44 protein-coding genes, 4 tRNA genes and 2 pseudogenes are annotated in these 57671 nt (G+C 49.7%); 32 read left to right on the forward strand and 18 right to left on the reverse strand.

The window, feature by feature from the left end:
- The first annotated feature begins 83 nt into the window (after nt 1–83).
- Complete coding sequence (gene aas, locus LVQ77_RS18550; RefSeq protein WP_232905198.1) at nt 84–2243, forward strand: bifunctional acyl-ACP--phospholipid O-acyltransferase/long-chain-fatty-acid--ACP ligase; 2160 nt, start codon at nt 84–86, stop codon at nt 2241–2243.
- A complete protein-coding gene (gene lplT / locus LVQ77_RS18555) occupies nt 2236–3432 on the forward strand; it encodes a lysophospholipid transporter LplT (RefSeq protein ID WP_232865763.1) in 1197 nt (398 codons plus the stop codon). The genes aas and lplT overlap by 8 nt, the downstream gene beginning before the upstream one ends.
- A 35-nt stretch (nt 3433–3467) precedes the next feature.
- Here lplT and LVQ77_RS18560 read toward each other — a convergent pair whose 3' ends face one another.
- From LVQ77_RS18560 to mutH, 4 genes are all read right to left on the reverse strand, one after another.
- Nucleotides 3468–4508 carry an NADP(H)-dependent aldo-keto reductase gene (locus tag LVQ77_RS18560; RefSeq protein WP_232865762.1) on the reverse strand — a complete coding sequence of 347 codons (1041 nt, stop codon included), beginning with the start codon at nt 4506–4508 and terminating at the stop codon, nt 3468–3470.
- 279 nt (nt 4509–4787) lie between these two features.
- A complete protein-coding gene (locus LVQ77_RS18565) occupies nt 4788–5006 on the reverse strand; it encodes a YgdI/YgdR family lipoprotein (protein ID WP_034457556.1) in 219 nt (72 codons plus the stop codon).
- A 126-nt stretch (nt 5007–5132) separates the two neighbouring features.
- Nucleotides 5133–5846 carry a TerC family protein gene (locus LVQ77_RS18570; protein WP_232865760.1) on the reverse strand — a complete coding sequence of 238 codons (714 nt, stop codon included), beginning with the start codon at nt 5844–5846 and terminating at the stop codon, nt 5133–5135.
- A 73-nt stretch (nt 5847–5919) separates the two neighbouring features.
- Nucleotides 5920–6606 (reverse strand): DNA mismatch repair endonuclease MutH, encoded by a 687-nt coding sequence (mutH, locus tag LVQ77_RS18575; RefSeq protein WP_232905199.1) that lies wholly within the window; start codon nt 6604–6606, stop codon nt 5920–5922.
- Between the two features lie 685 nt (nt 6607–7291).
- On the opposite strand from mutH, the gene rppH reads away from it, so the two are divergent.
- From rppH to recD, 12 genes are all read left to right on the forward strand, one after another.
- Nucleotides 7292–7822, forward strand: a complete 531-nt coding sequence (gene rppH / locus LVQ77_RS18580; protein ID WP_034457550.1) for an RNA pyrophosphohydrolase — start codon at nt 7292–7294, stop codon at nt 7820–7822.
- Between the two features lie 12 nt (nt 7823–7834).
- The gene (gene ptsP / locus LVQ77_RS18585) at nt 7835–10081 is read left to right on the forward strand and encodes a phosphoenolpyruvate--protein phosphotransferase (RefSeq protein ID WP_232865758.1); all 2247 of its coding nucleotides are present in this window, start codon (nt 7835–7837) and stop codon (nt 10079–10081) included.
- A 234-nt stretch (nt 10082–10315) separates the two neighbouring features.
- Nucleotides 10316–11191: a prolipoprotein diacylglyceryl transferase gene (gene lgt / locus LVQ77_RS18590; RefSeq protein ID WP_151993254.1), complete on the forward strand. Its 876-nt coding sequence runs from the start codon at nt 10316–10318 to the stop codon at nt 11189–11191.
- A gap of 6 nt (nt 11192–11197) precedes the next feature.
- Nucleotides 11198–11992, forward strand: coding sequence for a thymidylate synthase (thyA, locus tag LVQ77_RS18595; protein WP_151993255.1), 795 nt, complete (start codon nt 11198–11200; stop codon nt 11990–11992).
- 184 nt (nt 11993–12176) lie between these two features.
- Nucleotides 12177–12650 carry a prepilin peptidase-dependent protein gene (locus LVQ77_RS18600; RefSeq protein WP_151993256.1) on the forward strand — a complete coding sequence of 158 codons (474 nt, stop codon included), beginning with the start codon at nt 12177–12179 and terminating at the stop codon, nt 12648–12650.
- Nucleotides 12641–13201, forward strand: a complete 561-nt coding sequence (locus LVQ77_RS18605) for a prepilin peptidase-dependent protein (protein WP_151993257.1) — start codon at nt 12641–12643, stop codon at nt 13199–13201. The genes LVQ77_RS18600 and LVQ77_RS18605 overlap by 10 nt, the downstream gene beginning before the upstream one ends.
- Entirely contained in the window at nt 13198–13632 is a 435-nt protein-coding gene (locus tag LVQ77_RS18610; RefSeq protein WP_232905200.1) for a DUF2509 family protein, read from the forward strand. The genes LVQ77_RS18605 and LVQ77_RS18610 overlap by 4 nt, the downstream gene beginning before the upstream one ends.
- A complete protein-coding gene (locus LVQ77_RS18615) occupies nt 13614–13955 on the forward strand; it encodes a prepilin-type N-terminal cleavage/methylation domain-containing protein (RefSeq protein WP_232905201.1) in 342 nt (113 codons plus the stop codon). Before LVQ77_RS18610 ends, LVQ77_RS18615 begins: the two co-directional genes overlap by 19 nt.
- Nucleotides 13956–13962: 7 nt before the next feature.
- Nucleotides 13963–17337 (forward strand): exodeoxyribonuclease V subunit gamma, encoded by a 3375-nt coding sequence (recC, locus tag LVQ77_RS18620; RefSeq protein ID WP_232905202.1) that lies wholly within the window; start codon nt 13963–13965, stop codon nt 17335–17337.
- A gap of 155 nt (nt 17338–17492) precedes the next feature.
- A complete protein-coding gene (gene ptrA, locus LVQ77_RS18625; protein ID WP_232905203.1) occupies nt 17493–20381 on the forward strand; it encodes a pitrilysin in 2889 nt (962 codons plus the stop codon).
- Nucleotides 20382–20425: 44 nt separating this feature from the next.
- Nucleotides 20426–23968, forward strand: coding sequence for an exodeoxyribonuclease V subunit beta (gene recB, locus LVQ77_RS18630; RefSeq protein WP_232905204.1), 3543 nt, complete (start codon nt 20426–20428; stop codon nt 23966–23968).
- Nucleotides 23965–25800, forward strand: a complete 1836-nt coding sequence (recD, locus tag LVQ77_RS18635) for an exodeoxyribonuclease V subunit alpha (RefSeq protein ID WP_232905205.1) — start codon at nt 23965–23967, stop codon at nt 25798–25800. Before recB ends, recD begins: the two co-directional genes overlap by 4 nt.
- Before the next feature lie 24 nt (nt 25801–25824).
- Here the strand turns inward: recD and argA are convergent, their stop codons facing one another.
- Nucleotides 25825–27156, reverse strand: coding sequence for an amino-acid N-acetyltransferase (gene argA, locus LVQ77_RS18640; RefSeq protein ID WP_064513409.1), 1332 nt, complete (start codon nt 27154–27156; stop codon nt 25825–25827).
- Nucleotides 27157–27389: 233 nt separating this feature from the next.
- Here argA and amiC point away from each other — a divergent pair, with 233 nt between their 5' ends.
- The gene (amiC, locus tag LVQ77_RS18645; protein ID WP_151993263.1) at nt 27390–28646 is read left to right on the forward strand and encodes an N-acetylmuramoyl-L-alanine amidase AmiC; all 1257 of its coding nucleotides are present in this window, start codon (nt 27390–27392) and stop codon (nt 28644–28646) included.
- Between the two features lie 119 nt (nt 28647–28765).
- Here amiC and LVQ77_RS18650 read toward each other — a convergent pair.
- The 4 genes from LVQ77_RS18650 to LVQ77_RS18665 all read right to left on the reverse strand — a co-directional run bounded on the left by LVQ77_RS18650 (nt 28766) and on the right by LVQ77_RS18665 (nt 29258).
- Nucleotides 28766–28842 (reverse strand) — tRNA-Met (locus tag LVQ77_RS18650).
- A gap of 61 nt (nt 28843–28903) precedes the next feature.
- A tRNA-Met gene (locus LVQ77_RS18655) sits at nt 28904–28980 on the reverse strand.
- A gap of 62 nt (nt 28981–29042) precedes the next feature.
- Nucleotides 29043–29119, reverse strand: a tRNA-Met gene (locus LVQ77_RS18660).
- A 62-nt stretch (nt 29120–29181) separates the two neighbouring features.
- Nucleotides 29182–29258 (reverse strand) — tRNA-Met (locus tag LVQ77_RS18665).
- Nucleotides 29259–29490: 232 nt separating this feature from the next.
- Here LVQ77_RS18665 and mltA point away from each other — a divergent pair.
- Both mltA and tcdA read left to right on the forward strand, forming a co-directional pair.
- Nucleotides 29491–30591 carry a murein transglycosylase A gene (gene mltA, locus LVQ77_RS18670; protein WP_232865748.1) on the forward strand — a complete coding sequence of 367 codons (1101 nt, stop codon included), beginning with the start codon at nt 29491–29493 and terminating at the stop codon, nt 30589–30591.
- 19 nt (nt 30592–30610) lie between these two features.
- Nucleotides 30611–31420, forward strand: coding sequence for a tRNA cyclic N6-threonylcarbamoyladenosine(37) synthase TcdA (gene tcdA / locus LVQ77_RS18675; protein ID WP_232905206.1), 810 nt, complete (start codon nt 30611–30613; stop codon nt 31418–31420).
- Here the strand turns inward: tcdA and csdE are convergent.
- Nucleotides 31411–31851, reverse strand: coding sequence for a cysteine desulfurase sulfur acceptor subunit CsdE (gene csdE / locus LVQ77_RS18680; RefSeq protein WP_151993266.1), 441 nt, complete (start codon nt 31849–31851; stop codon nt 31411–31413). The genes tcdA and csdE overlap by 10 nt on opposite strands.
- Nucleotides 31852–33057, reverse strand: a complete 1206-nt coding sequence (csdA, locus tag LVQ77_RS18685; protein WP_232905207.1) for a cysteine desulfurase CsdA — start codon at nt 33055–33057, stop codon at nt 31852–31854.
- Between the two features lie 192 nt (nt 33058–33249).
- On the opposite strand from csdA, the gene LVQ77_RS18690 reads away from it, so the two are divergent.
- The 4 genes from LVQ77_RS18690 to rlmM all read left to right on the forward strand — a co-directional run bounded on the left by LVQ77_RS18690 (nt 33250) and on the right by rlmM (nt 36301).
- Nucleotides 33250–33477 carry a YgdI/YgdR family lipoprotein gene (locus LVQ77_RS18690; RefSeq protein ID WP_034457528.1) on the forward strand — a complete coding sequence of 76 codons (228 nt, stop codon included), beginning with the start codon at nt 33250–33252 and terminating at the stop codon, nt 33475–33477.
- 368 nt (nt 33478–33845) lie between these two features.
- Entirely contained in the window at nt 33846–34763 is a 918-nt protein-coding gene (gene gcvA, locus LVQ77_RS18695; protein WP_034457527.1) for a glycine cleavage system transcriptional regulator GcvA, read from the forward strand.
- Between the two features lie 49 nt (nt 34764–34812).
- Nucleotides 34813–35208, forward strand: coding sequence for a DUF423 domain-containing protein (locus LVQ77_RS18700; protein WP_034457526.1), 396 nt, complete (start codon nt 34813–34815; stop codon nt 35206–35208).
- Nucleotides 35201–36301, forward strand: coding sequence for a 23S rRNA (cytidine(2498)-2'-O)-methyltransferase RlmM (gene rlmM / locus LVQ77_RS18705; protein ID WP_151993269.1), 1101 nt, complete (start codon nt 35201–35203; stop codon nt 36299–36301). Before LVQ77_RS18700 ends, rlmM begins: the two co-directional genes overlap by 8 nt.
- A gap of 40 nt (nt 36302–36341) precedes the next feature.
- Here rlmM and xni read toward each other — a convergent pair whose 3' ends face one another.
- Complete coding sequence (gene xni / locus LVQ77_RS18710) at nt 36342–37112, reverse strand: flap endonuclease Xni (protein WP_232905257.1); 771 nt, start codon at nt 37110–37112, stop codon at nt 36342–36344.
- 186 nt (nt 37113–37298) lie between these two features.
- On the opposite strand from xni, the gene LVQ77_RS18715 reads away from it, so the two are divergent.
- Entirely contained in the window at nt 37299–38483 is a 1185-nt protein-coding gene (locus LVQ77_RS18715; protein WP_232905208.1) for an aminotransferase-like domain-containing protein, read from the forward strand.
- Between the two features lie 52 nt (nt 38484–38535).
- Here the strand turns inward: LVQ77_RS18715 and kdgT are convergent, their stop codons facing one another.
- On the reverse strand, nt 38536–39531 hold the full coding sequence (gene kdgT, locus LVQ77_RS18720) for a 2-keto-3-deoxygluconate transporter (RefSeq protein WP_151993271.1): 996 nt from the start codon (nt 39529–39531) through the stop codon (nt 38536–38538).
- 408 nt (nt 39532–39939) lie between these two features.
- Between kdgT and kduI the strand changes: the two genes are divergently transcribed.
- On the forward strand, nt 39940–40776 hold the full coding sequence (kduI, locus tag LVQ77_RS18725; protein ID WP_151993272.1) for a 5-dehydro-4-deoxy-D-glucuronate isomerase: 837 nt from the start codon (nt 39940–39942) through the stop codon (nt 40774–40776).
- Between the two features lie 181 nt (nt 40777–40957).
- Here the strand turns inward: kduI and LVQ77_RS18730 are convergent, their stop codons facing one another.
- From LVQ77_RS18730 to queF, 4 genes are all read right to left on the reverse strand, one after another.
- Complete coding sequence (locus tag LVQ77_RS18730; RefSeq protein WP_232905209.1) at nt 40958–42322, reverse strand: L-serine ammonia-lyase; 1365 nt, start codon at nt 42320–42322, stop codon at nt 40958–40960.
- A gap of 67 nt (nt 42323–42389) precedes the next feature.
- Nucleotides 42390–43688, reverse strand: a complete 1299-nt coding sequence (locus tag LVQ77_RS18735) for an HAAAP family serine/threonine permease (protein WP_134184453.1) — start codon at nt 43686–43688, stop codon at nt 42390–42392.
- 476 nt (nt 43689–44164) lie between these two features.
- A complete protein-coding gene (gene ppnN / locus LVQ77_RS18740; protein ID WP_064513378.1) occupies nt 44165–45529 on the reverse strand; it encodes a nucleotide 5'-monophosphate nucleosidase PpnN in 1365 nt (454 codons plus the stop codon).
- Between the two features lie 115 nt (nt 45530–45644).
- Nucleotides 45645–46487, reverse strand: a complete 843-nt coding sequence (gene queF, locus LVQ77_RS18745; RefSeq protein WP_232865742.1) for an NADPH-dependent 7-cyano-7-deazaguanine reductase QueF — start codon at nt 46485–46487, stop codon at nt 45645–45647.
- Nucleotides 46488–46555: 68 nt separating this feature from the next.
- Between queF and syd the strand changes: the two genes are divergently transcribed.
- From syd to LVQ77_RS18785, 8 genes and pseudogenes are all read left to right on the forward strand, one after another.
- Nucleotides 46556–47104, forward strand: coding sequence for a SecY-interacting protein (gene syd, locus LVQ77_RS18750; protein ID WP_232905210.1), 549 nt, complete (start codon nt 46556–46558; stop codon nt 47102–47104).
- A 654-nt stretch (nt 47105–47758) separates the two neighbouring features.
- The gene (locus LVQ77_RS18755) at nt 47759–48088 is read left to right on the forward strand and encodes a YqcC family protein (protein ID WP_232905211.1); all 330 of its coding nucleotides are present in this window, start codon (nt 47759–47761) and stop codon (nt 48086–48088) included.
- Nucleotides 48088–48858 (forward strand): tRNA pseudouridine(65) synthase TruC, encoded by a 771-nt coding sequence (truC, locus tag LVQ77_RS18760; RefSeq protein WP_232905212.1) that lies wholly within the window; start codon nt 48088–48090, stop codon nt 48856–48858. The genes LVQ77_RS18755 and truC overlap by 1 nt, the downstream gene beginning before the upstream one ends.
- Before the next feature lie 27 nt (nt 48859–48885).
- Nucleotides 48886–49335 carry a flavodoxin gene (locus LVQ77_RS18765; protein WP_232865738.1) on the forward strand — a complete coding sequence of 150 codons (450 nt, stop codon included), beginning with the start codon at nt 48886–48888 and terminating at the stop codon, nt 49333–49335.
- Nucleotides 49336–49686: 351 nt separating this feature from the next.
- Nucleotides 49687–50049 (forward strand): annotated as a pseudogene (locus LVQ77_RS18770) (MFS transporter); the annotation flags it as partial.
- A pseudogene (locus LVQ77_RS18775) lies at nt 50046–50732 on the forward strand (enolase C-terminal domain-like protein); the annotation flags it as partial. The pseudogenes LVQ77_RS18770 and LVQ77_RS18775, both read left to right, overlap by 4 nt.
- A 28-nt stretch (nt 50733–50760) precedes the next feature.
- Nucleotides 50761–52095: a glucarate dehydratase gene (gene gudD, locus LVQ77_RS18780; RefSeq protein WP_232905213.1), complete on the forward strand. Its 1335-nt coding sequence runs from the start codon at nt 50761–50763 to the stop codon at nt 52093–52095.
- 171 nt (nt 52096–52266) lie between these two features.
- The gene (locus tag LVQ77_RS18785) at nt 52267–53415 is read left to right on the forward strand and encodes a glycerate kinase (protein ID WP_232905214.1); all 1149 of its coding nucleotides are present in this window, start codon (nt 52267–52269) and stop codon (nt 53413–53415) included.
- 80 nt (nt 53416–53495) lie between these two features.
- On the opposite strand, the gene barA is transcribed toward LVQ77_RS18785, so the two are convergent.
- Nucleotides 53496–56252 (reverse strand): two-component sensor histidine kinase BarA, encoded by a 2757-nt coding sequence (gene barA / locus LVQ77_RS18790; RefSeq protein ID WP_232905215.1) that lies wholly within the window; start codon nt 56250–56252, stop codon nt 53496–53498.
- Nucleotides 56253–56312: 60 nt separating this feature from the next.
- Here barA and rlmD point away from each other — a divergent pair, with 60 nt between their 5' ends.
- Nucleotides 56313–57626 carry a 23S rRNA (uracil(1939)-C(5))-methyltransferase RlmD gene (gene rlmD / locus LVQ77_RS18795; RefSeq protein WP_232905216.1) on the forward strand — a complete coding sequence of 438 codons (1314 nt, stop codon included), beginning with the start codon at nt 56313–56315 and terminating at the stop codon, nt 57624–57626.
- The last annotated feature ends 45 nt before the right edge of the window (nt 57627–57671 follow it).

Here is a 57671-nt window from a genome sequence, read left to right on the forward strand (position 1 = left end):
ATCGCTCCTTTTTAGTTAGTCATGTAATCTGCTGCCACTACACTTAAACATCTGCGGCATTATTAATGACAAAGGGAGTTGCTATGCTATTTGGTTTTTTCCGTACGCTTTTTCGTATTCTGTTCAGGGTGCGACTTCATGGCGATCAACAACTTCTTTCCCAATCACGCGTTCTGATTGTCCCCAATCACGTCTCCTTTATTGACGGCATTTTACTGGCGTTATTTTTACCGGGGCGTCCGGTTTTTGCTGTGTACTCCTCGATTAGCCAGCAGTGGTATATGCGTTGGTTAAAATCCTTGATTGATTTTGTGCCGCTTGACCCAACAAAACCGATGTCGATTAAGCATCTGGTCCGCCTGGTTGAGCAGGGCAGGCCGGTTGTCATCTTCCCGGAAGGGCGCATCACGGTGAGTGGCTCATTGATGAAAATCTATGAGGGCGCAGGGTTTGTTGCCGCTAAATCTAATGCGACTGTTATCCCTATTCGCATTGACGGCGCCGAACTGACATTTTTCAGCCGCCTGAAAGGGTTGGTCAAACGCCGCTTATTCCCGCGCATTAATCTGCACATTCTGCCACCCACTTCAGTTGCGATGCCAGATGCACCACGTGCCCGCGACCGCCGCAAAATAGCTGGTGAGATGCTCCATCAAATTATGATGGAAGCGCGTATGGCAGTGCGCCCTAGGGAAACATTGTACGAGGCTTTGCTTTCCGCACAGTACCGCTATGGTGACCGTAAAAACTGTATCGAAGACATCAATTTCAAACCTGATACCTATCGTAGCTTGCTGACCAAAACGCTGTTTGTTGGGCGCATTCTGAATAAATACAGTGCGCCGGGCGAAACCATCGGGCTGATGTTGCCGAATGCGGCAATTACCGCTGCGGTAATTTTTGGTGCTTCATCGCGCGGACGAGTTCCTGCCATGATGAACTACACCGCGGGCGTGAAAGGGTTGACCAGCGCGATTACGGCAGCACAGCTCAAAACGATTTTCACCTCGCGTCAGTTCCTCGATAAAGGCAAGTTATGGCACCTTCCGGAGCAGCTTATGCAAGTGCGCTGGGTGTTCCTGGAAGATTTAAAAGCAGATGTCACGCTTGGCGATAAGCTATGGATATTCGGCCATTTATTCGTGCCGCATCTCGCACAAGTTAAACAGCAGCCAGAAGATGCTGCGATGGTGCTGTTCACTTCCGGTTCCGAAGGGAACCCTAAAGGCGTGGTGCATAGCCATAAAAGCCTGCTGGCAAACGTCGAGCAAATTCGCACGATTGCCGATTTCACCGCCAATGACCGCTTTATGTCAGCGCTGCCGCTATTCCACTCTTTTGGCCTGACGGTAGGTCTATTCACACCGCTATTCACTGGCGCGGAAGTGTTCCTTTATCCAAGCCCGCTGCATTACCGCATTGTGCCGGAACTGGTGTATGACCGTAACTGTACCGTGTTGTTTGGCACCTCTACGTTCCTTGGCAACTATGCTCGTTTTGCTAATCCATATGATTTCTACCGTCTGCGGTATGTCGTGGCAGGGGCGGAAAAACTTCAGGAAAGCACCAAACAAATCTGGCAGGACAAATTCGGCCTGCGCATTCTTGAAGGCTACGGCGTAACAGAGTGCGCCCCCGTGGTTTCCATCAACGTTCCAATGGCGGCGAAAGTCGGCACTGTGGGGCGCATTCTCCCGGCGATGGATGCCCGTCTGATGGCGGTTCCTGGTATTGAAGATGGTGGTCGGCTACAACTGAAAGGGCCGAACATCATGAAAGGTTATCTTCGTGTGGAAAACCCTGGCGTGCTGGAAGCGCCGAGTGCTGAAAACGCGCTGGGTGAGGTTGAACCGGGTTGGTATGACACGGGTGATATCGTCAAATTTGATGAAAACGGTTTTTGTGTTATTCAGGGACGAGCAAAACGCTTTGCAAAAATTGCCGGTGAAATGGTTTCGTTGGAAATGGTGGAGCAACTGGCACTCGGCGTTTCCCCAGAAAAAATGCATGCAACCGTCATCAAAATGGATGTAGCAAAGGGTGAGGCACTGGTGATGTTCACCACTGATAACGAACTTAAACGCGAAAAACTGCTGCAATATGCTCGCGCAAATGGTGTGCCAGAGCTGGCTATTCCGCGCGATATTCGCTTCCTGAAACAGTTACCTGTGTTAGGTAGCGGTAAACCCGATTACGTCAGCCTGAAAGCGCTGGTAGACCAACCGGAGACAGAGAATGCATGATAATGCCGTGAACGATACCTCAATCTGGTCCAGAGGTATGATGGCAGTTACCGGCGCGCAGTTTCTATCGGCGTTTGGTGATAATGCACTGCTGTTTGCCACGCTTGCGGTACTGAAACAACAGTTCTACCCCGACTGGAGCCAGCCTGTTTTGCAGATGGTCTTTGTCGGTGCGTACATTCTGTTTGCTCCGTTTGTCGGCCAGATAGCTGACAGCTTTGCCAAAGGGCGGGTGATGATGTTCGCCAACAGCCTTAAGTTAATGGGGGCGGCGATTATCTGCTTTGGCTTCAACCCGTTTATCGGCTATACGCTGGTGGGCGTGGGGGCTGCTGCTTATTCACCGGCTAAATATGGCATTCTTGGTGAACTAACCACCGGCGATCGTCTGGTGAAGGCCAATGGCCTGATGGAATCTTCGACCATTGCCGCAATCTTGCTTGGCTCAATGGCTGGCGGTGTGCTGGCCGACTGGCATATCGTGGCGGCACTTAGCCTGTGCGTGTTGGTGTACGCGGGCGCGGTTGTTGCCAACCTATTCATCCCAAAACTCGCCCCTGCACGCCCTGGTCAGTCATGGCGCTTTGCGCCGATGACACGCAGTTTCTTCACTGCGTGTCGCACTCTTTGGCACAACGGTGAAACTCGTTTCTCACTAGTTGGCACCAGTTTGTTCTGGGGGGCAGGCGTAACACTGCGCTTCTTGCTGGTGTTGTGGGTGCCGGTGGCGCTGGGTATTACCGATAACGCGACGCCAACCTATCTGAATGCGATGGTGGCGGTGGGGATTGTCGTTGGGGCCGGTGCGGCGGCGAAACTGGTGACGCTTAAAACTGTAGCGCGTTGTATGCCTGCCGGTATTTTGATTGGCGTTGGCGTACTGTTCTTCGCCATGCAAACCGCATTGCTGCCGTCTTATATGCTGCTGGTGCTGATTGGTATTATGGGTGGTTTCTTTGTTGTGCCGCTGAACGCATTGCTTCAGGAACGAGGGAAACATTCGGTTGGCGCGGGGAATGCGATTGCTGTGCAGAATCTCGGCGAAAATACCGCGATGTTGCTAATGCTGGGGCTTTATTCGCTGGCGGTAAAAACCGGCGCGCCGATAGTCGGAATTGGAATTGGTTTTGGTGCCGTGTTTGCGCTCGCGATTGGCTGGCTGTGGGTTTGGCAGATTCGGCAGAAATAGTTTTATCCTCTCCCTGGGGAGAGGATATTTCTACATCACGGTGCCGGATAAGTATAAATCCGGTTCACCGCTTCTAACTCTTCAAGTACGTCTTCGCTCAAGTCCAGATGCAGGCTCTCAAGGTTAGTTTTCAACTGCTCAAGTGTGGTGGCACCTAACAGCGTGCTGGCAACAAATGGCTGACGGCGAACAAACGCCAGAGCCATTTGGGCTGGGTCAAGATTGTGTCGCTTAGCAACATCAACATAGGCGGCAACGGCATGCTGAGTCTGTTCGCCGCTATAACGAGTGAACCGGCTAAATAGCGTGTTGCGAGCGCCAGCAGGTTTAGCTCCGTTGAGATATTTACCGGTCAGCGTACCGAACGCCAGACAGGAGTAAGCCAGCAACTCCACACCTTCGCGCTGAGTAATTTCTGCCAGCCCCACTTCAAAGCTGCGGTTCACCAGACTGTATGGGTTCTGAATGGTGACGATGCGCGGCAAATCATGCTTTTCAGCAAGTTGCAGATAACGCATCACGCCCCATGGTGTTTCATTGGAGACGCCGATATAGCGGATTTTCCCGGCACGCTGGAACTCCGTGAGTGCTTCCAGGGTTTCAAGCAGGGTGACCGGTACAGCGTTATCGGTCCACGTATACCCCAATTTGCCAAAGCAGTTGGTGGCACGTTGTGGCCAGTGAACCTGATAAAGGTCGATATAGTCGGTTTGCAAGCGCTTCAGGCTGGCATCTAACGCATCACGAATATTTCTGCGATCCAGCATTTGATTTGGGCGGATGCCGGCATCGTTGTTGCGGCTTGGGCCACTGACTTTTGTGGCGATAATCAGTTTTTCGCGATTCGCGCGCTGCTTTAGCCAGTTACCGACGTAGGTTTCTGTTAAGCCTTGGGTTTCCGGGCGAGGTGGTACAGGGTACATTTCTGCGACATCAATCAGGTTAACTCCCTGGCTGACTGCGTAATCGAGTTGTTCATGAGCGTCGGCTTCGCTGTTTTGCTCACCAAACGTCATGGTTCCCAGCCCTAGCGTACTTATTTCAAGAGAGCTGTGGGGGATACGGTGATATTGCATAGCCGCCTTCCTTATTCTTCTGTCTTATCGGTCAGGCAAGCACCCGACAAAAAATTGACTAATATCCAAAATAATTCGAGCTGCATCGCGGCGGCAAGTGAATGAATCCCGATGAGCTTACATAAGTAAGTGATTCGGGTGAATAAACGTAGCCAACAATGACGCAGCTTGAAGTATGACGGGTATAAACATGGCAGAAGGGAAGCAAAAGCGGAAGGGGAAATGTGAAGAAAAAGTGTTACAGGCCAGCGAGGCGCTGACCTTTATACGCTGTATTTACTAACGTTCGATAATTTGTGAAACATCATCGCGATTAATCTGCATCTCATTGCCTTGCTGATCGCGATAGCTAACCAAACCGGTGTCGTCATCGACTTGCGGTTTACCATCAGTCAGGATCATACGGCCATCTTTGGTTGCCATCACGTAATCGCTGCTACAACCTGAAACCGCAAATGCCAGACCGACAGCGGAAATTATAACTGCCCATTTTTTCATCGTTATTCGCCTCGTGTGGTATGGAATGACATATACAGTCTAGTAATAACTCGGGCAACTGTTAAAAGTAAGCAGTAAATTCTTAAAAGAAACAGCGGGGAAGCGAGAATGCTTCCCCCGAGACGATTAAAGCGGGTTCTTTTTGTTGCGAATAAGATTTAGTGTTTCTACCGCAATTGAGAAGAACATCGCAAAGTAGATGTAACCTTTCGGCACATGAATATCGAAGCCTTCAAGAATCAGCGTAAAACCGACCAGTAACAAGAATGACAGCGCCAGCATTTTCACCGAAGGGTGACGTTCTACAAAATCACCAATCGATTTTGCAGCAAACATCATCACCATTACGGCAATCACCACAGCAGCCATCATAATAAACAGATGATCGGACAGGCCAACGGCTGTAATGACGGAATCCAGACTGAAGATAATATCCAGCAGCATTATCTGCACGATTGCGCCAAAGAAGGAGTGAACGTTGGTTTTAATTCCTTCCTCTTCACCTTCAATGGACTCGTGAATCTCTTTGCTCGCTTTCCAGATTAAGAACACGCCACCTAATGTCAAAATGAGGTCTCGTGCCGAGAACGCATGGCCCATCACGGAAAAAAGAGGGTGAATTAAGTGCGTCATCCAGGCGATAGACGCCAGTAACACCAGACGCATAATCATCGCAGCCCCCAGTCCCAGGCGGCGCGCTTTGGCTTGCTGCGCTTTAGGCAGCTTCGCCACAACAAGTGAGAGGAAGATGATATTGTCGATACCCAGAACGATTTCCAGAATCGTCAGTGTCCCTAGCGCCATCCACGCGTTAGGATCGGTAACCCATGCAAACAACATTTAAAGCCCTGCCAGAAATTATAAAACGCCAATTATAAACGCGAGCTGAACGCAGGACACAAATTAATTGGTGCTACAACGAGAAATGATTAGCCAGTAAAGCGGCGGTAAAGTTCTTTTTCAGATAAAAACCGCGCGGGAGCGTAAGAATTGGCGCGCCATCAGCACCGAATGCATTGGTTAGCGCTTTGCTATTGGCGGCTTTGGGGCGTAACTGCAACACTTCTCCGTGTCGTGCGGTGATGCGCTCAACCTGGCCGAGCACAATCAAATCCATTAACTCTTCCCAATCCTGACGCAACTGCTGCTCTTCTTCCTCGGAAGGAGCCCACAGCAAAGGGGTGCCGATATGACGCTCAGCAAGAGGAATTTGCCGCTCTCCTTCAACCGGAACCCACAGAACCCGTTTTAATTTGTGGCGCACATGGCTGGTTTCCCACGTCACCCCTGTGTTACCGGTGAGCGGGGCCACGCAAACAAAAGTAGTTTCCAATGGGCGGCCAAATCTATCCACAGGGATAGTTTTCAGCTCAATTCCTAATGCTGCGAAATCTTGTTCAGGTTTGCTACCAGCACTGGCACCCAACCATAGTTCTAGCAAAACACCGATCCAGCCTTTGTCGCGCTTGAGATCCTTTGGGATCGGCAATCTGGCTAAAGCAGCCAGTTCACCTAGCGTATAGCCAGCCAGCTTCTGAGCTTGAGTCAGTAATATCTGTTCGTTTTCTGGAGGGTTAAGGAAGGGACTGAGTGTTTGCATGTTGTCTTGTTACTGACTGTTCAAAAAGTAAGCGTAATTATCCCGCGATATAAAGATAGTTTAGCGTGCCGGGGATAAGAATGACAATGCACTGATTTTTAATAACTTTTAAGATTAAAACTTATCGTTTTTTAATTTGGAAAAAACCTTTTCCCATTCTGGTCACCGGGAGTGAACAGGATCTTACACCGGGTTATCCACAGAAAAATGGGATAAGTGATAAAAAAGCTCACTACTGGTTCGATTTACAGCCTTGACTGGGGGTTAAACCCATTTTTTCACCAGATTGTGACTAACTTGTTGGCACAATCTGTGGATAAAAACGTCATTGGTCGATCTTTCATCAGTGTAAGATCTTCATGTGTGATGATCGTCACACTACTGAGCTGTAAGTTATTCATTATATCTTTATTGTATTGAATATATTGATTATTTTATTTCATATTTTTAATGGGTTTCAGGAGTTATCCTAAGTTGTCCCGAGTGTATAAGGTAGTTCTTCACAGTTATATCCACAGAAAAAGTGAATAAACTGCGAGGCCCATCCACGTTAATGTTTATAACTCGGTCATATTTTGTGAGTTATTCAAATGTTATTCCTTCTGAGAACCGTTACACAGTGGTTTACCGTCTAGCGCTTGTATGAAACAATCGCCCTAATCTAAGTTTGTTTTGAGGTAGTCCGGTGATCGATGATGATGGCTACCGCCCGAATGTTGGTATCGTAATCTGTAATCGGCAGGGTCAAGTAATGTGGGCCAGGCGTTTTGGTCAACATTCCTGGCAGTTTCCGCAAGGTGGCATCAATCCTGGCGAATCCCCGGAACAGGCAATGTACCGGGAGCTTTTCGAGGAAGTGGGTTTACAGCGAAAAGATGTCCGAATACTCGCCTCGACCCGAAACTGGTTACGTTACAAGTTACCTAAACGTTTGGTGCGTTGGGACACAAAGCCGGTTTGTATCGGCCAGAAACAAAAATGGTTTCTCTTGCAGTTGATCAGTAGCGATAACGATATCAATATGCAAACCAGTAGTACCCCAGAGTTTGATGGTTGGCGTTGGGTTAGTTATTGGTATCCGGTTCGTCAGGTCGTCTCCTTTAAACGCGATGTTTATCGTCGGGTGATGAAAGAGTTTGCAAGCGTCGTAATGCCGCTACAGGAAGTTGCGCCACCACGTAATAACGCGCCTGCATGGCGACGTAAAAGAGGTTAAGTCACGCGAAAAATGCTTACCCGTCTGCGAGAAATAGTCGAGAAGGTTGCCAGTGCCCCGCGCCTCAATGAGGCGCTGGATATTTTGGTTACAGACATCTGCCTTGCGATGGATACCGAGGTATGCTCGGTTTATCTCGCAGATCATGACAGGCGCTGCTTTTATCTCATGGCAACACGTGGCCTTAAAAAGCCACGTGGTCGCACCATTACACTCGCATTTGATGAAGGCATTGTCGGACTGGTTGGGCGTCTTGCAGAGCCGATAAACCTTGCTGATGCGCAGAAGCACCCAAGTTTTAAATATGTACCTGCAGTAAAAGAAGAACGTTTTCGCGCCTTCCTGGGTGTCCCTATCATCCAGCGTCGCCAGTTGCTGGGTGTGTTGGTAGTACAACAACGTGAGCACCGGCAATATGATGAAAGCGAGGAGTCTTTCCTCGTTACGCTCGCCACACAAATGGCGGCAATCCTCTCTCAATCACAGCTGGCTGCCTTATTTGGTCAATATCGCCAAACGCGTATTCGTGCGTTGCCTGCATCTCCGGGTGTAGCAATTGCCGAAGGTTGGATGGATTCGACACTCCCTTTAATGGAGCAAGTGTCGGAGGCATCTACACTCGATACGACACTTGAGCGTGAACGTCTGACTGCAGCACTTGAAGAGGCTTCCAACGAATTTCGCCGCTATAGCAAACGCTTTGCAGCGGGAGCTCAGAAAGAAACTGCGGCCATCTTTGACCTTTATTCTCACCTACTTACCGATGCCCGACTTCGTCGTGAACTATTCGAAGAGGTGGATAAAGGGTCGGTGGCAGAATGGGCAGTCAAAAAAGTCATCGAAAAATTTGCGGAGCAATTCGCAAACCTCAGCGACAGCTACCTAAAAGAACGAGCGGGCGATCTCCGCACGCTCGGTCAACGTCTGCTATTCCATCTTGATGACAACATTCAGAGCCCAAATACATGGCCTGAACGCTTTGTGCTGGTGGCTGATGAGCTATCTGCAACCACGCTTGCTGAATTGCCGCAAAACCGCCTGGTTGGTGTTGTTGTGCGTGATGGTGCCGCGAACTCGCATGCTGCAATCATGGTGCGGGCGTTGGGCATTCCAACCGTCATGGGAGCTGATATTCAACCCTCTGTACTGCATCGGCGCACATTGGTTGTTGATGGCTATCGGGGGGAATTGCTGGTTGACCCTGAAACAGTGTTGTTGCAGGAATACCAACGGCTTATCACCGAAGAGAATGAACTCACTCTTCTGGTTGAAGACGGTGTTGATAGCCCGGCGGCACTGAAAAGTGGTGAGCGTGTGCAAGTCATGCTGAATGCGGGTCTGAGCCCGGAGCATGAGCAGCAACTTGGCAGTCGTATCGACGGAATAGGTTTATACCGCACCGAAATCCCGTTCATGCTGCAAAGCGGCTTCCCGTCAGAAGAAGAACAGGTCGCCCAATATCAGGGCATGTTGCAGATGTTTAACGAAAAACCGGTCACACTGCGTACGCTTGATGTTGGGGCGGATAAACAATTGCCGTATATGCCTATCAGTGAAGAAAATCCATGTCTGGGCTGGCGGGGAATCCGTATCACGCTTGACCAACCTGAGATTTTCCTCGTGCAGGTGCGCGCTATGCTGCGTGCTAATGCTGCCACGGGTAACTTGAGCATTCTGCTACCGATGATCACCAGCATCGACGAGATTGATGAGGCACGCCGCCTGATTGACCGTGCCGGGCGCGAAGTGGAAGAGGTACTGGGTTATGAGCTACCTAAGCCGCGTATTGGTGTGATGGTTGAAGTCCCGTCGATGGTATTCATGATGGGGCACCTTGCCAGCCGCGTTGATTTTATCTCTGTGGGCACCAACGACCTGACGCAATATTTGCTGGCCGTCGATCGCAATAACACTCGCGTTGCAAGCCTGTATGACAGTCTTCACCCGGCGATGATCCGTGCGTTGAGCCACATTGCGAAAGAGGCGGAACGTAACGGTATTGACCTATGTTTATGTGGTGAAATGGCGGGTGACCCGATGTGCGTGGCACTGCTGGTGGGTATGGGTTATCGCCATTTGTCGATGAACGGCCGCTCGGTGGCTCGCGTCAAATATCTGTTGCGCCACATTAGCCTGGAAGAGACACAACAGCTTGCGCAGCGTAGCCTGGAAGCTCAATTATCGACAGAAGTGCGCCATCAGGTTGCGTCCTTCATGGAACGACGAGGAATGGGTGGTTTGATTCGCGGCGGGCGTTAGTTGCTGGCGCCGCTCTTCTTTCTCATACCTTATTCATGCCGAAATAATTCGAGTTGCAGCCAACACAGCCGCGGCTCGGAGTATGAAGGGCATTACATATCTTTTACAACTTCACCGACTTAATCCTTGAGCCCTTTGTGCTATGATCCGCTGCTTTCGGAGCGCATCCGCACAGATGCGTACTTGCAACCCATCGTCGACTTTCGGTGGGGTAACAATGGTTTGTGGTGACAGATGAATAGTGGCTATCTGCATTTCCCTGAATTTGACCCGGTGATTTTTTCCGTCGGGCCAGTCTCTTTGCACTGGTACGGAGTGATGTACCTGGTTGGTTTCGTGTTTGCTATGTGGCTTGCAGGTCGTCGCGCCAATAAGCCAGGTAGCGGTTGGACGAAAGACGAAGTCGAAAACCTGCTATATGCTGGCTTCCTCGGGGTATTCCTCGGCGGACGCCTTGGTTATGTCTTCTTCTACAACCTGCCATCCTTCCTTGCTGACCCACTGTATCTGTTTAAAGTCTGGGATGGCGGTATGTCCTTCCACGGCGGGCTAGTTGGTGTTATCTGCGTGATGATTTGGTTCGCGCGCCGTACTCACCGCAACTTCTTCCAGGTTGCTGATTTTATTGCACCATTGATCCCATTTGGTTTGGGCGCAGGCCGCCTGGGCAACTTCATCAATGGTGAACTGTGGGGCCGTGTTGATCCAAACTTCCAGTGGGCGATGCTGTTCCCTGGTTCCCGCAGTGAAGACGTTGGCCTGTTGGCTACACATCCTGAATGGCAGTCGCTGTTTAACACCTACGGTGTCTTACCACGTCATCCTTCTCAGCTTTACGAGATGGTTTTGGAAGGTATCGTGCTGTTCATCATTCTTAACGTCTTCATCCGTAAACCGCGCCCAATGGGGGCTGTATCCGGCCTGTTCCTGATTGGCTATGGTGCTTTCCGCATTATCGTTGAATTCTTCCGCCAGCCGGATGCACAGTTTACCGGTGCGTGGGTGCAGTACATCAGCATGGGGCAAATCCTCTCGATTCCGATGATTGTCGCCGGTGTGGTAATGATGGTTTGGGCGTATCGTCGTCGTCCACAGCAACAGCTTTCGTGAGGAAACATGCAACAGTATCTTGATTTGATGAAACATGTGCTGGAAAACGGCACTCCAAAAGATGACCGCACTGGCACCGGAACGCTGTCGATTTTCGGTCATCAGATGCGCTTCAATTTGCAAGATGGTTTCCCGCTGGTTACCACTAAACGCTGCCATTTACGCTCCATCATTCATGAACTACTGTGGTTCCTGAAGGGGGAAACCAACGTTGCATATCTGCATGAAAACAACGTCTCTATCTGGGACGAATGGGCAGATGAAAATGGCGACCTTGGCCCTGTGTATGGCAAGCAGTGGCGCTCTTGGGCAACGCCAGATGGCCGCCATATTGACCAGTTAACCACTGTGATTAACCAGCTTAAAAACGATCCCGACTCACGCCGCATTATTGTTTCGGCGTGGAACGTGGGTGAGCTGGATAAAATGGCACTGGCACCATGCCATGCGTTCTTCCAGTTCTATGTGGCTGACGGCAAGCTTTCCTGCCAGCTTTATCAACGTTCATGTGACATCTTCCTTGGCCTGCCGTTTAATATCGCCAGCTATGCATTACTGGTGCATATGATGGCGCAGCAATGTGACCTGGAAGTGGGTGATTTTGTCTGGACCGGTGGCGATACTCATTTGTATAGCAACCACCTCGAGCAAACTCGTTTGCAGTTAACCCGTGAGCCACGGGCTCTGCCAAAACTGGTTATTAAACGTAAACCTGAATCACTGTTCGATTACCGTTTCGAAGATTTTGAAATCGAGGGCTACGATCCGCACCCTGCGATCAAAGCGCCAGTCGCTATCTGACGACTGACAGCCTGCCATAACCGGTGCCATTTGTGCGCCGGTTTTTTTTGCCTGAATTTTGTCTTTGCGAGCCTCTTTCCAGCACTTCTGCAACCTTATGAAACCCTAAAACTATCCTTCGAGTCACCCCGAAAAATAGTTCTTTGGCAGTGGCGAAGAATTTTTCGGCTGGCACACTGCCGCCATGAAAATAAAACAACAAGGCTTTAGCCTGATAGAAATGATGGTGGTAATGATCATTGTTGCGGTACTTGGCGCTGGAGGTTTGTTTGGCTGGCAACAGTGGCAGCAACAGCAACGGCTATGGATAACCACCCAGCATGTCCGCAATTTGCTCGAAGAGCTACGCAGTGATGCTAACTGGCATAACCGAGACCATCTGTTAGTAGTGAAACGAACAGAAAAAATGTGGTGTCTTACTAGTAAGTTGGCGGAGGACAGTGAATGTCATTCTGACAAACGCTGGCGATTAAACCAGCCTTTTACTGATGTTGATATTACTGAGATAACGCCAGGTGTGGGATTCTATGGATTGAGAAATACCGCCTGGCCTGGCCATATATTGTTGCAAAGCATGGCTGGTAAATGGCGGGTTGTTCTTTCGGCTCAGGGAAGAGTTCGTGTCTGCGAGGTTATAGGGAGCAACAAATGCAGCTAAATCAGCAGGGATTCACCTTACTGGAAACGCTCATCGCCATGGCATTAAGTAGTATTGTTTTGCTAGGTGCAGGACGGTTATTTCCAGCTCTGCAACAAGCAGTATTGCAGCAATATCAAAAAGAAAGTCTACAAGAGTCACTCTGGCAGTTGGCGTTCAGTTTGGGGAAACAGTTGCAAAGAGCAGGCTATTGCCACGGAAGCTGCCAGGGAGATGGGTTGATACTGCGCAAAGAGGGCGGATGCGTTTTGTTGCAATGGGATAGCAATAGTAATGGGCGCTGGGAGCCTTCCAGCCATGCCGAAACTGAATTGGCAGGTTATCGACTAAACGGTAGCAATCTGGAATTTATGCGCGGAGCTACCAGTTGTGAAGGAAGTGGCTGGGAGAAAATATCCGATCCAGCAATAATGGCTATACAGAAATTCTCGGTGACCCGCCAGGCTCGTCACTCAATGCCTCCGCTGTTAATAATTGAACTGGAAGCGGCTTTCAAAAAAGGCCGAAACCAGGTGTCTTTGCACCATACCGTTGTGGGATATAACTTGTGAGTGGACATCCTGAGCGGGGAAATATCACCCTCGGATTCGTGCTGCTATTGTTTGCGCTGGGGATATTAATGCTAGGTGGATTACAACGACAGTTAAGTCACCAGCGGCACTTAGTCGCCAGCGAAATAGGTTTTCTTAAGCAATATGCTGCTGCCATTTCTGCTCAGGCTTGGGGAACTCAGTTAATCTGGCAACCTCAGCAAACCTGGCAGTGCCAGCAAGAAATAGAAAAAGGCTGGAAGGCCTGCGTCTTGTTGGTCGAAAGAAATGAGGTGCTGATGGCGGTGCGCGGGATTCATTCAGGGGGGCAATTGCCACTCACACTTTGGCGATGGGGTGTTGTAGATAATTCACGTTGGTTATCGACCCCTCATGGCTGGCTGGATTTTTGCCCTTTTACTGAGGTGCCCAGATGTCAGTTACCACAGTAAAATCATTAGAGCGCGGATTTAGCCTGATTGAAGTGTTGTGTGCTATGGCACTATTTTCAGTAGCGATGCTGGCTCTGCTGGGGTATTACCGGGTATTACAACAAGGTTTTCAGTCTCAATGGCATTCTCGCCAGCTGTGGCGTTTAGCCGTAGAAATGAGCGAGCCTGATGTGCCATTGCCAACAGATGGATGGAAAGTCAGTCGACAGCAGACATCAGCGGCGGGATGTGTCAGCATCGCCGTTACTATTATTAGCCCTGGCGGGCGAACCGGGCAGCTTTCACGGCTACATTGCCCGCAAAAAGAGAAAAGTCAGGAGTAGCGATTCTATGTTGCGTGTTTACCATTCCAACCGGCTGGATGTGCTGGAAGCAATTATGGAATTTATTGTGGAAAGGCAACCGTTGCCGGACCCTTTCCAGCCTGAAGTGGTGTTGGTGCAAAGCACCGGTATGGCTCAGTGGCTACAAATGACCCTGGCACAAAAATTTGGTATCGCGGCGAATATTAGCTTCCCACTTCCCGCCAGTTTCATCTGGGACATGTTTGTACGTGTGTTACCAAATATTCCTGAGCAAAGTGCTTTTAACAAGCAAAGCATGAGCTGGAAATTGATGACGCTCATCCCCACGATGCTGGAGCAGCCTGAATTTTCACTGCTGAGTCAGTATCTTGAAGAAGATGAAAATGGGCGAAAACTCTCCCAGTTGGCCTCAAGAATTGCTGACCTCTATGACCAATATTTAGTTTATCGGCCTACATGGTTAAGCCTGTGGGAAAAAGGTGAACTTGTAGACAATGTGGGTGAAGCCCAATTGTGGCAGGCTCCGCTCTGGGCTGCATTGGTACGGCATACGCAAGAACTTGAACAGCCGGAATGGCACCGTGCAAATCTCTATCAACGTTTCATTGATACTCTGGAAAAAAGCAGTGAATGCCCGCCGGGCTTACCAGAGCGTGTGTTTATTTGTGGTATTTCGGCATTGCCACCGGTTTATCTTCAGGCGCTACAGGCACTTGGTAAGCACATTGACGTGCATTTGCTGTTTACCAACCCTTGCCGCTACTACTGGGGCGATATTAAAGACCCCGCTTATCTTGCACGCTTGATCAGCCGTCGGCGTCGCAGCCATGCGCAGCGAGACATCACGCTGCCACTGTTTAAAGATTGCGACACAGCCTCAGCATTGTTCAACGACGATGGTGAGCAAGACATTGGCAACCCACTGCTGGCCTCATGGGGGAAGTTGGGGCGTGATTACACGTACTTGTTAGCTGAATTACAGCGTTTTGAAGAGATTGACGTATTTGTCGATATTGAGCCTGACAATGTGCTGCGCAATGTGCAGTACGATTTGCTGGAGCTGCAAAACAATGCTGTCACCGGATTAACCGAAGAAGAGTTTGAACATAGTCATAAGAAACGCCTTCTTGCCCTTAATGATCAATCAGTGACATTCCATGAATGCCACAGTCCTCAGCGTGAAGTCGAAGTGCTGCACGATCAACTGCTTGCGATGCTGGATGCCGATCCGGCATTAACTCCGCGTGACATCATCGTGATGGTGGCAGATATCGATAGCTACAGCCCATTTATCCAGGCCGTATTTGGTAATGCTGTTGGTGAGCGCCGCTTACCCTTTGCGATTTCTGACCGTCGCGCCAGGCAGGCTCACCCGGCTCTGCAGGCGTTTATTTCTCTACTTTCCCTTCCTGATAGCCGTTTCGCAGCACAGGATGTTCTTGCGCTGCTTGAGGTTCCCGCACTGGCTGCTCGCTTCTCAATTAACGAAGAAGGGCTGCGCTATTTGCGCCAATGGGTCAATGAATCTGGGATCCGTTGGGGAATTGACGACGACAATGTGCGTGAATTGGATCTTCCCGCAACCGGGCAGCACACTTGGCGCTTTGGTCTCACGCGTATGCTGTTGGGTTATGCCATGGATAGTCAGGCGGGTGAATGGCAGTCAATTCTCCCTTACGATGAGTCGAGCGGTTTAATTGCTGAACTTGTCGGGCAACTGGCCGAATTACTAATGCAGTTGAACATCTGGCGTAGGGAGCTCTCTGTAACCCGGCCATTAGCCGAGTGGACAACAGTCTGCCGCGACATGTTATCGAGTTTCTTCATGCCTGATACTGAAACAGAAGGTGCGTTGGCGCTGATTGAACAGCAGTGGCAAGAGATCATTAAATATGGTCTTGAGTCGCGTTACCAGGAGCATATCTCGCTGACGTTATTACGTGACGAGCTGGCCCAGCGCCTCGATCAGGAACGTATCAGTCAACGTTTCCTGGCCGGGCCAATAAACTTCTGTACCCTGATGCCGATGCGTTCCATTCCTTTCAAAGTTGTGTGCTTGCTTGGTATGAATGATGGCGTTTATCCGCGCACGCTGGCGCCACTTGGGTTTGATCTAATGAGCCAGAAGCCGCAACGTGGTGACCGTAGCCGCAGGGACGATGACCGTTACTTATTTCTTGAAGCCCTCAATTCGGCACAATTACGTTTTTATATCAGCTATATCGGGCGGTCTATTCAGGACAACAGCCAACGCTACCCTTCAGTGCTGGTTGACGAATTACTGGACTACATCGCGCAAAGCCATTGTTTGCCACAGAACACGGAACAGACCTGTGATGAAAGCAGTGAGCTTGTGAAAAAACATCTGGTTCAGCGGCATTATCGCACTCCTTTTGAGGCTGGTAATTTTTTGCCAGGAGCGCTTGTACAAAGCTATGCCAACGAATGGTTGCCTGCTGCAAGTGAGCAGGGCCAGGCTCAGGTGGCATTTATTCAACCACTACAAGAAGAGAGCCAGGAAGTCATTACGCTCGACCAGTTACAGCGTTTCTGGCGCCATCCAGTACGAGCATTTTTCCAGATGCGTCTGGGTATCCATTTTCGACTTGAAGAGAGCGATTTACCCGATGCCGAGCCGTTCACATTAGATAGCCTTGAGCGTTTCCAGATGAATCAGGAACTGCTCAATACCCTGGTTCAGGAAGGTGACTCTCAGCAACTATTCCGCCGCTACCGTGCGGCAGGCTCGTTGCCGTATGGGCCTTTCGGTGAGATTTTATGGGAAAACCAGTTAGTCGAAATGGAAGAACTGGCGCAAAAAGTGAGAGCCGAACGGCAAAACGGTAACAGCCTGGAAGTCTCGCTAGATTTAGACGGAACAAGGCTTGAAGGTTGGTTGTCGGATGTGCAGGCTGATGGCTTGTTACGTTGGCGTCCTTCCATCCTCAACCCGGCACACGGTCTGCAGCTATGGATTGAACATGTTGTCTGGTGTGCATTGGGAGGTGATGGTGAAAGCCGCCTGTATGGAAGGGATTCAACAGAGTGGAAATTCCCTGCACTTGATGTGAAACAGGCAAAAAGCTATCTCCAGCAACTTATTGATGGTTATCGGAAAGGATTAGTACAACCGCTCTTATTGCTTCCCATGAGTGGTGGAGCATGGATAAAAGCCTGTTATGAACCCGCGAATGATGCCATTTTATGGGATGAGCAGACGCAACAGAAAGCCAAAAGTAAACTATTGGCGGCCTGGGAAGGGAATCAGAGAGTTGAAGGTGAGGGGGCCGATATGTGGTTACAACGACTGTATCGTACGCTCGAGCCAGACTACTACGAGGCAATTATAAAAGAGGCGGAGCGCTACTTACTGCCGCTGTTTCGTTTCAATAAAGCTTAAATGCCTGTATAAAAATTGCACAACCCGGCAGGTTCATCTATGATGCGCTACTTGCTCAGGGTTGGCGAAAAAAGAAACAACTAAAATAGTAGATTGTTTTTAAAAGTTGTTAATGATGAGTGAGTTAGGAAGTTTCGTGATTATGAGGTTTGTGAATGCCTAAATGCAGCACCTGGTTAAAACCGCTTTTCTTGTTGTTAGTTGCCCTTTGGGCACCATTAAGTCAGGCAGACACGGGTTGGCAACCTATCCAGGAAACTATCCGCAAAAGTGAGAAAGACAACCGTCAATATCAGGCTATACGTCTTGATAATGGTATGACAGTGCTGCTGGTTTCTGATCCGCAAGCTGTTAAGTCATTGTCTGCGTTGGTTGTTCCTGTTGGATCTTTAGAAGATCCTAACGACCATCTTGGCTTGGCTCACTATCTTGAACATATGACGCTGATGGGCTCTAAAAAATATCCGGAGCCGGATAGCCTGTCAGAGTTTCTCAAAAAGCATGGTGGCAGCCATAACGCCAGTACTGCAACTTACCGCACTGCGTTTTATCTCGAAGTTGAAAACGACGCGCTGGAAGGGGCAGTTGACCGTTTGTCTGATGCTATCGCTGAACCCAATCTCGCCCCAGAATATGCTGAACGTGAACGTAATGCGGTTAATGCTGAGCTGACCTTAGCTCGCGCCCGTGACGGTATGCGTATGGCGCAAGTTAGTGCTGAAACTATCAACCCTGCACATCCGGGTTCACGTTTTTCCGGCGGTAACCTTGAAACTCTGCGCGACAAACCAGGCAGCAAGCTGCTGGATGCTCTGGTCGCTTTCCGTGATAAATATTATTCTGCCAACCTGATGAAGGCCGTTATTTACAGTAATAAACCATTGCCGGAACTGGCAAAAATTGCTGTGGAAACCTATGGCCGGGTGCCGAACAAAAACATTGAACGGCCAGTTATTGATGTGCCGGTTGTCACGGATGCGCAAAAAGGAATCGTAATTCATTACGTCCCCGCATTGCCTCGCAAAGTGGTGCGCGTTGAGTTCCGTATCGACAATAATAGCGATAAATTCCGCAGCAAAACTGATGAATTAATTGGCTATTTGATTGGCAACCGTAGCAACAATACGCTTTCTGACTGGCTGCAAAAGCAGGGGCTGGCGGATAGCATCCGTGCCGATTCCGACCCGTTAGTTAACGGCAATAGTGGCGTGTTCGCAATCTCCGTATCGTTGACTGATAAAGGTCTCGCGCAGCGTGATGAAGTGGTTGCGGCTATTTTCAGTTACTTAAATAAATTGCGTGAGAATGGCGTCGATAAAAGTTATTTCGACGAACTTGCCCATGTTCTCGATCTCGACTTCCGTTATCCATCAATAACCCGTGATATGGATTACGTTGAATGGTTAGCGGACACCATGCTTCGCGTGCCGGTCGAACATACACTTGATGCTGTCAATATCGCCGATCAATTCGATCCAGCGGCTATTAAATCTCGCCTGGAGATGATGACGCCACAAAATGCACGTGTCTGGTATATCAGCCCGAAAGAGCCACATAACAAAACCGCTTATTTTGTAGAAGCGCCTTATCAGGTCGATAAAATCACAACACAAGTCTTCGATACCTGGCAGAAAAAAGCGGCAGCAATCAAACTGACATTACCGCAATTGAACCCGTACATCCCGGATGACTTTACGTTAGTTAAACCAGATAAAACCTATGCTCACCCTGAGTTGCTGGTAAAAGAACCAGGCCTGCGTGTGTTGTATATGCCAAGCCACTATTTTGCCAGTGAACCAAAAGCTGATGTAACTATGGTGCTGCGTAACCCGCAGGCGATGGATAGCGCGAAAAATCAGGTCTTGTTTGCCCTGAATGACTATCTGGCTGGAATCGCTCTGGACGAGTTAAGCAACCAGGCTTCCATTGGCGGTATTGGCTTCTCTACAAATGCCAATAGCGGTTTGATGGTGAATGCCAATGGTTACACCCAACGTTTGCCGCAGCTTTTTGAAGCACTGCTAAAAGGCTATTTCTCCTACACACCGACTCAAGAGCAGTTGGATCAGGCAAAGTCATGGTATGCCCAAATGATGGATTCGGCAGACAAAGGCAAAGCTTACGATCAGGCGATTATGCCGGTGCAGATGGTGTCGCAGGTGCCATATTTCCAGCGTGAAACGCGCCGCGCGCTGCTGCCTGCTCTGACGATAAAAGACGTGCTTGATTACCGGGAAGTTTTAAAAACTAATGCTAAACCTGAGTTTTTAGTACTGGGCAATATGTCTCCTGGTCAGGCAAAAGAGCTTGCGCATAACGTACAAAGCCAGCTGACTACCAAAGGTAATGAGTGGTGCCGCAATAAAGACGTGCTTGTTGATAGCAAACATTTAGCGATGTTTGAAAAAACAGGAGGCAGCACGGATTCAGCGCTGGCCGCAGTTTATGTCCCGAAAGGTTTCGATGAAACGGTAAGTACTGCTTACAGTTCTATGCTGGGGCAAATCATTCAGCCTTGGTTCTACAACCAGTTGCGTACCCAGGAACAGTTGGGTTATGCCGTGTTTGCGTTCCCGATGTCAGTTGGGCGCCAGTGGGGGATTGGTTTCTTGCTGCAAAGTAACGATAAGCAACCAGCCTACTTGTACCAGCGGTTTAAAGCGTTTTACCCAACGGCTGAAAAGAAGTTGCGTGAGATGAGCGCTGAAGATTTTGCTCAAATGCAGCAGGGGATGATCAGTGAGATAATGCAGGCACCGCAGACCTTGTCTCAGGAGGCTTCACAACTGAGCAAAGATTTCGATCGCGGAAACCTGGATTTTGATTCGCGTGATAAAGTAGTCGCCGAAATTAAAAAACTGACGCCGCAAAAACTGGCTGATTTCTTCCATCAGGCAGTGATTGAACCACAGGGAATAGCTGTACTGTCGCAAGTTTCTGGTAGCCACAATGGCAAGTCAGATTATGCCACTCCGAAAGGCTGGAAAACCTGGAAGGAGGTCAGCTCTCTGCAGCAATCATTGCCGCTTGTAGACGCTAAGTAATGGCGGCCACGGCACCTGCAACTTGAAAGACAATGGGTATAATAATGACCGGAATCGCTCAGCCGCTTGACCCTCTTAGTTTACCTCTGACGGGGGAGCGGCTGATTGAAGCCTCTGCCGGTACCGGAAAGACATTTACCATTGCGGCACTCTATTTGCGTTTGCTGCTTGGCCTGGGTGGGCAAAATGCCCATCCCCGGCCACTCTCCGTTGAAGAATTATTGGTCGTTACCTTTACTCAGGCTGCGACCGAAGAGCTCCGCGGCCGTATTCGCGCCAATATTCATGAGTTGCGTATCGCCTGTGTACGCAATCGCACTGACAATCCATTGTTCCAAAACCTGCTGGCTGAAATTCCAGATCTTCATCAGGCTGCCCAAGTTTTACGCCTTGCAGAACAGCAAATGGACGAAGCGGCCATTTTCACTATCCATGGTTTTTGCCAGCGAATGCTTAGCCTGAATGCATTCGAATCAGGCATGCTGTTTGAGCAACAACTCATTGAAGATGAGTCACGGCTGCGCCGTAATGCCTGTGCTGATTTCTGGCGTCGCCATTGTTACCCGCTTCCTAAACCGGTCGCGCAGGTTATGGCAGAGGAGTGGGCTGGCCCGGAAGAACTTCTCAGAGACATAAACAGCTGGTTGCAAGGTGAACAGCCGGTACTTAAACAGCCGCCAGCTGATGATGAAACGCTACTCGCACGGCATCAGAAAATAATTAACGCTATTGAAGATGTGAAAGCACAATGGTGTGCCTGCGCGGATGAAATTGCGCAACTCCTGAGTGTGGCGAAGATAGACCGCCGCAGTTACAGCAGCAAAAACTTACCTAACTGGCTGAACATTGTTGGCGCATGGGCGCAGACAGAAACCACTACCTATAAATTGCCTGACCAACTTGAGCGTTTCTCTCAGTCGATGCTCGACGAGAAAACCAAAGAAGGCCAACCGCCGCAGCATCCTGTTTTCAGAGCGATTAACGATTTATTGGGTGAGCCATTAACACTGCGTGATTTAGTTATCGCTCGTGCTATGGCTGAAATCCGCTATACCGTTCAGCAGGAAAAGCTTCGCCGTGGCGAACTCGGGTTTGACGATATGCTGACGCGTCTTGATGAAGCTCTGCATAAGCCGGGTGGTGATGCCCTTGCAGCCGCCATTCGTGGCCGTTTCCCTGCTGCGATGATAGATGAATTCCAGGATACCGACCCTCAGCAATACCGCATTTTCAGGCGCTTATATATCAATCAGCCCGATACGGCGCTGTTGCTTATCGGTGACCCAAAACAAGCCATTTACGCTTTCCGTGGGGCAGATATCTTTACCTACATGAAAGCTCGTCATGAGGTAAGTGCCCACTACACGTTGGATACTAACTGGCGCTCATCACCTGCAATGATAAGCAGCGTAAATACGCTGTTCCAACAACTGGATAATCCCTTCTTATTCGAGCAAATTCCGTTCATGGCAGTGAAAGCCGCGGCGAAGAACAGCGGCCTGCGTTTTACCATGAAAGGGAAGAACCAGCCGGCGATGTCGCTCTGGGCGCAGTCGGGTGACGGTTGCGGTGTGAGTGATTACCAACAAATCATGGCCATGCAGTGTGCGCAGCAGATTCGTGACTGGCTGAGTGCCGGGCAGCGCGGTGAGGCTCTATTGTGGAAAGGTGAGGCATCTCGCCCGGTACAGTCATCAGACATCACTATTTTGGTTCGTAGTCGCGGTGAAGCTTCAATTGTTCGCGAGGCTTTGAGCGCGCTAAATATCCCCTCTGTTTACCTTTCAAATCGTGACTCGGTTTTTGCAACGCCTGAAGCGCGAGAGATTTTGTGGATTCTGCAGGCTGTCCTGGCTCCTGAAATTGAAACAGCACTGAGAAGTGCTGTTGCGACTAGTATGCTTGGCCTTGATGCCCAAATGATTGAGGCGCTGAATAACGATGAAAATGCCTGGGATCAGTTGGTTGAAGAGTTTTCAGAATATCGACAAATTTGGTTACGCCGGGGCGTAATGCCGATGTTGCGAGCGCTTATTGCGCATCGCCAGATTGCTGAAAATTTGTTAGCAACGCCGGGAGGTGAAAGGCGTCTTACCGACATTTTACACATCAGCGAATTGCTACAAGAAGAAGCGGCGCAAACTGACAGTGAACATGCTCTGGTTCGATGGTTGGCACAACAGGTCGCTGAACCTGACAGCAACGCGTTTAGCCAACAACTACGCCTCGAAAGCGACAGGCATTTGGTTCAGGTTGTCACTATCCATAAATCAAAAGGGCTTGAGTATCCGTTGGTCTGGTTGCCATTCATCGCCAACTATCGGGCGCAAAACAGTGGTCTGTACCACGACCGTTCAACATTCTCACCGCTGCTGGATTTAAGCGACGATGAGGAGAGTCTTAGCCTTGCGGAAGAAGAGCGACTGGCGGAGGATTTACGCTTGCTGTATGTCGCTTTGACGCGATCTATCTGGCATTGCAGTCTTGGTGTCGCCCCATTGTTTAAGGGGAATCGTGCCAAAAAAGGGACCAGCGATCTACATCTTGGGGCGCTGGGGTATCTTCTGCAAAAAGGTGAAGCGAAAGATGCGGCCAGTTTACAGGCATGTTTGCAGGAACTGGTCAGTGAGTCGATTAGCGTCGAAGAACCTCACTCGGAAGACTACACCCCGTGGCAGCCTGTCAGTGCCGCACTCCCGGAACTGAGTGCCAGAGTGATGAAAAGGCAGGTTGCTGATAACTGGCGTGTAACCAGTTACTCCGGTTTGCAGCAACATGGCAGTAGCCAGATGCTGGATCTATTACCCAGATTAGATGTGGATGCTGCAGGTGTAGCGCCAGTGCAAAGTGAGCCATCACTAACTCCACACACCTTCCCGCGTGGGGCCGGGCCGGGCACATTTTTGCATAGCTTATTTGAAGGCATTGATTTTACTCAGCCGATTGACGATGTGTGGGTTGCAAAGCAACTCACAGAGCAAGGTTTTGCTGAAGAGTGGCAGCCGATTGTCACTGAATGGCTGCAGACAATTTTACAGGCATCGTTAAATGATTCGGGCGTCTCGCTTAACCAATTATCTCCTCAGGAAAAACAGGTCGAACTAGAGTTTTATCTACCCATTGAAAGTGATTTGCAGGCTGCACATTTGGACAGATTGGTACGTGGACATGACTCGTTATCAGCAGGTTGCCCACCGTTAAACTTCAAACAGGTGCGTGGCATGCTGAAAGGGTTTATCGACCTGGTTTTCCGCTGGCAAGGGCGTTACTACCTGCTGGATTACAAATCCAACTGGCTGGGTGAAGACAGCAGTGCCTATACCCAGGAAGCGATGGCGGGTGCGATGCAATCCCATCGTTACGACCTGCAATATCAGTTATATACATTGGCACTGCACCGCTATTTGCGCCACCGTATGCCTGACTACGATTACCAAAGGCATTTTGGTGGTGTTATTTATCTATTTTTGCGCGGGGTTGAAAGCAATGGCTCGTCACAGGGAATATTTACCACACGCCCTTCTGTGCAATTAATTGAGCAGATGGACGCATTGTTTGCCGGGCAAACGGACGAGGTTACGCCATGAAAATGTCTGCGTTGCTACAGCAGGCGGTCGAGCAAAAATTGTTGCGCGCATTGGATGCGCAATTCGCCATGATGATTGCCAGTGACGAGCAGCCCGCAGTCATGCTGGCAGCGGCACTTGTCAGTCACGATGCAGGTGAAGGTCATGTGTGTATCCCGCTTTCGCGCTTAAAGCCAGAGTTCTGTTTTGCCGGGCGGCAACCTGATTTTGCTGAGCAACTTTTCGCTCTGGTTGGTACCAAAGCCAACTGGCGCGAGCTGCTACTGACATCTGATGCGGTAAGTGAGCATGAAGGGGCGACACCGCTGAAATTAATTGGCGAGCGCTTGTACCTCAACCGGATGTGGCAAAACGAACAGTCTGTCGCGCGATTTTTTGGTGAAGAGAACTGCGCAATCCCACTTGATGAAACGCAGATTATCCGTGTACTAAATCAACTCTTTGAGCCAACAGCTGATAACGACTGGCAAAAGGTTGCCGCCGCCGTGGCACTGACACGACGCATTTCAGTTATTTCTGGTGGGCCAGGAACTGGGAAAACCACTACGGTGGCCAAATTGCTCGCAGCACTGGTTCAGTTGTCTGACGCAAAACCTTTGCGTATCCAGCTGGCGGCTCCAACGGGTAAAGCCGCTGCACGTTTAACCGAATCCTTAGGTTCCGCTCTACGGCGTTTGCCGTTGGATGATGCGCAAAAAGCCTCGTTGCCAAGCGATGCTTGTACCTTGCACCGCTTATTGGGGGCACAACCTAACAGCCAACGTCTGCGCTATCACGCAGGAAACCCATTGCATCTTGATGTGCTGGTGGTGGATGAAGCCTCGATGGTGGATTTGCCAATGATGGCAAAGCTGATTCATGCGTTGCCAGCACATGCGCGGATCATTTTCTTAGGCGACCGCGATCAACTGGCATCGGTGGAAGCGGGGGCGGTGCTCGGGGATATTTGCCATTATGTTACACACGGATATTCTCCTGTTCGTGCGGCCGAATTAAGTCGACTGACGGGTTACTCACTGGCGACAGGTGAAGGAATCGAAGCTAGCGTGCTGCGAGACGGGCTTTGTCTGCTGCAAAAAAGCTACCGTTTTGATAGCAAATCAGGGATTGGGCAGTTGGCCTATGCTGTTAATGCAAGCGATGTGAAACAGGCTAAAGCGGTGTTTGCTAAAGGTTTTGGCGATATCGCAAAGCAGCCACTGCGCGAAACTGAAGACTACGCGTTGATGATTGCTGATGCAGTGGATGGGTATCGGCCGTATCTGGAATTAATACGTAATCACGCAGAGCCTACAGCTATTATTGACGCTTTTGGGCGTTATCAGCTGTTATGTGCATTGCGTGATGGCCCGTTTGGCGTCAGTGGCCTGAATAACAGAATAGAACTTGCGCTGATTCAAAAAAGGCTCATTGAGCGACCAAATCAGGCTGCTTCAAGATGGTACAACGGCAGGCCAATTATGATTTCGCGTAACGACAGTTCGTTAGGCTTATTCAATGGTGATATTGGTATCGCGTTAGATAGAGGCGAGGGGCTACGCGTCTGGTTCCCGATGCCGGATGGCACAATAAAATCAGTGCAGCCGAGCCGTTTACCGGGACATGACACCGCCTATGCTATGACGGTGCACAAATCCCAGGGTTCGGAATTTGAGCACGCAGCCCTTGTTCTGCCAAATCAGTATACCGCTGTGGTTACACGTGAACTGGTCTATACCGCGATTACTCGTGCTCGAAGTAGGTTATCTTTGTATGCCGATGATCGGGTGCTGGAAAAGGCCATTGTGACAAAGACGGAAAGACGCAGCGGATTGATGGAGAGTTTTAGCTAGCCCTGGAAAGGGCTAGCTTGTTGGTTATGCTAAATCCGCCATCAGCACTTTCGAACGGCGTTGATAGTTGTACATCTCTTTTTTACTTTCTGGCAGCAGCTCAACATCGACCGGCATAAAACCACGTTCCTGGAACCAGTGAATACTACGGGTTGTCAGCACGAACAACTTGCTTAGACCCATTTGCCGGGCTTGTGTGGCAATGCGTTGTAGCAACACTTCACCGCGTGACGAGCTACGATAGTCCGGGTGAACTGCTACGCAGGCCATTTCGCCAATTCCTTCCTCCAGGAATGGATAGAGTGCTGCACAGGCGATAGTCAGATTGTCACGCTGGATAATAGTGAATTTGTCGATCTCCATTTCCAGTTGCTCACGCGAACGACGCACCAGAATCCCTTGCTGTTCCAGGGGGCGAATCAACTCCAGAATACCGCCGATATCGTTAATGGTGGCGCGACGAATTTGCTCCGCACTCTCCATAACAATTTGTGTACCGATCCCGTCGCGTGAGAATAACTCCTGCAATAACGCACCATCTTCCTGATAACTAATTAAATGGCTACGACGCACACCGCTACGGCAGGCTTTCAAAGCACCCCGTAAGAAACGCACGGTGCCAGAGTGGTAATCACCGGCTTCTTCCAGTTCTTCAATACGTTTTTGCGCATCGTTCGGGAACAGTTCGGAAACGATATTGCCGTTGTCGTCAATAACGCCCTGAGAAGAGCAGAAGCCAATCATTTTTTCGGCTTTCAGTTTCACGGCCAGCTGGGTAGCAATCTCTTCAGATGTGAGGTTGAAGCTTTCACCTGTTACAGAAACCGCCACTGGTCCCATCAAAACAATCGCACCGTTATCAAGCTGACGGTGAATGGCCTCTTCGTCGATACGACGTACGCGCCCGCTGTGGCAATAATCCACGCCATCATCCACACCCAATGGTTGCGCAATAATAAAGTTACCGCTGACCACGTTGATATGTGCGCCCTGCAAAGGCGTGTTGCCAAGACTCATGGACAAACGCGCGGTAATATCCAGCTGCAATAAACCGGCCGCTTGCTTAACAAGCTCCAGCGTTTTTGCATCGGTGACACGCGTGTGTTTGTGGTAGATAGGCTCATGATTATGCGAAGCTAAATTGGCATCAATCTGTGGGCGGGCGCCATACACCACCACCAGACGAATCCCCAGGCTGTGCAGCAGCCCAATATCATTAACGATACTCGAAAAGTTCTCGTGTTCGATGGCTTCGCCGCCAAGCATAATGACAAACGTTTTTCCCCGATGGGCATTTATATAGGGAACAGAATGGCGGAATCCCTGTACCAGTTCGGTTCTACGTTCCTTCACCACGGCCAGACCTCATTGCATGATTATTCGTAATTTATGTATTTTTATTCTTTTATTGCCTTCGGTGCAAGCGGCAATTTCCACAAAGCGGATATTTCTGCATTCATCCTGCCAGGTGCTTGATTGCGAATGTTTACCCTTTAATGAGTGACAGCCCGTGCCTGTTTCGTTAAAGTTTTCGGCTCAAAAATAAAACTGAATATTTGATTCCCGGAAATACACCGCTCAGGAGAGCTATGTCTGATTCCAGTCCATTAATAACTCGGCGCCGGTTGCTCCAGGGAGCAGGCGCTATGTGGCTGCTAAGTGTTAGCCAGGTTGGCTTTGCTGCCTCAAGCCTGGTTGTGGCGGTGCGTGTCTGGCCTGCTTCGTCTTACACTCGTGTCACGCTGGAATCGAACAAGGAGCTTAAGTATAAGCAGTTCGCTCTTAGTAACCCCGATCGAGTCGTTGTCGACATTGAAGGTGTGAATTTAAATTCAGTATTGAAAGGAATCGGTGGCCAGATTCGTGCTGACGATCCCTTCATCAAATCTGCGCGTGTCGGGCAGTTTGACCCGCATACCGTACGCATGGTTTTTGAACTCAAACAGAACGTCACACCACATCTGTTTGGACTTGCCCCGGTGGCTGAATTTAAAGAGCGCCTGGTGATGGATTTGTATCCGGCGAATATGAATAGCGAGCAAGATCCGCTGTTGGCATTGCTGGAAGATTACAACAACGGCAAGCTGGATAAAGACAAGCCGCCGTCACCAGAACAAGGGCCACAGCCGGGTAAAGCCGGGCGTGACCGGCCGATTGTTATCATGCTAGATCCTGGCCACGGCGGGGAAGATCCCGGTGCGATTGGGCCGAACAAAACGCGCGAAAAAGATATTGTGCTGCAGATTGCTCGCCGCCTGAAAGCGCTGATTGATAAAGAAGCGAATATGAAAGCCTACATGACCCGCAATGAGGATGTGTTTATCCCGTTAAAAGTCAGGGTAGCGAAGGCACAGAAGCAGCGTGCCGATCTGTTTGTTTCTATTCATGCCGATGCGTTTACCACGGGGGCTGCTCGCGGATCCTCCGTTTTTGCGCTTTCCACCAAAGGCGCGACCAGTACCGCCGCAAAATTCCTCGCACAAACGCAGAATGCCGCCGACTTAATCGGTGGCGTCAGTAAGAGTGGGGATCGTTATCTCGACCATACGATGTTCGATATGGTGCAGTCGTTGACTATCAACGATAGCCTTAAGTTCGGCAAAGAAGTGCTGGCCCGGTTAGGGAAAGTGAACAAACTGCATAAGAACAGCGTCGATCAGGCTGGGTTTGCAGTGCTGAAAGCCCCGGATATTCCATCCATTCTGGTGGAGACTGCGTTTCTGAGTAACGTTGAGGAAGAGCGAAAGTTGCGCACCGCGACATTCCAGCAGGAAGTGGCCGAGTCTATTCTGGCAGGCATAAAGGCTTATTTTGCGGATAGTGCGCGATTAGCGCGGCTCGGCTAATCCCCGTTATACTTCGAACCGCAGCTGTGTTGGCTGCGCTCGGATTATTTAGGGGATAGTAGAACTGTGTGAGCGAATTTCAGATACAAAAAAAGCACTCCTGAGAGTGCTTTTAATATTGGTTGCGGGGGCCAGATTTGAACTGACGACCTTCGGGTTATGAGCCCGACGAGCTACCAGGCTGCTCCACCCCGCGTCCGTAAACTTCTTTAGTACCCAAATGACTTTCATCATTGCGCGAAACTCAGCGACTTAGTTGGTTGCGGGGGCCAGATTTGAACTGACGACCTTCGGGTTATGAGCCCGACGAGCTACCAGGCTGCTCCACCCCGCGTCCGTATAACTATTTACTGCTAATGGCTTTCACCACCGCGCTAAACTCAGCGACTTTGTAGTTGGTTGCGGGGGCCAGATTTGAACTGACGACCTTCGGGTTATGAGCCCGACGAGCTACCAGGCTGCTCCACCCCGCGTCCGTATAACTACTTACTGCTAATGGTTTTCACCACCGCGCTAAACTCAGCGACTTTTTAATTGGTTGCGGGGGCCAGATTTGAACTGACGACCTTCGGGTTATGAGCCCGACGAGCTACCAGGCTGCTCCACCCCGCGTCCGTGGAAGCGCACTATACTCTGCCCGGCTTTTGATGCAACCTTTTTTTTAATAAATGCCCGATTTGTCACATGTAGCTGATAATAATTTACTTTAAGTACAGATAGTGAACACATCTGGTCTGCGTGGGGTCCAACACGTTTAATTCTTGCGGCGTGTTTGCTATCTTCCCGTGGCTGCATCTTGAAGTAACCCGGGCCAGGCGCGAAATATAATCAGGGCGAGGAAGTAATGATAGGACGTTGGACGAAGTACATTGTAACTGGGGTGATGGTTGCCATTCTGGCGGGCTGTTCCTCAAAACCGACAGATAAAGGCCAGCAATATAAAGACGGGAAGTTTTCTCAGCCTTTTTCACTCGTAAACCGCCCCGATGCGGTGGGTGCACCAATTAACGGTGGCGACTTTGCTGAACAAGTTAACCAGATCCGTTCTGCGTCTCCTCGTCTCTATAATAGCAAGAGCGATGTTTACGGTGCCGTGCAGCAGTGGTTACGTGCCGGTGGTGACACCAGCAAGCTGAGCCAGTACGGTATCGATGCCTGGCAGATGGAAGGTGCGGACAACTACGGTAACGTGCAATTCACGGGTTATTACACGCCAGTGGTGCAAGCGCGTTATACCCGCCAGGGCGAGTTCCAGTATCCTATCTACCGTATGCCACCAAAGCGTGGGCGCTTACCGTCCCGCGCTGAGATCTACAGTGGTGCACTGAGTGACAGCTACATTATTGCTTACAGCAACTCCTTAATGGATAACTTCATTATGGATGTGCAGGGCAGCGGCTATATCGATTTCGGTGACGGCCAGCCATTAACCTTCTTTGGCTATTCAGGTAAGAACGGCCATGCCTACCGCAGTATCGGTAAGGTGCTTATCGACCGTGGTGAAGTAAAGAAAGAAGATATGTCGATGCAGGCGATTCGCCACTGGGGAGAAACTCACAGCCCGGCGCAAGTGCAGGAGCTGCTTGAGCAAAACCCATCATTCGTCTTCTTTAAACCAGCAAGCTTCGCGCCAGTGAAAGGGGCGAGTGCTGTGCCGTTAATTGGTCGCGCATCAGTTGCATCTGACCGTTCTATTATTCCTGCGGGCACCACTATTCTGGCTGAAGTCCCGTTACTGGATAATAACGGCAAATTCAGCGGGCAATATGAACTGCGTGTCATGGTTGCGCTGGATGTTGGCGGTGCGATTAAAGGGCAGCACTTTGATATCTACCAGGGGATTGGGGCTGATGCCGGTCACCGTGCGGGTTGGTACAACCATTATGGCCGTGTTTGGGTGTTGAAAAACGCGCCAGGGGCCAGTGGCACGGTATTTAATGGTTAATATTTCCGAGGGTAACGTAATGTCTGTTGTTTTAACCGATGCCTGGCTGCAACGCTTTGGCGGCACAGCTCGTTTATATGGTCGCGATGCTCTGCAACTATTTGCTGATGCACATGTTTGTGTGATTGGCATTGGCGGCGTGGGCTCATGGGCTGCAGAAGCACTGGCTCGTACCGGTATCGGTGCAATTACGCTTATCGACATGGACGATGTTTGTGTGACGAACACTAACCGTCAGATTCACGCTTTGCGAGCTACGGTAGGGCAGTCCAAGGCAGAAGTGATGGCTGCTCGTATCCGAGAAATTAACCCGGAATGCCGTGTGACAGTGGTGGATGACTTTATTACTGCCGAAAATACCGAGCAATTGCTCAGCCAGGGCTTTAGCTATGTGATTGATGCTATTGATAGTGTGCGCCCAAAAGCCGCTTTGATAGCTTATTGTCGTCGTTACAAGATCCCGTTGGTGACTACTGGTGGGGCTGGTGGGCAAATCGATCCAACGCAGATCCAGGTAACAGATCTTGCGAAAACGATTCAGGATCCATTGGCGGCAAAACTGCGTGAAAGATTAAAAAGTGCTTTTGGCGTGGTGAAGAACAGCAAAGGAAAGCTTGGAATTGATTGCGTGTTTTCCACCGAAGCGCTGGTTTACCCGCAGGCTGATGGTTCCGTCTGCGCTATGAAAAGTACCGCTGATGGGCCGAAACGCATGGATTGTGCATCCGGTTTTGGTGCGGCAACCATGGTCACCGCCAGCTTTGGTTTCGTGGCGGTGTCCCATGTATTAAAGAAAATGATGGCAAAAGCGGCGCGTAATCAGGCCTGAGCCACAACGCGCACGGCTTGCGCTAATGACGCAAGCCCGCTGCTGCGTGAAGCACTTAACTGGTTGCGCAGGCCAAGATCATCAAACAGAGCAAGCGGATCTTCATTCAGCAATTGTTCAGCCGTTTTCCCTTCAATGGCGGTGAGTAACACCGCCAGCAAACCTCGAACAATTCGCCCTTCGCTGTCCCCATAGAAATGCAGAGTGCCATTTGCCTGAAGGTTGTGACCCAACCAGACGCGGTTTTCGCAGCCAGCGATCTCGATATTTTCGCACTTTAAATCAGCCGGGAGTGCTGGAAGCTGTTTCCCTAGCAGGATTAGCTGGCGGTATTTATCTTCCCACTGCTGCAATGGAGCAAATGTGGCTCGTAGGTTGTCAGCTGTGATTGAGGTGCCAAAAGGGTGACCTGCCAGGAATCCACTTGTCATTTAATCCACCAAAATTTCCAGGGCATTGTCGATGGCTTTGACCAGCGCATCCACATCGCTTTGCGTATTATATGGCGCAAAAGAGGCGCGCAGAGTTCCGCTTACCCCTAATGCGGCGAGCAGCGGCTGTGCACAGTGTTGACCGGCACGCAGCGAAATACCAGATTCTGCCAGCAGCGTGACCATATCGTTGTGGTGAACGCCCGCGAAATCGAACGCCAGCAAGCTTGAATCCTGGCAGCGGAAACTGCGAAAACCTGGGCGCGTAGCCAGCTGCGCTTCAGCGAGTGTTGCAAGCCCACGGCTATATGCTTCAGCCTCCTGCAAATCAACGCTTTCCAGCCACTCAAGAGCGGCGCTCAGGCCAATCACACCCGCGACGTTTGGCGTACCTGCTTCAAAGCGATACGGCACGGGTTGCGTTTTAAACCCTTCAAACGAGACGTGCGTAATCATCTTGCCGCCGCCAAGCCATGGCGACATTTCTTCTAACAGCTCGTTTTTACCGTATAGCGCACCGATGCCGGTTGGGCCATAAAGCTTATGGGCGGAGAAGGCATAAAAATCGATATCTAACGCTTGTACGTCAGGTGGGCAGTGCACCACCCCTTGCGCGCCATCAACCATTACAACCGCGCCTGCGGCATGAGCCGCAGTTATGGCTTTAACCAGATCCGGGCAGCCGCCCGTCACATTCGACATCTGGCCTAATGCCAGAATTTTAGTCCGCTCGTTAAGCAATTCTGGCAGTTTGCTTAAATCAGCGAGGTAATCTTTGCCCAGCGGCAGCTTAATGACCTTCGCGCCAGTTTGCTCAGCGACCATTAACCACGGCACAAAGTTAGCGTGGTGTTCGGCTTCGCTAACAATAATTTCGTCACCTGGTTGCAGGCGAGGGCGTGCATAACACTGCGCTACCAGGTTGATTGCTTCGGTAGTGCCACGAGTCCAGACGATATCTTTGCCGGAAGGCGCGGTGAGTAGAGTCGCTACGCTGTCGCGAGCCGCTTCATAGCGTTCTGTAAGACGCTGTGCTGCCGCGAACTGGCTGCGGTGAACATTACCGGCGCTAAGGCTATAAAACTGTTCGGTCGCTTCAATAACGGCGAGAGGTTTAAGTGTGGTTGCGGCGCTATCGAGATAGACCCCCGCATCTGCCAGTGCCGGAAACTGGCTGCGAAACTGGGCAGGATTAAAAGTTTTCATGATTTTCCTCGTATCCAATCCGTAGATCGTGGCGCATTTGCTGTAATCACACAAGGGATCAATGCCTTCGGAATAATCTGCATAAACTGGCAAGCTCGTGAAAGAGGGTTATGCTAATTAATGTTAGGTGAGTATTTCACCTACTTTATTTTTTAGAGTTAATCAGCATTAAACGCTACTAAGGAGAAGAATATGAACAAGGCAGCCGCAGCAGTATTTGTAGGTGTTATGGCTTTTGGTCTTTCAGGATGTTCTAGCCCGAATTACGTAATGCACACAAACGATGGCCGTACCATTGTGTCCGATGGCAAACCGAAAACTGATGATGAAACCGGGATGATTTCGTATAAAGATGCCAACGGTAACAAGCAGCAGATTAATCGTACTGATGTGAAAGAGATGGTTGAACTGGATCAGTAATCTTTTTACTCAAACTTTTGCTCAAATTACAGGCAAAAAAAAGCACCGCAATTTGCGGTGCTACATTAATCACTATGGACAGACAGGGTAAATGTACAGGAAGTGAAAAAGGGGTAGCTTAGCTACCGGGGTCTGGAATGCCAGACCAATTGCAAACACAACAACACAACATCACAACCGTAAGCCAAAAGCCCTCCGAAACACGCATTTCAGATAACTTTTCGTTCCGGCTCAGGAAGTGACGCCACTATAGGTATTTGCTGGTGCATCCTCAACGGACAATTTATAATGGCTCAGATAAAAAAAACTAATAGGTTAACTAAGTTCACCTGTTTGTTAATAGACTTTAACATTTAAGCCAATCAACTATGTCCAAGCGTTTGCCACCTTTAAATGCCTTACGTGTATTTGACGCCGCTGCTCGTCACCTGAGTTTTACTAAAGCGGCCGATGAATTATTCGTGACACAGGCCGCCGTGAGCCACCAGATTAAGTCTCTGGAGGATTTTCTGGGCCTTAAGCTGTTCCGCCGTCGTAACCGCTCTTTGTTGCTGACAGAAGAGGGGCAGAGTTACTATCTGGACATCAAAGAGATATTTTCGCAACTGACAGAAGCAACGCGTAAGCTTCAGGCGCGTAGCGCTAAAGGTGCGTTAACGGTCAGTTTACTGCCAAGTTTTGCCATTCACTGGCTTGTGCCACGCCTAACTAGCTTTAATACAGCTTATCCGGGAATCGACGTACGAATTCAGGCTGTTGACCGTCAGGAAGATAAACTTTCTGATGATGTCGACGTCGCGATTTTTTACGGGCGTGGAAACTGGCCGGGTTTGAGAGTGGAAAAGCTTTATGCAGAATACTTGCTGCCGGTCTGCTCGCCTTTGCTGTTAACGGGCGATAAACCAATCAAAACTCCTGAAGATTTAGCCCATCATACTTTGCTGCATGATGCTTCTCGTCGTGACTGGCAGACCTATACTCGGCAATTAGGCGTAAGCCATATTAATGTGCAGCAAGGCCCCATTTTCAGCCACAGTGCAATGGTGCTCCAGGCTGCTATTCACGGGCAAGGTATTGCGCTGGCGAATAATGTTATGGCGCAATCAGAGCTTGAAGCGGGGCGTTTAGTTTGCCCATTCAATGATGTTCTGGTGAGTAAAAACGCGTTTTATCTTGTTTGTCATGACAGCCAGGCAGAACTGGGTAAAATAGCGGCCTTCAGGCAGTGGATTCTGGCGAAAACAGCGAGCGAACAAGAAAAATTCCGTTTTCGCTACGATCAATAAGCAAACCATCGCGTAGCCATGCCGCTACGCCTTACTTTAGGGTTACACCATGACCAGCCGTTTCATGCTGATTTTTACCGCAATTAGCGGTTTTGTCTTTGTTGCTCTCGGAGCCTTCGGGGCTCACGTTTTGAGCAAAACGCTTGGTGTTGTGGAGATGGGTTGGATTCAAACCGGCCTTGAATATCAGGCTTTTCACACATTAGCGATTTTTGGTCTGGCGGTTGCTATGCAGCGTCGGATCAGCATCTGGTTTTACTGGAGCAGCGTATTTATGGCGCTCGGTACAGTTCTATTTAGCGGCAGCCTTTATTGTCTGGCGCTGTCTCATTTACGCCTTTGGGCGTTTGTTACCCCCGTCGGTGGAATCAGTTTTCTGGCCGGTTGGATATTGATGTTGATTGGTGCAATGCGCCTGAAACGTAGGGGCGTAAGCCATGAATAAAGTTATTTTGTATTGCCGACAAGGCTTTGAGAAAGAGTGTGCGGCAGAAATTACCGATAAAGCCAGTCAACGCGACATTTTTGGTTTTGCGCGTGTTAAAGAAAACAGCGGTTATGTTATTTACGAATGTTATCAGCAAGATGATGCCGATAAGCTAGCCCGTGAGCTGCCGTTTAAAGATTTGATCTTTGCTCGCCAGATGATTGTTGCCGGTGAACTGCTTAAAGATCTTCCAACCGAAGATCGTATTACGCCAATCACAGGAATGCTGACCGGTGTCGTAGAAAAAGGTGGCGATCTGCGCGTTGAAGTTGCCGACACCAATGAAAGCAAAGAACTGATGAAGTTCTGCCGCAAGTTGACGGTGCCGTTACGTGCAAGCCTGCGTGAAGCGGGGATTCTCACCAATTACGAAACGCCAAAACGCCCGGTTGTGCATGTGTTCTTTATCGCGCCAGGCTGTTGTTATACCGGCTATTCCTATAGCAACAATAACTCGCCTTTCTATATGGGCATCCAACGTCTGAAATTGCCTTCTGAGGCACCAAGCCGTTCAACCTTGAAACTGGAAGAAGCTTTCCATACTTTCATTCCGGCTGATGAATGGGATGAGCGTCTGGCAAACGGGATGCATGCCGTTGACTTGGGGGCCTGTCCAGGCGGTTGGACTTACCAGTTAACGCAGCGCAACATGTGGGTTTGTTCAGTCGACAACGGCCCAATGGCACAAAGCCTGATGGACACAGGGCAGGTGACCTGGTTGCAGGAAGATGGTTTCAAATATAAGCCAAGCCGCAACAACATCTCCTGGATGGTTTGTGACATGGTTGAGAAACCGGCGAAAGTGGCGAATCTGATGGCTACATGGTTAATTAATGGCTGGTGCCGTGAAACCATTTTCAACCTCAAGCTGCCAATGAAGAAACGTTATGAAGAAGTGTCGCAAAACCTGGCATTGATTCATGAAAAACTGGCAGAACATGGTATCAGCGCTGAGATCCAGGCTCGCCAGTTGTACCACGACCGTGAAGAAGTGACCGTGCATGTGCGCCGTATGTGGGCGGCTGTCGGTGGTCGTCGCGACGAAAGATAATTAACTTACCCTCATCCCAACCTTCTCCTCATGGAGAGGGCTAGGGTGAAGGTGTTCCACCCGGCAAGCGTAACTGCTGCAAATTCCCATCAAGCACCAAATCCGTCTGTAGCTGTGCAACCTGGCGGCTAATAAACGCTATTTCCCGATGCTGCTCTAATTTCTTGCGCCATTTCTCAGGTACTTCATCCAGCCTTTCGTACAGCCCTTCCAGTGTGGAAAATTGATTGATTAACTGCGTGGCACTTTTCGGTCCAATGCCCGGAACGCCGGAAATTTTGCTGCTGCTTATCCCTGCAAGTCCCCAAAAATCAGCCAGCTGTTCAGGTTGAACGCCATATTCCTGTGCAATAAAAGGCGCATCTAACCAACGCTTTTGAAAATAATCACGGATTTGAATAGTGGGAGCTAACAGTTGGCAAAAGCCTTTATCGGTCGAAACGATGGTGGCGCGATGCCCACCGGCTGCTACTTTTACTGCAAGAGTTGCTGCCAGGTCATCTGCTTCATTTCCATGGGAATGCCAACAAGCTACACCTCTTTTAGCGAAGGCTTCACGCAAGAGTGGCATTTCCTGGTGCAAGGTATCTGGCATTGGCGCGCGCCCCGCTTTATAGTCAGGCAAGACCTGATGTCGCCAACCTTCACGGCGGTCTTCGTCGTCAAATACGGCGACAGCATGCGTAGGCTGACTGTGTGTTATCAGCGCATCAAGGGCATGCAGACAAGTTTCAACGCAGGGTGATCCCTGGACCGCATGAATACGACGTATCAGGTTCAGGGAGTCAACGATAAGTAAATGAATCATCATGGATATTTCGCTTTCGACATTTGCTTTGTACACACTAACATTTCTGTAGAGTGACCGCGAATTCGGGAAGCGCAATCAGGAAAGCGGCTCGCAATAAAAGTCGTATTTAGTGATCTGAAAATGCATTGCTAACTAGTTAGGTTGCTATGTATATTTTAAATAAATAGAAAAACCAGAGACAACAACATGAGTAATAGTTCACAACTCGCACATCGTATTCAGGCTCTACAACCGTCAGCAATCAGAGAATTATTGAAGCACAGCAAAATGCCTGGCGTGATTTCGCTCGCCGGAGGCATTCCTTCCAGCGAATTGTTTGATACCGAAGGGCTGGGTGTCGCGACTCAAAAAGTGGTCGCTGAGAATTTTAACGATGCTTTCCAATATGGTTTGACTGAAGGCAATGTTGAATTACGTCATCAGCTAGTTGGATTGTGCCAGGAACGCGGCATTACCACTACTCCTGATCAACTTCTGATCACTTCTGGTTCGCAGCAAGCATTGGATTTGCTGATGCGTGCGCTGGTGAATCCGGGAGATGTGTTTGTTGTTGAGCGCCCAACTTACCTGGCGACGCTGCAAATCCTCAGCCTCAATGAAGCCAATGTGAAATCAGTGGGCAGCGACGAGCACGGTATGATCGTCGATGAGCTGGAAGAGTTGCTGAAGACAACACGCATTAAAGGTGTCTACATCGTTCCGACATTTGGTAACCCAAGCGGCACAACACTCAGTGCCAGCCGCCGTGAAAAACTGGTCAAACTGGCAGAAGAGCACCATTTTGTCATTGTTGAAGATGATCCGTACGGGGCGATTAGTTTCTCAGACACACGTGAAAAAACCTTGCTGCAAGTGGCTACTGAACGTGGCAGCAGAGAAAACGTGGTGTATACCTCAACATTTTCTAAAATTCTGGCGCCAGGGTTGCGCGTAGGTTGGATTGTTTTGCCAGAATGGATGAAGCAAAAAGTGGCCATCATTAAACAAACCACAGATTTGCACGCTAACTCATTTACACAATCACTGGTGTCGGCGTATCTGACACTTGATCGCCTGAATCCGCAAATCGAACTTATTCGTGAAGCGTATAAGAAGAAGTGCCTGAGCTTGTCGGCGTTTTTACAACAGGAACTCGGCGAGCACATCACCTTCAATCAGCCGCAGGGCGGGATGTTCTTGTGGGCCGCTTTCCGCTACGAATTTGACACTACTCGTTGGTTACAGCAGACCCTGGAAAAAGGTGTCGTGTATGTACCTGGTGAGTTCTTCTTTAGCGATAACGCCGACAAGAAAACTCTGCGTTTCTCTTACGCAACTGCCACTGAAGATCAGCTTTATGATGCAGTTCAGCGACTTAAATCTGCGCTGTAAGATGAAAAAATGGAGCCGAAAGGCTCCATTTTTGTATTAAGTGTTTTAACTATTAATGTGAAAGCTCAACCACATCATCTGTTTCGCTCTTTTTAGCGACTTTGCCGCCCATACGCCTTGAATAGAGCGCGGTAATGATTGGCACCAGAATTGCCGTCACAATCACACTCGCAGCAACCAGGGCTGTTGCTGACGCGGCTACTGGCTCAAATGCCGGGTTGATTTGCGCAATGATAACCGGGTTCGCCACCGCTGCCCCTGCTGCGGAAGATGCTGCAATACCTGCTGTACCGTTGCCGCCACCAATGTATTTATCAGCAAGAATCAGTGGAATACCGGTGATAATGATTACCGCGACACCCAACATCACACCTAGCAGGCCGGTGTGCATAATCACGGTCAGGTTGATGGTGTTACCTAGTGCAAAGCCGAAGAACGGAATCAGTACTGGCGTTGCTTTGCTGAAGAATGCACGGAAATCGTGGTCAAGGTTACCCAACGCAAAACCAATCAGGAATGGCAGCACGGCACCGATAAAGTGGTGAGGTTCAAATGAAGCCAGACCTGCGGATCCCAGAATCACCATGGTCATCAGTGGGCCAGATTCCAGAGACATTAGAACGAATGCACCTGACTCTTCTTTAGTACCGTACTGGTTCATCAGGCTCGCATACAGGCCACCGTTGGTCATGTCCATCGCAGAAACGAGGGCCAGAACGGACAAACCGGCAAACATACCCGTCTGAATACCACCTTCGGGAATAAAGGAAGCGGCAATCATAGCCACAACCCAGGCAACCGCAATTTTGGTCAGTACCAGGGTGCCAGACTTGCGAAGAACGGTACCCGTTGCACGAAGATCAATTGAAGCACCAATACAGAAGAACCAGACCGCCAGAATTGGAACGGTGCCGCTTATCATCCCTTTAGTAAATGAACCAAAATAGGCGCCAGTATCTGGAGCGAAAGTATTTAAAATAGCTCCAAGTATCAATGGAACCAACATCATTCCACCAGGAATGCGTTCAATGGTAGCTTTAATCTTCATGGTAATTCCTCATCATTCCTTCGTTCATTACAGCGTGCAAACGAAAGAATTACGTAACAGTAAGCGGTTGAAACCCATTGTTTTCCCTGGATTTGTTCTTTTCTGGTCAGCGTTGTTCTTTGCTCTTGGTGGCAAACTGCATTGACCTGAAGAGTGACTGGTTATGAGTTTTTAATCTCATACATCCCTCTTGAAATGAACTATCTACTGATTGGAACTACACTTCAATCAAATTGAAACGATATTTCAATTTGGATCACATTATTTATTTATTCTGGTGATAAACTGTCTATGTGGTGCAGTTAAATGTAGAGGTCTTGTGAATAACTCTATTTTAATTGCTAAATTATTATTAATAGTAACGGGCGTGATTTTGTTTCCGCCTCTTATTCCCAGTAAGGAAAAGTAATGGATATTCGTCAAAGCATTCATAGTGATCATGCAAAAACACTGGATACTGCCGGTCTGCGTAAAGAGTTTCTGATTGAAACTATTTTTACCGCCGATGAGTACACCATGACTTACAGCCACATTGACCGCATCATCGTTGGTGGTGTCATGCCAGTAACTCGCACTGTGAGCGTTGGCGGTGAAGTGGGCAAACAGTTAGGTGTGAGCTACTTCCTGGAGCGTCGTGAACTGGGTGTGATTAACATTGGTGGGCAGGGCACAATTACTGTCGATGGGACTTGCTACGAAATTGGCGCTCGTGATGGTCTGTATGTTGGTAAAGGTGCTAAAGAAGTGGTGTTTGCAAGCATTGACCCGGCAAATCCAGCACGCTTCTACTATAACTGTGCACCGGCTCATACTACTTACCCAACCAAGCGCGTAACGCCTGCGGATGTTTCTCCGGTTACTCTGGGCGACAGCGTTACCAGTAACCGTCGTACCATCAACAAGTACTTCGTTCCGGATGTACTGGAAACCTGTCAATTGAGCATGGGTCTGACCCAACTGGAGCCAGGCAACCTGTGGAACACTATGCCTTGCCATACTCACGAACGTCGTATGGAAGTCTATTTCTACTTCGGACTTGAGCAGGATAGCTGCGTATTCCACATGATGGGTCAGCCGCAAGAAACTCGTCACATTGTGATGCAGAACGAGCAAGCTGTGATCTCACCAAGCTGGTCAATTCACTCAGGTGTGGGTACGCGTGCGTATACCTTTATCTGGGGTATGGTTGGCGAGAACCAAGTGTTTGATGATATGGACCATGTGAAGGTCGGCGATCTGCGCTAAACCCTCGTCATACTTCGCGTTGCAGATGCGTTGGTTTCACTCGGACACCCAAATCACTTACTAGAGTAAGCTCATTGGGATTCCCTTACTCACCGCCTTTCTGTAACGCGAATTATTTAGAGGGTCGCCTGGATATAAAAACGCCATTAAAAAAGGCTCTCAGATGAGAGCCTTTTTGGTATTAATCGCATGACACTTTCATGGCCAGCCCGCCGCGAGAGGTTTCTCGATATTTGGCGTTCATGTCTTTGCCTGTTTCGTACATGGTGTCGATAACCTTATCGAGGCAGACGCGAGGTTCGCTGGTACGACGCAATGCCATACGTGCCGCATTCACCGCTTTCACCGCCGCAATAGCATTACGCTCAATGCATGGCACCTGAACTTGCCCGGCAACCGGGTCGCATGTCAGACCAAGGTTATGCTCCATGCCGATTTCGGCAGCAATACACACCTGGCTTGGGCTACCACCCAACAGTTCAGCAAGACCTGCCGCCGCCATAGAACAGGCAACGCCGACCTCGCCCTGGCAACCGACCTCTGCACCTGAAATCGATGCGTTCATCTTATACAGAGAACCAATCGCACCGGCTGCGAGGAAGTATCGTGCGCAAGAGTTGGTATTAACTTCGCGAATGAATTTGTCGTAATAGGCCAGAACCGCTGGAACAATGCCACATGCGCCGTTTGTCGGTGCTGTAACAACACGCCCACCGGCAGCATTTTCTTCGTTCACCGCCAGGGCGAACATGTTAATCCAGTCCACAACAGCCATTGGATCAGAGTTGTTCTTGTCACTACTGACCAACATTCTGCGCAATGCTGCTGCGCGGCGTGGTACACGCATTTTGCCCGGCAGCACGCCTTCGGTGGTGATACCACGCTCGATACCGCTGCGCATCACGTTCCAGACGTTGGCAAAGTGTGCATCAATTTCAGACTGAGGACGCATCGCGCGTTCGTTCAGCATCATCAAGCCTGATAATGAAAGCCCGCTTTCTTTGCAATGACGCTGCAAATCTGCCGCACTTTTATAGGGATATGGAACGACAGCCTGTTGAGTATCTTCGAGGCCAAAGTGTGCTTCATCAACGATAAAACCGCCGCCGATGGAGTAATAAGTTTGGCTATAGATAACCTCGCTGCCCGCCAGCGCAGTAATACGCATACCGTTTTCATGCAGTGAAAGATTATCTTCGTGGAAGTTCATACAGCTATCGACCGGGAATTCCACTTCACGCTGGCCGTTAGCCAGTAACAGACGACCGTGAGTATTCACGTCCTGAATGAAGTGAGGGATAGCATCGATATCGACCGTGTCCGGCATGTTGCCAGCGAGACCCATGATAATGGCGATATCGGTATGGTGGCCTTTGCCGGTGAGGGAAAGTGAACCATATACATCAACCACTACACGCGTGACGTTCTGCAAAATCCCTTGCGCGATTAAATCGTCTGCGAATTGCTTACCGGCTTTCATCGGGCCGACGGTATGGGAGCTGGAAGGGCCAATACCGATTTTGAATATATCGAATACGCTAATCATGTTGCGTCCGTTGCCTGAATAACTTAATGAAAAAAACCGCCAGCAGGAAGCTGGCGGTTTAGAACTGTTAGATGAACAGCGAGTATAGAGAGTAAGAGATAGCAGAAATAGCGACTAGACCCATAATTACCACAAATACATTGCTGATATGACCGCTATATTTGCGCATCGCTGGTACTTTCTGAATCGCATACATCGGCATCAGGAACAGAATCATCGCAATGATTGGGCCGCCGAGGGTTTCAATCATGCCCAGAATGCTTGGGTTCAGGGTGGCGACAATCCATGTCGATACCAGCATGAAGATTGCAGTAATGCGGTTCAATTTACTGATTTCGATGCTCTTGCCTTTGCCGCGCAGGGACTTGATAACCATCCCGTTGAAGCCTTCACGAGCACCTAAATAGTGGCCGAGGAAGGATTTGGTGATAGCGACGATAGCGATAATCGGTGCCATCCACGCAATCACTGGCGCATTAAAGTGGTTAGCCAGGTAAGACAGAATAGAGATGTTCTGTGCTTTTGCTTCTGCCAGGTTCTCTGGAGAAAGGCTCAGTACGCAGCTGAATACGAAGAACATCACGGTAATAACCATCATGATGTGTGCGTAGGACAGGATGCGGGAGCATTTTTTCTCAGCTTCTTCACCATACTCATTACGTTTCGCTACAGCGAAGGCAGAGATGATTGGTGAGTGGTTAAAGGAGAACACCATTACCGGAATTGCCAGCCACAGTGTCATCCATAAACCGCTGCCGGTTGCCGGGCTTGCGCTAAATGACATGGTATCGAATGCAGCGCTGCTCCAGTTAGGGATCAGATACAGTGCCAGAACCATCAGAGCGGCAACGAATGGGAAGACCAGAATACTCATCGCTTTAACGATCATCTGCTCGCCGAAACGAACGATAGTCATCAGGCCAACGATCAGAATCAGTGATAGCAGTGCGCGCGGCGGAGAAACCAGACCCAACTGGTGAGTAATAAAGCTATCAACTGTGTTGGTGATAGCAACGCTATAAACCAGCAAAATTGGGTAGATAGCAAAGAAGTAGAGCAGGGTGATGACTTTACCTGCGCCAACGCCAAAGTGCTCTTCTACAACTTCAGTAATGTCTTCGCCAGGATTTTTACCTGACAGCACGAAACGAGTCAGACCACGATGGGCAAAGAAAGTCATCGGGAACGCGAGGATTGCCATAATGAACAGCGGGATCAGACCGCCTACACCGGCATTAATTGGCAAGAACAACACGCCTGCACCGATTGCGGTGCCGTAAAGCCCCAGCATCCACATGGTATCGGACTTGCGCCACGAACTTTTGCTCTCGACAGAGGCAATACTGCCGGTTTGAGTGGTTTCCATCTACTTACTTCTCCAAAGGAACATATGATTCGAAATCTGGTTCAATCGCGATGACTTGCCATTGACTACTGAAATTTAATGCTGTTTACAGGCTATTTTATAGTAATTTTGGCCAGTGATAATCAGCGGGCGGAAAGATACATTCATGGCGTCAATTCATCAGTGATCAAGATCCCAATTGTAAGAATCTACTGTTTGTATGGTTTTTTGCAGTTTTTCAGTCTGCGGCTGATATTTTATGCAGTGTTTATACCCTAAAGTTAATGGTTTTGTGGTTTATAAAACGAGGTTTCAATACTTATTTTTAGTGTAATTGCCTGTATAAGAAAGATTTTTAGCGAAGAGAAATACGAAAGCATAAGTTTTCATGAAGAGATAAATTCTGATACGGGTAACACGCAGAAAGATGAATAAAACAGTAAAAGGGGAAAAACACGGGGAAAAAAAGATGGGCGGAGTGACTCCGCCCAGGAGAGTCAGGTACAGATTTCGTAGCAAGGAATATAAGCACTGCCTGGTAATTTCATACGGTGCTGGGCGACAAACCCCTGGAGGAGAACATCCATGCGTTTCATCATGTCTGCATCACCGTGGATTTTATATGGCCCGAATTTTTCAATTGCGCGGATCCCGCCTTCTTTAACGTTACCCGCAACAATCCCAGAAAATGCCCTACGCAAAGAGGCAGCCAGTTGTTCTGCTGGTTGGTCTGGATACAACTTGAGATTCGCCATGTTTTCATGGGTTGGCTCAAACGGCATCTGCAAATCTGGCGCAATTCGAATCGACCAGTTGAAGCTATAAGCATCACCCGTTTCACGGCGATTCTCTTTCACTTTCGGCATAGCCTTTTTCATCTGGCGGGCTACTTCAGCCGGGTCGTCGATAATGATTTGATAATGACGTCGCGCTTGCTCACCCACGGTGTTGACGATGAACTCGTCGAGCACTCGGAAGTAGTCAGCACTTTCTTTCGGCCCGGTCAGAATCAGTGGCAATACTTGATCATGGTTGTGAGGATTCATCAGAATGCCGAGCAGGTAAAGCAGCTCCTCCGCGGTACCAACCCCACCAGGGAAGATGATGATGCCATGCGCAATACGAACAAACGCTTCAAGGCGTTTTTCGATATCAGGCATGATAATCAGCTCATTCACCAGTGGATTCGGTGGCTCAGCGGCAATGATTGACGGCTCGGTCATACCAATAAAGCGGCTTTCTTTGTAGCGCTGTTGTGCATGGCCTACAGCCGCCCCCTTCATTGGGGCTTCCATAGCACCAGGGCCACAGCCGGTACAAATATTGAGTTCACGCAGGCCTAGTTGTGTGCCGACGCGACGGGCATAGAGGTATTCGTTTTCGTTGATTGAGTGCCCACCCCAGCATACGACCAGGTTTGGCGCTTCGCCGACGTGCAGTGCACGGGCATTACGTAAGATAGAGAACACCATATTGGTGATATTTGCCGGTTCTTCCAGATCGAGATTCTGGAAGCGACCTGCGCTGGAGAGTTGACCGTTAACGAATAAAATATCGCGTAATACGGCAAACAAGTTAGCTTGCAAAGCCCGGATGATACGACCATCGACGAAAGCGTCTTCAGGAGGGTTAATCAGTTCGAGTTTGACACCACGTTCGCGGCGCAAAATGTTGATATCGAAGTTTTCGTAACGCGACAACAGCTCTTTACTGCTATCGGTCTGGCTTCCTGAGTTAAGTACGGCAAGTGAACAATTGCGAAACAGTTGATAAAGGTCGCTACTGGCCGTGCGCTTAAGCATGTCCACTTCCAGTTGCGACAACATATCCATTGAGCCTAGCGGGCTAATATGTGTAATCAAGTTAACTCCTTACGAAGCGTAAAGTGCCGCTCCCAATGATTACAATAGCCCCGCAATGTTCAATTTAACAACCTGAAAACAATAATCCCACCTCAGGCTGCGAGGCGTTTCGCACTTATTGACGAACCAGACGCCCAAATGCCGGGTGGAAATCGGTATTGGTGCGCCACGGGTTAATATCCAGGCCGCCACGACGGGTATAGCGTGCGTAAACGCTCAGGCTTTCCGGGTTACAAAAATGCTGGATGTCATTGAAGATGCGCTCAACGCACTGTTCGTGGAATTCATTGTGATGACGGAACGACACCAGATAGCGCAGCAGCTTTTCCCGGTCGATGCGTGGGCCACGGTAGCGAATCTGCACGGAACCCCAATCTGGCTGGTGGGTGATCAGACAGTTGGATTTCAGCAGGTGGCTGACCAGCGTTTCCTCTACGATTTCGTCGCCAGCCGCACCACTGAGGTAATCGGCGTTAAATTCGTAGTTATCAATAGTGATATTTTGATCATCAATACACTCGCCGTTGAACGCCGCAATTTCCTGGCCTTCGAGTTCACGCAGACGGAATAACACCACGCTCACATCGCCCTGCGCGCAGGCGCTTAAATCACTTTTTAACGTTTCCTGAACGGTTTCCCAGTCGGCAAACTGCGTCTGATTGAAGCTATTTAAATAGAGCTTAAAGCTTTTAGACTCAACCAGGTTCACGCTGTTTGCATCAAGCTGCACATGCCCGACTGCCACCTGAGGCAAACCATTACTGTTTAGCCAGGACAGTTCGTACAAGGTCCAGATATCGCCGCCACTGAATGGCAGGTTATCAGCCTGTAAGCCAAGCGGATCGCGATTAAGACTACGCGGTACAGGTTGTAGTAAAGATGGCTGGTATTTATCCTGGTAAGCAGTTGGCTTGCCCAGCGTCAGGCCGCTCAGCGCCTGGTGTTTTTCATAAGACATGTGTCACCAATAGAATGCAGGTACAATTGGCCTTTATTGTACCGCAGCCTTGAGGGAGTGAGAAATTGGTGGATAACGACGTACGTCAGGCACTGGAAGATTTTACCAATCGCTTTTGTCATGCATGGCGTGAGCAGGTGGGTGGGTGGCCTGCGAGCGAAGAATTATATGGTGTGCCGTCGCCGTGTATCGTGACAACTACGGGTGACGATGTGCGTTGGCAGCCGCAGCCTTTTGCACCGGAAAACGATCTTAGCGCGGTAGAACGAGCAATGGACATTGCATTACAGCCTGCGGCGCATCAGTTCTACACCACGCAATTTGCTGGCGATATGCCTGCACTTTTAGGCAGTCAGTCCTTAACTTTGTTACAGGCCTGGAGCGAAGATGATTTCCAGCGTGTTCTGGAAAACCTGATTGGCCATCTGGTCACGCAAAAAAGACTGAAACTTTCACCAACGCTATTCCTTGCGACCACACCCGATGAAATGGAAGTGGTGTCGCTGTGCAATTTAAGCGGTGAAGTGGTGCTGGAGAAAATTGGTACTAAGCAACGCAAAATACTCGCCCCATCGCTGATTTCTTTCCTTAACGACCTTGAGCCACAGGTTATTTAAGCGTGGATCGCTGATGGGCTTGTGAGAGATCTCTTACACAAGCTGTAAGAGATCTCTAACTTTGCATGCAGACTTTTGTGAGTGATAAATAGAAAAATCATTATTTATCATCATATTATGATTATTTCGGTCTGCTTTTGAATGAAAGTTATCGTAAGCTTCAGTTGTGAGTGCCTTGCCAGAGTGAACGAAATGGTAGATTCTATGTCCGTCGACAGGAAGTCGGGAAGTGAAGGAGATGTCAGGATGATGTCACTTCATTGAAGAAGCGGAACACACCAGGATGGTGTTGCAAGGAAGGCTTCAGGACGAAGCAAGGATCACTCAGGAAGAGTAAGGGACACCTCCAGGACGGAGAAAGAGAGCCGAATTTGGATGTTCGGTGGGTCTGGAAGACCAAAGGATATTGCATCAGGATGATGCCGGAACACCTCAGGATGATGGTAGCAGGACGCGAGTACGACGGATTGTAGGTCAGGAGACCACAGGACATAGTTGTCACGGACGAGCAGGGAGCACCAAAAGTAGCCGGATTAGCTGCGAAACGAACCGGGAGCACTGTTTATACAGTGCTCCCTTTTTTTATGCTTTTTTTCGCCCTTAGCAAGAAGTGGTATGATTGCCGGCTTCTTTTGACTGATGCCGGAGGTTTTCATGGAACGCCACGCGCTGGTACGCCAGCATTTACTTATCATTGAACAAGTTTTGCGTGACCATCAACTTTGGCAGGGCTGTGCTCCAGATGCTGAAGCCTTTGAAAGCACGCAACCATTTTGCCTGGATACAATGCAGCCTCACGAATGGTTGCAATGGGTTCTGATTCCACGAATGCACGCACTTCTTGACGCTCAACACCCTCTGCCTGCTGATTTTGCCCTCGCGCCTTATTACGAAATGGCGCTGGATGCAGCACATGTCGGGCGCGATCCGCTGTTAAAAGCGCTACAAGATCTCGATGCTCTGTTTGCGAGTGACACGAAATAATGCTGGAAATTATTTATCAGGATGAGTGGCTGGTGGCCGTTAACAAGCCGTCAGGTTGGTTGGTTCATCGCAGCTGGCTCGACAGACACGAAACCGTATTTGTGATGCAAACCGTACGCGACCAAATCGGCAAGCACGTTTTCACCGTTCATCGCCTCGACAGGCCAACATCCGGCGTATTGCTGATGGCGCTTTCCAGCGAAGTCGCGCATTTATTGTCTCAGCAGTTTGAAAATCACCAGATTCAGAAGCGCTACCACGCTGTGACGCGTGGCTGGCTTGAAGATGATGCGGTGCTTGATTACCCGCTCGTTGAAGAGCTGGACAAAATCGCCGATAAAAAAGCGACTCAGGATAAAGAGGCGCAACCTGCGGTAACGCATTATCGAGGGCTGGCGACGATAGAAATGCCGGTTCCGGTTGGGCGTTACCCAACAGCGCGCTACAGCCTGGTTGAACTCGAACCTAAAACTGGTCGTAAACACCAGTTACGCCGTCATATGTCTCATTTGCGCCACCCGATGATTGGTGACTCAAAACATGGTGATTTGCGTCAAAACCGTGCCGCTGCGGAACATTTTGGCTGCGAGCGTTTAATGCTTCACGCAAGTCAGCTTTCGTTAAATCACCCGGTTACCGGTGAACCGCTGTGCCTGCGTGCAAACCTTGATAACACCTGGATGCAGATGATGTCACAGTTTGGCTGGAGCGGATTGCTGAGTGATATCGAAAAGGTTGAGTTTGTTGCAAGCAACGGCCAGGATGAATAATACAGCCGTAACGCAAGGAGTTAACTGATGGCCGAAGTGGGAATTTTTGTTGGCACGATGTATGGAAACTCGCTGTTGGTGGCAGAAGAAGCCGCAGCGATCCTAAAAAAGAATGGTCATAAAGCAACAGTATTCGAAGATCCTGAACTTGCCGACTGGCAAAAATATAGCGATCAATATGTGCTGGTTGTGACATCAACCACCGGCCAGGGCGATTTGCCAGACAGTATTGTTCCTCTGTTTCAGGCCCTCAAAGACAAAATCGGTTACCAGCCTGAATTGCATTACGGTTTGATTGCATTAGGTGACAGCAACTACGAGCATTTTTGTGGTGGCGGGAAGCAGTTTGATTCCTTACTGCAAGAGCAGGGCGCTAAACGTGTGGGCACAGTTTTAGCCATTGATGCCAACGATCATCCCGAACCTGAATCGGTCTCTAACCCTTGGGTTGAGCAGTGGTCTGGATTGTTAAAGTAACAACATGAATCCAGGGCGGGTGACGTCACACTTACCTGCCCTCCGAATAAAATTTGCACTCCGCTTCACCTCAAGCTTAATCCCTTCGTTTTATCCGGTTGTTTCAAAAGTCGTGAACCATCCCCCAGCGCGTTGGACATACGCCATAAAGTGCTCAATAAATGCGCGATAAACTTGTGTCATTGCACGGTGAGGCGTTTTAACTCCCTTCATATACTTTCCATCAGCCAAATAAAAACCGCAGATACAGCATCAGAAAAATACTGTGGACAGGCTGATACCTCATTCTGATTACCCTACAAATGCAGTTCAGGATGAATGTAGCTCAACGCTATAATTCAGGAGTGCAACATGAATACAATTAGCCAAACGGCGAGCGTTGCCGAAAAAAGGACCAACGCTCGTTATTGGATAGTAGTAATGCTCTTCATCGTCACCTCGTTTAACTATTGAGACCGCGCCACGTTATCTATTGCCGGTTCAGAAATGGCAAAAGATATCGGCCTCGATCCTATTGGCATGGGTTATGTGTTTTCCGCGTTTTCCTGGGCATATGTCATAGGGTAAATTCCCGGCGGCTGGTTGCTGGATAAATTCGGTTCAAAACGGGTTTATTTCTGGTCCATCTTTATCTGGTCGCTGTTTACCTTGCTACAAGGTTTCGTTGATATCTTCAGTGGTTTTGGCATCATCATCGCGCTGTTTACGCTGCGCGCGAGCTAAAAAAACGTTTTCCGGATGCACGCATTACCGTTGACCCTAATGGGGCATGGATGCTGGAAGAAGCCATCGCGTTGTGTAAAGGAATGGGCGATGTGTTGACCTATGCCGAAGACCCATGCGGTGCGGAACAAGGCTATTCAGGCCGTGAAGTGATGGCTGAGTTCCGCCGCGCCACCGGCTTGCCTGTCGCAACCAATATGATTGCCACCAACTGGCGCGAAATGAATCACGCCATCATGCTTAACGCAGTGGACATTCCGTTAGCCGACCCACATTTCTGGACACTCAGCGGAGCCGTTCGCGTCGCGCAGATGTGCGATGAATGGGGGCTAACGTGGGGTTGTCACTCTAATAACCATTTCGATATTTCCCTGGCGATGTTTACCCATGTGGCTGCTGCTGCACCCGGTAAACCAACGGCTATCGACACACACTGGATTTGGCAGGAAGGCGAGCAGCGCCTGACCAATTCCCCACTGCAAATCGTTAACGGCAAAATCGCGGTGCCGGATGCACCAGGCCTGGGGGTTGAGCTTGACTGGGAACAGGTACAAAAAGCTCACGAGGTGTATAAGTCCCTGCCAGGTGGCTCGCGCAACGACGCGACGGCAATGCAGTATCTGGTTCCGGGCTGGAAGTTTGATCGTAAATGCCCGGCATTTGGCCGCAACTAACTCATATGAAAGAAAAGGAATAAATAACATGACAACTTCTACTCCGATAGTCACTGCGATGCAGGTTATTCCCGTTGCGGGCCATGACAGCATGCTGATGAACCTGAGCGGCGCACACTCACCGTTTTTCACCCGTAATATTGTGATTATCAAAGATAACTCTGGCCATACGGGGGTGGGTGAAATTCCTGGTGGTGAAAAAATTCGCCAGACTCTGGAAGAGGCCGCCGCCCTGGTAATTGGCAAAACGCTGGGTGAGTATAAAAATATTCTCAACCTGGTGCGTGCCGAGTTTGCCGACCGTGATTCCGGTGGACGTGGTTTACAGACTTTCGATTTGCGCACCACGATTCACGTCGTGACCGGCATCGAATCCGCCATGCTGGACCTGCTGGGTCAGCATCTGGGCGTGAACGTGGCATCTTTGTTGGGGGACGGGCAGCAGCGTAGCGAAGTTGAAATGCTGGGTTATCTTTTCTTTGTGGGCAATCGCAAACAAACTCCGCTGCCTTATCAGAGTCAGCCCGATGAGAAATGCGATTGGTACCGCATTCGCCATGATGAGGCCATGACACCTCATTCCGTCGTGCGTCTGGCAGAAGCAGCTTACGAGAAATATGGCTTCAATGACTTCAAACTTAAAGGCGGTGTATTAGCCGGTAGCGAAGAGGCCGAAGCGGTCACTGCGCTGGCAAAACGCTTCCCGCAGGCCCGTGTAACACTTGACCCAAATGGTGCCTGGTCGCTCGATGAAGCGATTAGCATCGGTAAGCAATTACGCGGCGTTCTGGCGTATGCAGAAGACCCGTGTGGCGCGGAGCAAGGTTATTCAGGTCGCGAAATTATGGCTGAATTCCGTCGTGCGACAGGCCTGCCAACTGCAACCAATATGATTGCCACCGACTGGCGTCAAATGGGCCACACGCTTTCGCTGCAATCTGTGGATATTCCTTTAGCCGACCCACATTTCTGGACCATGCAAGGTTCGGTGCGCGTAGCTCAAATGTGCCACGAGTTTGGCCTGACCTGGGGTTCACACTCCAACAACCACTTCGATATTTCACTGGCGATGTTCACCCACGTGGCCGCGGCAGCGCCAGGCAAAGTCACCGCCATCGACACTCACTGGATCTGGCAGGAAGGCAACCAGCGCCTGACTAAACAACCTTTCGAAATCAAAGGCGGCATGGTGCAGGTGCCAACCACACCTGGTTTGGGTGTAGAGCTGGATATGGATCAAGTGATGAAAGCGCATGAGCTTTACCAGCAGCACGGTTTAGGCGCACGTGATGATGCGATGGCGATGCAGTACTTGATCCCAGAATGGACGTTCAATAATAAGCGCCCTTGTATGGTTCGCTAGTTTACCCGTCATACTTGAAGCTGCATCTGTGTTGGCTGTGTTCGCTTACCCTAATCGCTTACTTGAGTAAGCTCATAGGGGTTTGCTCCACTTGCCGCCTTGATGCAGCGCCAATTATTTAGGGTAAAATTGGCTCTCACATATCCCATCTTACATAGCGACGGACGGCATATGAAAATTGTCATCGCACCAGATTCTTACAAAGAGAGCCTCAGTGCTCTTGAGGTAGCGACACAGATTGAAGCCGGTTTCCGGGAAGTGTTCCCGAACGCCCACTATGTGAAATTGCCCGTCGCTGATGGAGGTGAGGGCACCGTAGAAGCGATGGTCGCCGCAACAAACGGTGAAATCATTAAAGTGGATGTCACCGGGCCGTTGGGTGACCCGATTCAGGCGTTTTACGGAGTTTCTGGCGATAAACAGCACGCTTTTATTGAAATGGCTGCGGCGAGTGGCCTTGAGCAGGTTCCACCTGAATTACGCAACCCGCTCAATACCACGTCGTGGGGTACCGGTGAGCTGATTCGTTTTGCGCTCGATAGTGGTGTGCAAAGTATCCTGATTGGCATTGGTGGCAGCGCCACCAATGACGGAGGGATCGGTATGTTACAGGCACTTGGTGCACGCTTACTGAACAGCAATGGCGAACCTCTGGGATTTGGGGGACGGGAAGTGGCACGGCTCGCGAGCATTGATATTTCAGGCCTGGATAAACGGCTTAAAGAGTGCCGTATTGAAGTTGCGTGTGACGTTACCAATTTACTAACCGGTGAAGAGGGCGCAACGGCGGTGTTTGGCCCACAAAAAGGTGCCACACCTGAGATGATTAGTGAGCTTGACCAGGCTCTTGATCACTATGCAAAAATTATCGCCCGAGACCTCGATATCGATGTGTTGACACTTTCTGGCGGCGGTGCTGCGGGTGGCATGGGCGCGGCGCTGTACGCTTTTTGTGGAGCACAATTGCGACAAGGCATTGATATAGTCACCGAAGCATTGAAACTTGATGAACTGGTGCGCGATGCAGATCTGGTGATTACCGGAGAAGGGCGTATCGACAGTCAGTCCATTCACGGCAAAGTACCGATTGGCGTGGCGAAAGTCGCGAAGCGCTACAACAAGCCAGTGATTGGCATTGCCGGTAGTTTAACGGCGGATGTTGGTGTGGTGTATGACCACGGCCTGGATGCCGTATTTAGTGTCTTATACAGCATCTGCACCCTGGAAGAAGCCCTGGATAATGCGGGAGATAATCTGCGTATGGCCGCGCGAAATATCGCCGCAACGCTTGCAATAGGTGGTGGATGTCGCCTGCGCTAATCCACCAACAAAAACAAAACCTTCTGAAACCGCGTAGGTCGGATTAGCGCAAAAGCTATCCGACATCAACACGATATTTATTAAAGCATCCGCTGTGCTTCTTTGGCGACATTGTTCATTTCATCAAGAAGTTCAAAGAGTTCAGGCTCAAGATCTTCTGGTTTCACGCCGCTACGCAGCTCATGCTCAATTGTTCGACACAAGTTTTTCAGCCGTGGCACGCCGCTGTAGCTACAACTGCCGTGAAGTTTATGAATGATTTCGACCAGTTGTTCCGGATTTTCTCCCACCAATTGCTCTTCAACTTTGTTGCGCACTTCGGGCAAGAATGCCAACAGCATTTGCAGCATATCGCGTGCCAGATCCGGCTTGTTAGCGGCCTGTTGCAGCGCCAGTGCCCAATCTAGCGTCTGATTTGGATTGCTGATTTGCGGTGTAGTATCTACGTTTGCAACCAGCGCAGGGGCGGTGATTGCCCCGGGCTGATAACGCATCAGCAAACTATAAAGTTTTTTCTCTTCAATTGGTTTGGCAAGGTAGTCATTCATCCCGGCGCTTAGCAGCTTCTCTTTTTGCCCCGCCATGGCGTGTGCTGTCACCGCAATTACCGGCGTCTGCTGGTGGTGTGGCATCTGGCGAATTAACTCACAGGCGCGTATCCCATCCATTTCCGGCATCTGAATGTCCATCAGGATAATGTCTATCTGCATCTGTTTTGCACGCTCGATGGCCTGCACACCGCTGCCACACAGTTCGACATTCTGCACATGATCTTCAAGCAATGCGCCAATCAGTTTCAGGTTGGCAGGGTTATCGTCAACCGCCATAACCGTAAGTGGGAGTTTCTTGTTTTCAATACTTTCAACCACAGTGGAGTTTGCATCAAAAGTGTGTTCAGCGAGTAGCGGCAACAGTCGGGTCGAGGTAATAGGTTTCAGCAGGCACGCCGTCACCCCTTGTTTTTTAAGCGCCTCCGCATCAACTTGTGCATGACTTGGTAATGCGAAAATCAGGCAGTCAGTCATGGAGGCCGCTTTTGCAAGCTTCGGATTTAGCATGGTTAACGTGTCGTGGAACGTAACCGGAATACCGAGCAGCATAATATCGTAGTGACCTTCGGCAAGAGTCGAAAACGCCGGGCTGTAGACAACTTCGAGCGGAGTATTCGCCAGAATATTGAGCGTGCTTTGTGCCGCAGTGGCATTTTGTTCCACATAGGCAATGCGTTTCCCAGCCAGGTTTTCGGTTGAATAACCATCCAGAACTGCATTGGAATTCAAATCCAGGTTGATATAGAACCAGAAGGTTGAACCCTGATTTGGTTGGCTGTGGAAGGAAATATCCCCTCCCATTTCGGTAACCAGTTTCTGGGTAATAACCAGGCCCAGGCCGGTGCCGCCGTGACGACGTGAAATGCTGGCATCAGCCTGACGAAACGCCTGGAATAAACGCGATTGTTCCTGCTCGGGAATACCGATGCCGGTATCGTGAATTCGCATTTCAACTTGTACTTTGTTATTGCCCTGGGAGCGCTTTTCGACCACCAGGTCGATATTGCCGCTTTCGGTAAACTTAATCGCGTTGCCTACCAGATTCGTCACCACCTGCTGCAAGCGCAGTGGGTCTCCAATGACGTTATCCGGGACATCATTTTTGATATTAAGCGTTAGCTCCAGCCCTTTATCATGAGCCGAATGGGCAAGCAGAGTGACGACTTCATCGAGCGCATTACGCAGCGGGAAAGGAATGCTTTCAAGGATCAGTTTGCCCGCTTCCAGTTTCGAGAAATCGAGCACGTCATTAATGATTGTCAGCAGGTTATTAGCTGAACGTTCAATGGTATGCAGGTGATCGCGCTGAGTGGCATTCAAATCCGTTTTCAGCGTCAAACGGGTAAAACCAATCACGCCATTAAGCGGCGTGCGTAATTCGTGAGACATATTGGCAAGGAATTCAGACTTAATACGCGCCGCTTCCTGAGCGCGTTTCTTCGCCAGATCCAGCTCCACGTTTTGGATCTCCATCTGTTCGAGTGTTTCACGCAGATCGGAAGTGGCCTGGTCAATATTGTGCTGCATCTCTTCGTGATAAGCGGTGAGCGACATTGCCATCGAATTGATGCCATTTTTGAGCATATCTAATTCGCCGAGCATGAAACCTTCGACACGACTATCGAGCTGCCCGCGTCTTATCCTGTCGACGGTATTCACCATATTACGAATTGGCCCGGTGACATCGCGCATCAGACGGTAGGCAAACAGCATCGCAATACCGACGCAGAACAACATCATCAACGTCGAGATAAAAATTTCCCGATATTGCTGTAAACGCACGGATTTGAGATCGAGCTCGATGGCGACATAACCGAGCGTGTTACCTGCAGGTTTGGCATCGGTTACCTCGGATTCGTCCGGGGAGTAGCTCTCAGAAATAATCGGGGTTCGCAGAATAATCGAATCGCCGTGCCGCGAGATGCTTAAACTATGCGGCGGTTTTTCATTATTCGGTAGCTTCAGTGAAGCAGCATTTAGCTGATAATTAGAGGTAACAAACAGTTTGTTGTTTTCGTCGAACACTGAAATTGCTCGCACGATATCGGAATGACGGCGGTGCAACACGCTGACCAACTGACGAATCGACTCTCGGCTGTGAAAGCTCATGCCATATTCACTCGCGACCGCCAGCGGCTCGATAATGTTGGCGCCAGAGTCTTCAAGCTGACGCTGCAAGTCGTTGTATCGATGGACGACAAAAAAGATGCTGAGCAATAAACCGATCATTAATGTCGGCGCCAGAATCAGGATCATCATGCGTGCGCGCAGGCTGTAGTTGGTCATGGGGTTCCGATATGGGACAATTGAAGCAATAGTTAATATTTTAAGAGAGCACTCAGGCTCATGGCGCAATTCTACTCTGCAAAGCGACGGGTTACGACTCGTCAGATCATAACCGTGACGGTTAATGACCTTGACCCATTTGGCCAGGGCGTCGCACGCCACAACGGTAAGGCGCTTTTTATCCAGGGCGCGCTGCCTGGTGAACAAGTCGAAATTACCATTACTGAAGATAAACGTAACTTTGCTCAGGCTAAAGTTAAGCGGCGTTTAAATGATAGCCCGCAACGTGTGACACCGCGTTGCCCGCATTTTGGTGTCTGTGGTGGCTGCCAGCAGCAGCACGCCAGCATCGAACTGCAACAGCAAGCGAAATCAAGGGCGCTCGCCCGCATGATGGGCGCGCGTGAAAACCCGGCAGTGGTGAACGAAATTATTTCTGGAACACCATGGGGTTATCGCCGCCGTGCGCGGTTAGGGTTGAATTACCAGCCTAAAACACAGACCTTACAAATGGGGTTTCGCAAATCTCAGGACAGCGAACTGGTGAATATTCACCATTGCCCGGTTCTGGCGCCCCAACTTGAAGCGTTACTGGAACCATTGCGCCAATGTTTGTCAGAATTAAAAGCGGTCAGGCGTTTAGGGCATGTTGAATTGGTCCATGCAGATAATGGCCCGCTCATGGTGCTGCGCCATTTAGATGCACTCCATGATGATGACCGACAAAAACTGGAACGCTTTTCGCATTCTCATGGCGTCACGCTGTATTTAGCGCCGGACAGTGAGACACTTACGGCCTTGGGTAATGACGAACCTTGCTATCATTCAGACGGGCTAAGCTTAACGTTCAGCCCACGGGATTTCATTCAGGTGAATGATGGCGTGAACCAACAGATGGTCGCCCGAGCTATCGAGTGGTTGGATGTTCAGCCAACTGACCGCGTACTGGATTTGTTCTGCGGAATGGGAAATTTTACGCTCCCACTCGCAATGCGTGCCGGAAGTGTCGTCGGGGTGGAAGGCGTTGCTGCGCTGGTCGCGAAAGGTGAATATAATGCACAATGTAATTCACTGAAAAATGTCACATTCTTCCATGAAAATCTTGAGGATGATGTGACTCGTCAACCCTGGGCTGCCCAAGGGTTTGACAAAATATTGCTCGACCCTGCACGAGCGGGGGCACCCGGTGTCATGCAACATGTGATTGCACTCGCACCACGCCGAGTGGTCTATGTTTCATGTAATCCGACGACACTTGCTCGTGATAGCGAGGCATTGCTGGAAGCAGGTTACCAACTGCGCCAACTCGCCATGCTGGATATGTTCCCGCACACGGGGCACCTGGAGTCGATGGCGCTGTTTGAGCGAAATTAAGTGGTTAAATCAAGTCGAGCGACTTGATTTTAGTACCCCACCGAA

Source organism: Buttiauxella cochleicola (assembly GCF_021282435.1).
Lineage (GTDB): Bacteria > Pseudomonadota > Gammaproteobacteria > Enterobacterales > Enterobacteriaceae > Buttiauxella > Buttiauxella massiliensis.

Bases quoted from the DNA above. Each gene is read 5' to 3' on its own strand.
- ptsP (WP_232865758.1), top strand. From the start codon at position 7,835: ATGCTTACCCGTCTGCGAGAAATAGTCGAGAAGGTTGCCAGTGCCCCG.
- csdE (WP_151993266.1), bottom strand. From the start codon at position 31,851: ATGACAAGTGGATTCCTGGCAGGTCACCCTTTTGGCACCTCAATCACA.
- LVQ77_RS18715 (WP_232905208.1), top strand. From the start codon at position 37,299: ATGAGTAATAGTTCACAACTCGCACATCGTATTCAGGCTCTACAACCG.
- LVQ77_RS18785 (WP_232905214.1), top strand. From the start codon at position 52,267: ATGAAAATTGTCATCGCACCAGATTCTTACAAAGAGAGCCTCAGTGCT.
- recD (WP_232905205.1), top strand. From the start codon at position 23,965: ATGAAAATGTCTGCGTTGCTACAGCAGGCGGTCGAGCAAAAATTGTTG.
- gcvA (WP_034457527.1), top strand. From the start codon at position 33,846: ATGTCCAAGCGTTTGCCACCTTTAAATGCCTTACGTGTATTTGACGCC.
- LVQ77_RS18730 (WP_232905209.1), bottom strand. From the start codon at position 42,322: ATGATTAGCGTATTCGATATATTCAAAATCGGTATTGGCCCTTCCAGC.
- mutH (WP_232905199.1), bottom strand. From the start codon at position 6,606: ATGCAAACACTCAGTCCCTTCCTTAACCCTCCAGAAAACGAACAGATA.
- LVQ77_RS18615 (WP_232905201.1), top strand. From the start codon at position 13,614: ATGTCAGTTACCACAGTAAAATCATTAGAGCGCGGATTTAGCCTGATT.
- rlmD (WP_232905216.1), top strand. From the start codon at position 56,313: ATGGCGCAATTCTACTCTGCAAAGCGACGGGTTACGACTCGTCAGATC.
- truC (WP_232905212.1), top strand. From the start codon at position 48,088: ATGCTGGAAATTATTTATCAGGATGAGTGGCTGGTGGCCGTTAACAAG.
- amiC (WP_151993263.1), top strand. From the start codon at position 27,390: ATGTCTGATTCCAGTCCATTAATAACTCGGCGCCGGTTGCTCCAGGGA.
- tcdA (WP_232905206.1), top strand. From the start codon at position 30,611: ATGTCTGTTGTTTTAACCGATGCCTGGCTGCAACGCTTTGGCGGCACA.
- recC (WP_232905202.1), top strand. From the start codon at position 13,963: ATGTTGCGTGTTTACCATTCCAACCGGCTGGATGTGCTGGAAGCAATT.
- LVQ77_RS18570 (WP_232865760.1), bottom strand. From the start codon at position 5,846: ATGTTGTTTGCATGGGTTACCGATCCTAACGCGTGGATGGCGCTAGGG.
- lplT (WP_232865763.1), top strand. From the start codon at position 2,236: ATGCATGATAATGCCGTGAACGATACCTCAATCTGGTCCAGAGGTATG.
- LVQ77_RS18735 (WP_134184453.1), bottom strand. From the start codon at position 43,688: ATGGAAACCACTCAAACCGGCAGTATTGCCTCTGTCGAGAGCAAAAGT.
- barA (WP_232905215.1), bottom strand. From the start codon at position 56,252: ATGACCAACTACAGCCTGCGCGCACGCATGATGATCCTGATTCTGGCG.
- queF (WP_232865742.1), bottom strand. From the start codon at position 46,487: ATGTCTTATGAAAAACACCAGGCGCTGAGCGGCCTGACGCTGGGCAAG.
- xni (WP_232905257.1), bottom strand. From the start codon at position 37,112: ATGATGATTCATTTACTTATCGTTGACTCCCTGAACCTGATACGTCGT.
- kduI (WP_151993272.1), top strand. From the start codon at position 39,940: ATGGATATTCGTCAAAGCATTCATAGTGATCATGCAAAAACACTGGAT.
- mltA (WP_232865748.1), top strand. From the start codon at position 29,491: ATGATAGGACGTTGGACGAAGTACATTGTAACTGGGGTGATGGTTGCC.
- LVQ77_RS18600 (WP_151993256.1), top strand. From the start codon at position 12,177: ATGAAAATAAAACAACAAGGCTTTAGCCTGATAGAAATGATGGTGGTA.
- LVQ77_RS18690 (WP_034457528.1), top strand. From the start codon at position 33,250: ATGAACAAGGCAGCCGCAGCAGTATTTGTAGGTGTTATGGCTTTTGGT.
- lgt (WP_151993254.1), top strand. From the start codon at position 10,316: ATGAATAGTGGCTATCTGCATTTCCCTGAATTTGACCCGGTGATTTTT.
- LVQ77_RS18755 (WP_232905211.1), top strand. From the start codon at position 47,759: ATGGAACGCCACGCGCTGGTACGCCAGCATTTACTTATCATTGAACAA.
- kdgT (WP_151993271.1), bottom strand. From the start codon at position 39,531: ATGAAGATTAAAGCTACCATTGAACGCATTCCTGGTGGAATGATGTTG.
- recB (WP_232905204.1), top strand. From the start codon at position 20,426: ATGACCGGAATCGCTCAGCCGCTTGACCCTCTTAGTTTACCTCTGACG.
- gudD (WP_232905213.1), top strand. From the start codon at position 50,761: ATGACAACTTCTACTCCGATAGTCACTGCGATGCAGGTTATTCCCGTT.
- LVQ77_RS18560 (WP_232865762.1), bottom strand. From the start codon at position 4,508: ATGCAATATCACCGTATCCCCCACAGCTCTCTTGAAATAAGTACGCTA.
- aas (WP_232905198.1), top strand. From the start codon at position 84: ATGCTATTTGGTTTTTTCCGTACGCTTTTTCGTATTCTGTTCAGGGTG.
- csdA (WP_232905207.1), bottom strand. From the start codon at position 33,057: ATGAAAACTTTTAATCCTGCCCAGTTTCGCAGCCAGTTTCCGGCACTG.
- ptrA (WP_232905203.1), top strand. From the start codon at position 17,493: ATGCCTAAATGCAGCACCTGGTTAAAACCGCTTTTCTTGTTGTTAGTT.
- rlmM (WP_151993269.1), top strand. From the start codon at position 35,201: ATGAATAAAGTTATTTTGTATTGCCGACAAGGCTTTGAGAAAGAGTGT.
- thyA (WP_151993255.1), top strand. From the start codon at position 11,198: ATGCAACAGTATCTTGATTTGATGAAACATGTGCTGGAAAACGGCACT.
- LVQ77_RS18565 (WP_034457556.1), bottom strand. From the start codon at position 5,006: ATGAAAAAATGGGCAGTTATAATTTCCGCTGTCGGTCTGGCATTTGCG.
- LVQ77_RS18700 (WP_034457526.1), top strand. From the start codon at position 34,813: ATGACCAGCCGTTTCATGCTGATTTTTACCGCAATTAGCGGTTTTGTC.
- LVQ77_RS18605 (WP_151993257.1), top strand. From the start codon at position 12,641: ATGCAGCTAAATCAGCAGGGATTCACCTTACTGGAAACGCTCATCGCC.
- LVQ77_RS18765 (WP_232865738.1), top strand. From the start codon at position 48,886: ATGGCCGAAGTGGGAATTTTTGTTGGCACGATGTATGGAAACTCGCTG.